Annotated in this window: 30 protein-coding genes (1 of these 30 only partly in view); 12 read left to right on the forward strand and 18 right to left on the reverse strand. The window is 68.1% G+C overall.

Annotation, left to right across the window (positions count from 1 at the left end; genetic code table 11):
- Together QMZ26_RS12220 and QMZ26_RS12225 are read right to left on the reverse strand one after the other, a co-directional pair.
- Positions 1-2,241, reverse strand: the 5' portion of a protein-coding gene (locus tag QMZ26_RS12220) for a PAS-domain containing protein (RefSeq protein WP_283221601.1). It extends 408 nt beyond the left edge of the window; the window shows 2,241 of its 2,649 coding nt (coding positions 1-2,241); the start codon lies at positions 2,239-2,241; the stop codon falls past the left edge of the window.
- Between the two features lie 68 nt (positions 2,242-2,309).
- Positions 2,310-3,476, reverse strand: coding sequence for a porin (locus QMZ26_RS12225; RefSeq protein ID WP_079223216.1), 1,167 nt, complete (start codon positions 3,474-3,476; stop codon positions 2,310-2,312).
- Between the two features lie 331 nt (positions 3,477-3,807).
- On the opposite strand from QMZ26_RS12225, the gene QMZ26_RS12230 reads away from it, so the two are divergent.
- Positions 3,808-5,151, forward strand: coding sequence for a dicarboxylate/amino acid:cation symporter (locus QMZ26_RS12230; RefSeq protein ID WP_079223214.1), 1,344 nt, complete (start codon positions 3,808-3,810; stop codon positions 5,149-5,151).
- Positions 5,152-5,379: 228 nt separating this feature from the next.
- Positions 5,380-7,671 (forward strand): NADP-dependent malic enzyme, encoded by a 2,292-nt coding sequence (locus QMZ26_RS12235; protein WP_200734072.1) that lies wholly within the window; start codon positions 5,380-5,382, stop codon positions 7,669-7,671.
- A 157-nt stretch (positions 7,672-7,828) separates the two neighbouring features.
- Here QMZ26_RS12235 and QMZ26_RS12240 read toward each other — a convergent pair whose 3' ends face one another.
- Positions 7,829-8,506, reverse strand: coding sequence for a basic secretory protein-like protein (locus tag QMZ26_RS12240; RefSeq protein WP_283221621.1), 678 nt, complete (start codon positions 8,504-8,506; stop codon positions 7,829-7,831).
- Positions 8,507-8,571: 65 nt separating this feature from the next.
- Positions 8,572-11,922, reverse strand: coding sequence for a GH92 family glycosyl hydrolase (locus QMZ26_RS12245; RefSeq protein ID WP_283221602.1), 3,351 nt, complete (start codon positions 11,920-11,922; stop codon positions 8,572-8,574).
- Positions 11,923-12,340: 418 nt separating this feature from the next.
- On the opposite strand from QMZ26_RS12245, the gene QMZ26_RS12250 reads away from it, so the two are divergent.
- From QMZ26_RS12250 to QMZ26_RS12270, 5 genes are all read left to right on the forward strand, one after another.
- The gene (locus QMZ26_RS12250; RefSeq protein ID WP_079223207.1) at positions 12,341-15,082 is read left to right on the forward strand and encodes a TonB-dependent receptor; all 2,742 of its coding nucleotides are present in this window, start codon (positions 12,341-12,343) and stop codon (positions 15,080-15,082) included.
- A 142-nt stretch (positions 15,083-15,224) separates the two neighbouring features.
- Complete coding sequence (locus QMZ26_RS12255; protein ID WP_079223205.1) at positions 15,225-15,422, forward strand: zinc-finger domain-containing protein; 198 nt, start codon at positions 15,225-15,227, stop codon at positions 15,420-15,422.
- A gap of 12 nt (positions 15,423-15,434) precedes the next feature.
- Positions 15,435-16,550, forward strand: a complete 1,116-nt coding sequence (locus QMZ26_RS12260; RefSeq protein ID WP_283221603.1) for a glycosyltransferase — start codon at positions 15,435-15,437, stop codon at positions 16,548-16,550.
- Positions 16,531-17,862, forward strand: coding sequence for an O-antigen ligase family protein (locus QMZ26_RS12265; RefSeq protein ID WP_283221604.1), 1,332 nt, complete (start codon positions 16,531-16,533; stop codon positions 17,860-17,862). Before QMZ26_RS12260 ends, QMZ26_RS12265 begins: the two co-directional genes overlap by 20 nt.
- A gap of 371 nt (positions 17,863-18,233) precedes the next feature.
- Positions 18,234-18,683, forward strand: a complete 450-nt coding sequence (locus QMZ26_RS12270; protein ID WP_283221622.1) for a transposase — start codon at positions 18,234-18,236, stop codon at positions 18,681-18,683.
- Between the two features lie 350 nt (positions 18,684-19,033).
- Here QMZ26_RS12270 and QMZ26_RS12275 read toward each other — a convergent pair whose 3' ends face one another.
- Complete coding sequence (locus QMZ26_RS12275) at positions 19,034-19,951, reverse strand: LpxL/LpxP family Kdo(2)-lipid IV(A) lauroyl/palmitoleoyl acyltransferase (protein ID WP_079223198.1); 918 nt, start codon at positions 19,949-19,951, stop codon at positions 19,034-19,036.
- A 60-nt stretch (positions 19,952-20,011) separates the two neighbouring features.
- Between QMZ26_RS12275 and waaA the strand changes: the two genes are divergently transcribed.
- Both waaA and QMZ26_RS12285 read left to right on the forward strand, forming a co-directional pair.
- Entirely contained in the window at positions 20,012-21,310 is a 1,299-nt protein-coding gene (waaA, locus tag QMZ26_RS12280; protein WP_283221605.1) for a lipid IV(A) 3-deoxy-D-manno-octulosonic acid transferase, read from the forward strand.
- A 212-nt stretch (positions 21,311-21,522) separates the two neighbouring features.
- A complete protein-coding gene (locus tag QMZ26_RS12285; RefSeq protein ID WP_283221606.1) occupies positions 21,523-22,776 on the forward strand; it encodes an amino acid transporter in 1,254 nt (417 codons plus the stop codon).
- A 360-nt stretch (positions 22,777-23,136) separates the two neighbouring features.
- Here QMZ26_RS12285 and QMZ26_RS12290 read toward each other — a convergent pair whose 3' ends face one another.
- The 3 genes from QMZ26_RS12290 to QMZ26_RS12300 form a co-directional block, all read right to left on the reverse strand.
- Entirely contained in the window at positions 23,137-24,495 is a 1,359-nt protein-coding gene (locus QMZ26_RS12290) for a TolC family outer membrane protein (RefSeq protein ID WP_283221607.1), read from the reverse strand.
- A 16-nt stretch (positions 24,496-24,511) separates the two neighbouring features.
- A complete protein-coding gene (locus QMZ26_RS12295; protein ID WP_079223190.1) occupies positions 24,512-25,159 on the reverse strand; it encodes a protein-L-isoaspartate O-methyltransferase in 648 nt (215 codons plus the stop codon).
- A gap of 139 nt (positions 25,160-25,298) precedes the next feature.
- Positions 25,299-25,976 (reverse strand): TetR/AcrR family transcriptional regulator, encoded by a 678-nt coding sequence (locus QMZ26_RS12300; RefSeq protein WP_079223188.1) that lies wholly within the window; start codon positions 25,974-25,976, stop codon positions 25,299-25,301.
- A 121-nt stretch (positions 25,977-26,097) separates the two neighbouring features.
- Between QMZ26_RS12300 and QMZ26_RS12305 the strand changes: the two genes are divergently transcribed.
- Positions 26,098-27,228: an efflux RND transporter periplasmic adaptor subunit gene (locus QMZ26_RS12305; RefSeq protein WP_283221608.1), complete on the forward strand. Its 1,131-nt coding sequence runs from the start codon at positions 26,098-26,100 to the stop codon at positions 27,226-27,228.
- A gap of 4 nt (positions 27,229-27,232) precedes the next feature.
- Entirely contained in the window at positions 27,233-30,385 is a 3,153-nt protein-coding gene (locus QMZ26_RS12310; protein WP_108760390.1) for an efflux RND transporter permease subunit, read from the forward strand.
- Between the two features lie 435 nt (positions 30,386-30,820).
- On the opposite strand, the gene gdhA is transcribed toward QMZ26_RS12310, so the two are convergent.
- The 10 genes from gdhA to ilvC form a co-directional block, all read right to left on the reverse strand.
- On the reverse strand, positions 30,821-32,164 hold the full coding sequence (gdhA, locus tag QMZ26_RS12315) for an NADP-specific glutamate dehydrogenase (RefSeq protein WP_283221609.1): 1,344 nt from the start codon (positions 32,162-32,164) through the stop codon (positions 30,821-30,823).
- 121 nt (positions 32,165-32,285) lie between these two features.
- Complete coding sequence (gene leuB / locus QMZ26_RS12320; protein ID WP_200734054.1) at positions 32,286-33,347, reverse strand: 3-isopropylmalate dehydrogenase; 1,062 nt, start codon at positions 33,345-33,347, stop codon at positions 32,286-32,288.
- Entirely contained in the window at positions 33,337-33,915 is a 579-nt protein-coding gene (gene leuD, locus QMZ26_RS12325) for a 3-isopropylmalate dehydratase small subunit (protein ID WP_283221610.1), read from the reverse strand. Before leuD ends, leuB begins: the two co-directional genes overlap by 11 nt.
- A complete protein-coding gene (leuC, locus tag QMZ26_RS12330; RefSeq protein WP_283221611.1) occupies positions 33,915-35,333 on the reverse strand; it encodes a 3-isopropylmalate dehydratase large subunit in 1,419 nt (472 codons plus the stop codon). The genes leuD and leuC overlap by 1 nt, the downstream gene beginning before the upstream one ends.
- 60 nt (positions 35,334-35,393) lie before the next feature.
- Positions 35,394-36,167 carry a class I SAM-dependent methyltransferase gene (locus QMZ26_RS12335; RefSeq protein WP_283221612.1) on the reverse strand — a complete coding sequence of 258 codons (774 nt, stop codon included), beginning with the start codon at positions 36,165-36,167 and terminating at the stop codon, positions 35,394-35,396.
- A gap of 10 nt (positions 36,168-36,177) precedes the next feature.
- On the reverse strand, positions 36,178-37,761 hold the full coding sequence (locus QMZ26_RS12340; protein ID WP_079223156.1) for a 2-isopropylmalate synthase: 1,584 nt from the start codon (positions 37,759-37,761) through the stop codon (positions 36,178-36,180).
- Entirely contained in the window at positions 37,758-38,849 is a 1,092-nt protein-coding gene (locus QMZ26_RS12345; protein WP_283221613.1) for a threonine dehydratase, read from the reverse strand. The genes QMZ26_RS12340 and QMZ26_RS12345 overlap by 4 nt, the downstream gene beginning before the upstream one ends.
- A 93-nt stretch (positions 38,850-38,942) precedes the next feature.
- On the reverse strand, positions 38,943-39,191 hold the full coding sequence (locus QMZ26_RS12350) for an ACT domain-containing protein (RefSeq protein WP_283221614.1): 249 nt from the start codon (positions 39,189-39,191) through the stop codon (positions 38,943-38,945).
- Positions 39,175-40,911, reverse strand: coding sequence for an acetolactate synthase 2 catalytic subunit (gene ilvG / locus QMZ26_RS12355; protein ID WP_283221615.1), 1,737 nt, complete (start codon positions 40,909-40,911; stop codon positions 39,175-39,177). Before ilvG ends, QMZ26_RS12350 begins: the two co-directional genes overlap by 17 nt.
- A gap of 38 nt (positions 40,912-40,949) precedes the next feature.
- The gene (gene ilvC, locus QMZ26_RS12360; RefSeq protein WP_283221616.1) at positions 40,950-41,924 is read right to left on the reverse strand and encodes a ketol-acid reductoisomerase; all 975 of its coding nucleotides are present in this window, start codon (positions 41,922-41,924) and stop codon (positions 40,950-40,952) included.
- Between the two features lie 725 nt (positions 41,925-42,649).
- On the opposite strand from ilvC, the gene ggt reads away from it, so the two are divergent.
- Positions 42,650-44,368: a gamma-glutamyltransferase gene (ggt, locus tag QMZ26_RS12365; protein ID WP_283221617.1), complete on the forward strand. Its 1,719-nt coding sequence runs from the start codon at positions 42,650-42,652 to the stop codon at positions 44,366-44,368.
- The last annotated feature ends 505 nt before the right edge of the window (positions 44,369-44,873 follow it).

The raw sequence follows: 44,873 nt of genomic DNA on the forward strand, positions 1-44,873 counted from the left end.
CATGGGGGGCGGTGCCGGCGCGGCCACATCGTCGGCATGGCCCAGCGCCACGCTCACTGCAAACACGCTGCCCTTGCCCAGGGTGGAGCGCAGGCTGATGCGATGGCCCAGCAGGCGGCCGATGCGTTCGACGATGGCCAGGCCCAGGCCGGCGCCACGTTCCTGTTCGACGCCATCGTTCAGGCGACGGAATTCCTCGAAGATCTCGCCCTGCAGGCTTTCCGGAATGCCGGGCCCCTGGTCGTGCACTTCGATGCGCAGCTGGTCGCCCACGCGGCGGCAGCCGATCAGCACGCGCCCGCGCGGGGTGTAGCGCAAGGCGTTGGACAGGAAGTTCTGCAGGATGCGGCGCAGCAGTGCTTCATCGCTGACCACCACGGCGCGCGTGTCGACCCAGTGCAGCTGCAGGCCGCGGCTCTGTGCGGCGATGCCGAACTCGCGGGCCAGGGTTTCCAGCAGCGGCGACAGCGCGAACGTGCGCACGCGGGTCTGCAGCGAGCCCGATTCCAGCCGCGAGATGTCCAGCAGGCTGTTGAGGATGGCGTCCTGCGCGGCCAGTGCGGCATCGACGTGCTCGCTCAGTTCGCGTGCTTCACCGCTCAGGCGGGCACGCAGCACGGAGACGAACATGCGGGCGGCATTGAGCGGCTGCAGCAGGTCGTGCACCGCCGAGGCGACGAAGCGGGTCTTGTAGCGGTTGGCCTGTACGGCTTCGCGGCGTGCTTCGTCCAGGTCATGGGTGCGCTCGGCCACGCGGTGTTCCAGCGCATCGGCCAGCGAGCGCAGTTCGCGCGCGGCGTTCTTGTAGCTGGTGATGTCCGCGTAGCTGGTGACGAAGCCGCCGTCGGGCAGGGGGTTGCCGCGGATTTCCAGCACCGTGCCGTCGTCCTTCTCGCTTTCGCGCATGTGCGGGCGGCCGCTGCGCAGGTGGTTCAGGCGGCGCTCGATGGCATCGTCGATGGGCCCGGGACCGAGGAGGCCGCGGCGGGCGTTGAAGCGGAACAGCTCCTCGATGGGCCGGCCCACGCGGACCAGCCCCTGCGGAAAGCGGAACAGCTCGATGTAGCGTGAATTCCATGCCACCAGGCGCAGTTCGCGATCGATGATGACCACGCCTTGCGGCAGGTGTTCCAGGCTGCGGCTGAGGCCACTGTCGGCATCGGTGGCGGCCTGCAGCAGGCCATCCTGGGCGGTGCGCAGTTCCTGCGCGTGCTGCTTGAGCAGGGTTTCCAGCTCGCTGCGGCTGCGCTGGCGGTGCCGCGACAGGCGCCGGCGCTGCTGCACGAACAGCACCAGGAAGCCCAGCGCCAGCCAGACGGCGGCACCGGCCATTGCGGCGGCGCGGCCCGCGCTGGCCGCACCGCCGGCATCATGCAGCAGGTGCAGGCTCCAGTCCTCGTCGGGCAGCGGCAGTGTCTGCCACAGCATCGCCTGCGGCAGGGCCGGGTCGAGCAGGCGGACCATGCGCCCGCCATCGGCCAGCACGTCCTCGGTGCGCACGCGCAGCGGCTGCAGCGAACGGTCGGCGTACTGGCGGGCATCGAGCATCTCGCGGCGCTCGTCCGCGCCCAGCGGGCGCAGCAGGCGGTAGCGCCACTCATCGCGGTTGGCCAGGAACACCACATCATGGTTGTCGCTGGCCAGTACCACGTCGGGGCTGCCCAGCCACTCCTGTTCCAGCGCGGACAGCTCGATCTTGATGACGATCACGCCGATGCGCTGGCCATCGCCATCGACGATCGCCTCGGACATGAAGTAGCCCGGCACGCCGGTGGTCATGCCGATGCCGTAGAAGCGGCCGCGGCCGTGCGCCAGCGCCTGCTGGTAATAGGGGCGGTAGGCGTAGTCCTCGCCGACGTTGGTCGAGGGCTGGTCGAAATTGCTGGCCGCCACGGCCACGCCATTGCGGCCGACCAGGGTGAGGGTCGAGGTGCGGGTGACCTGGTTGGCGCGCTGCAGCTTGAGGTTCAGGCGCTGCGTTGCGGCCGGTGTCAACGGCGCGCGCAGCGCCTGCAGCAGGTCCGGGTCCAGCGCCATCACCTGCGGCAGGGTGCCGAAGCGGTCGATGCGCTGCTGCAGGCCCTGGCCGTACAGCTGCAGCTGGCGCTGCACCTGGTTGCTTTCAGCGGCCAGTGCGCGCCGCCAGGCGAAGTGGCCAGCAGCGATCGCGCACAGCACGGTGCCACCGACCATCACCGCGATGGTCAGCAACAGCATCCGGTGGCGGCTGAGCCAGTACATGGCGGCAGTCTACGCAGGGCCGGCGGGCGTGGCATGCACGCCCGCCGGTTTCTGGTCCGTGGAAGGGATCAGAAGTGCATCTGCGCGCGCAGTTCGAAGATTTCCGGGGTGCTGTGCACGCCACGGCGGCTGGCATCGACCTTCACGTAGTTGGCCTGGAACTTGAAGTGGCTGGTCAGGTACCAGTTGGCGCCCACGGTCAGGTCGTGCTGGCGGCCGCCGAGGATGCTGCCATCGTCCAGGTCCAGGCGGCTGTAGCGGGCCAGCAGCTCGACCGCGCCGTAGCTGTGGGCCGGCTTGATGTTGGCCACCGCGCCGGCGTTGTACGGGCGCGATTCGCCGGTCAGCACCCAGCTGGCCATGGCGTACTCGCCATTGCCGGTGTAGTCGGGCAGGCCCTTGCGGGTCACCGTTGCCTGCAGGGCTTCGGCCTGCAGCGAGAACGGGCCACGGATCCAGATGCCTTCCAGGCCGGTGCGGCGGATCTGGTCGGCGGTGACCAGGGCGCCGGAGTCGACCAGGCGGATGTCGGTCAGGCCGGCTTCCGGGCGCGCGCGCAGGCGGGCGCTGGCTTCGTGGTGCACGTCGCGGCCGTCGCTGTAGCCGCGCGGGTTTTCCTGCGAATAGGCCAGGCCCAGGTGGACCACATCGCCCGGTGCCTTCACCGGGGTCCAGACCGCGCGCACGGCCTGGGTGGTGCCCGGGTTGTCACCCTGCAGGTCCTTGCCGCCGTAAGCGCCGGCCTGCAGCAGGTACTGCGGGCGTTCCAGCACCCACTCCACGCCGGTGCGGCGGCCTGCGTAGAAGGCCTGCACGGGCAGCGCGGTCTCCAGGAAGCTGCCGGCGCGCGAGGAGGTGTTGGCGTCCAGGCCGACCGGGGTCTTCATGTAGCCGAAGCGGAAACGGCCGACGTCACGGCCGAAAAAGGCCTTGCTCTCGAAACGCACGAACACGTCCAGCCAGGTGTCGGCCTGGAAATCGTAATAGACCATCGCGTCGTACACGCCCTTCTTCTTCAGGGTCGCGCCGAATTCCTTGCGACGCACCGCGTCATCGTCTTCGATGCCGCTGGCCGAGGAAAAGTCGTTGTAGTCGTAGGCGATGTTGGCAGTGGCCGCCAGCTCGGTACCGTCGCTGAAGGCGTACTTGGTCGGCCAGTTGTCGAAATCGGCGGCGGAAGCGAAGGCGGGCAGGGTGGCCAGCGACAGGGCCAGCAGGGTCGGAATCGGGCGCATGGTGGTGCGGCTCTCTCTCTCGGATGCGTGTGGACAGGACAACAACGGCCGCAATGGCCGGAACTTTCGCAGGGGGGCGCCCGATCGTTCAGGTCGGGCCGGCGGCCGTGCCCGGGACAGGCGGTACGGCGCCAGTGTAGGCACCCGCGCCACCTGAACCGGGGGGCTAGTACCAATAGGTTATCTGCGCTGGCGTGCCCGGCGCGTACAAAGGCGTCCATTGGTCGCACCTCCGCACACGCCGTGCCGGGCCTGCGGCCAGATCCACGGAGGCGGTCCCTGTGCCATCAGGGGCCGTTCGCGACAGAACTCTCCCCTTCCGGAGTCCGCCATGCACATCCCGACCACCCCGGCGCTGCCCAGCAAGCCGCTGCCGCTTTACCGCCAGCTGTACTTCCAGGTGATCGTGGCGATCATCCTGGGCGCCGTCCTCGGCCACTACGAGCCGTTGATCGGCGAGAAGATGAAGCCGCTGGGCGATGCCTTCATCAACCTGGTGAAGATGATCATCGCGCCGGTGATCTTCCTGACCATCGTCACCGGCATCTCCGGCATGACCCACCTGCGCACGGTGGGCCGCGTCTTCGCCAAGGCGATGGCGTACTTCCTGTTCTTCTCCACCCTGGCCCTGATCGTGGGCATGATCGTGGCGCACGTCGTGCAGCCCGGCGCGGGCATGAACATCAACCCGGCCGAGCTGGACCAGACCGCGGTCCACAGCTACGTCGAGAAGTCGCATGACCTGACCCTGGTCGGCTTCCTGATGGACGTCATCCCGAAGACGCTGATCAGCGCCTTCGTCGATGGCAACATCCTGCAGGTGCTGTTCGTGGCCGTGCTGTTCGGCATCGCGCTGGCTTCGGTGGGTGAGAAGGGCAAGCCGATCGTGAACTTCCTGGAGGCGCTGGTCGCCCCGGTGTTCAAGCTGGTGCACATCCTGATGAAGGCCGCCCCGATCGGTGCCTTCGGTGCCATCGCCTTCACCATCGGCAAGTATGGCGTGGGCTCGCTGATCAACCTGGCCTGGCTGGTGGGTTCGTTCTACCTCACCGCCTTCCTGTTCGTGGCCGTCATCCTGGGCGTGGTCTGCCGCCTGTGCGGGTTCTCGGTGTTCAAGCTGGCCCGCTACCTGAAGGCCGAACTGCTGCTGGTGCTGGGCACCTCGTCCTCCGAATCGGCGCTGCCGTCGCTGATGGAGAAGATGGAACGCGCCGGCTGCAGCAAGTCGGTGGTCGGCCTGGTGGTCCCCACCGGCTACTCGTTCAACCTGGACGGCACCAACATCTACATGACCCTGGCGGCGCTGTTCATCGCCCAGGCCACCAACACCGAACTGACCCTGGGCCACCAGATCGCCCTGCTGCTGGTCGCCATGCTCAGCTCCAAGGGCGCGGCCGGTGTCACCGGTGCCGGCTTCATCACCCTGGCCGCCACCCTGGCCGTGGTGCCGGAAGTGCCGGTGGCCGGCATGGCGCTGATCCTCGGCGTGGACCGCTTCATGAGCGAATGCCGCTCGCTGACCAACTTCATCGGCAATGCGGTGGCCACGGTGGTGGTCTCGCGTTGGGAAGGCGCGCTGGACCGTGACCGCCTGAAGCTGGCGCTGGACGGCCGCGAGAGCGAGCTGCCGCCGCCGGTCGATGCCGTGCCGGAGGCACTGCCCGCCAAGGGCTGACACAGGTGTGTGGTACTGCGGGGCCGGTCACGTGAGTGGCGCGGCCCCGCAACGTTTCAAGGCGACCCATGGCTGTCATGGGCAACGCCGAAGCTGGTCCCCGGACCCGTCGCATACGGCACGGAATTGTGCGGTCGCAGCATGATTGCGACAGGATAGCGACAGGTCCAGGCCCTCCAACGGGGGTATCATCCCCTGTCCCCCTTGCCCATTCATTAATCCAAGTCGATGTCCAACGAAGATTTCAAACAGGCCGCCCTCGATTACCACCGGATGTCCCCGCCGGGCAAGATCAAGGTCTCTGCAACCAAGCCCATGCTGACCCAGCGCGACCTGTCGCTGGCGTATTCGCCGGGCGTTGCGTACGCCTGTGAAGCGATCAAGGCGGACCCGCAGCAGGCCAGCGAGCTGACCGCGCGCGGCAACCTGGTGGCGGTCATTTCCAATGGCACCGCGGTGCTGGGCTTGGGCAACATCGGCGCGCTCGCCGGCAAGCCGGTCATGGAAGGCAAGGGCGTGCTGTTCCAGAAGTTCGCCGGCATCGATGTGTTCGACATCGAAGTGGACGAGACCGACCCGGACAAGCTGGTCGACATCATCGCCTCGCTGGAGCCGACCTTCGGCGGCATCAACCTGGAAGACATCAAGGCCCCGGAATGCTTCGTGGTCGAGCGCAAGCTGCGCGAGCGCATGAAGATCCCGGTGTTCCATGACGACCAGCACGGCACGGCGATCATCGTCGGCGCAGCGGTGCTCAACGCCATGGCCATCACCGGCAAGAAGATCGAGGAAGTGAAGCTGGCGACCACGGGCATGGGCGCCGCCGGCATTTCCTGCGTGAACATGCTGGTGCAGCTGGGCCTGAAGCCGGAGAACATCCTGGCCTTCGACCGCGAGGGTGTCATCCACACCGGCCGTACCGACCTTGACCCGGAAAAGCAGCGCTATGCGCGCGACACCGACAAGCGCACCCTGGCCGAGATCGTCGACGGCGCGGACATCTTCCTGGGCCTGTCGGCCCCGGGCATCCTGACCGCCGAGATGGTCAAGACGATGGCACCGGATCCGGTGATCTTCGCCCTGGCCAACCCGACCCCGGAAATCATGCCGGAACTGGCGCGCGCCGCCCGTCCGGACGCGATCATCGGCACCGGTCGTTCGGATTACCCGAACCAGGTCAACAACGTGCTGTGCTTCCCGTACCTGTTCCGCGGCGCGCTGGACGTCGGCGCCACCGCGATCAACGAGGAAATGAAGATCGCCTGCGTGCGCGCCATCGCCGCGCTGGCCCGCCGTGCGGCCACCGACATGGGCTCGGCCTATGGCGGTGATACCCCGAGCTTCGGCCGTGAATACCTGATCCCGCGTCCGTTCGACCGCCGCCTGCTGGTGGAGCTGTCGGCCGCCGTGGCCCAGGCCGCGATGGATTCGGGCGTGGCCGCCCGTCCGATCGCCGACATGGGCGCCTACCGCGACAAGCTGGCCCAGTTCGTCTACCGCACCAGCCTGATGATGAAGCCGGTCTACGACCGCGCGCGCAGCGACAAGCAGCGCGTGGTCTACGCCGAGGGCGAAGAAGAAGTGGTGCTGCAGGCAGTGCAGAACGTGGTCGACGAAGGCCTGGCGCACCCGATCCTGATCGGCCGCCCGGACGTCATCGAATCGCGCATCGAGCGCCTCGGCCTGCGCCTGAAGGTGGGCGAGAACATTGAAGTCACCAACATCAATGACGACCCGCGCTTCAACGAATACTGGCAGTACTACCACGGCCTGACCGGCCGCCGCGGCGTGACCGTGGCCGCGGCGAAGAACCTGATGCGTTCGCGCCCGACCCTGATCGCCGCCGTGATGGTGGCCCGTGGCGAAGCCGATGCGATGCTGACCGGCATCGTCGGCCGCTTCCACAAGAAGCTGGGCTACGTGCGCAGCGTGCTGCCGCTGGAATCGAAGGTCACTTCGACCTCGGCCATGACCGGCGTGATCAACCAGCAGGGCGTGTTCTTCTTCGTGGACACCCACGTGCAGGAAGACCCGACCGCCGAGCAGCTGTGCGAGGCGACCCTGCAGGCCGCCTACCGCATGAAGCTGTTCGGCATCGAGCCGAAGGTGGCGCTGCTGTCGCACTCCAACTTCGGCAGCCACGATTCGAAGGACGCGCTGAAGATGCGCCAGGTGCGCGAGATGTTGCTCAAGCGCAACCCGCGCCTGAACGTGGACGGCGAAATGCAGGGCGACACCGCATGGGATGAAGCCCTGCGCCAGAAGCTGCTGCCGGGCTCGACCCTGCAGGGCCGTGCCAACCTGTTCGTGCTGCCGAACCTGGAAGCGGCCAACATCGCCTACAACCTGGTGCGCGTGTTCACCGACGGCGTGGCGATTGGCCCGATCCTGATGGGCGTGAACAAGCCGGTGCATATCCTCACCACCAGCGCGACCTCGCGCCGCGTGCTGAACATGACCGCGATCGCCGCCGTCGATGCACAGATCCGCAAGCAGCTGGAAGCGGAAAAGAAGGCGTAAGCCCTCGTTCCCGCGACAGCTGCAGAAACGCGCCCTACGGGGCGCGTTTCTGTTTCCGCCTGGCGGAAAGGGATCGGGTAGCGCCGGGCCATGCCCGGCGAGCGCGCAGCGCGGCGGATCAGGCATTCCGCCGGGCATGGCCCGGCGCTACCTGCGGTCAGCGCTTGCCGTGTCCAGCCGGTGCCGCCGTCGGCGCATCCGCGCGCGGCCCGGCGTACGCGCTCCACAGCGCAGGCAGTGCCTTGCCGGTGTGCGTCTGCCACAGCGCCGGGGTGTACTGGCCGGCACGCAGCGCCTTGTCCAGCGCCAGCACCAGGCCGGGATGTCCACCCTCGGCCCACTTCAGGAACGCGCCGGTCACCCGGTAGCCGCTTTCCACGGTCTGGCCCGCGCCGACCTTCTGCGGCAACGCCCAGCCGGCGGCGGCATTGCCCATGCCGTAGCGGTCGCGCGCGTAATCGGCGATGCCTTCCACCAGCCAGCCCGGCACCTGCTGGTCGCCGTAGCTGGGATAGCCCTGCACGATGTGCATCGCTTCGTGCGTCACCAGGTCCAGGTCAGCCGGATGCTTGGCCAGCCAGCCGGGGTTGATGGTGATGGTGGCCGCTTTCTCCTTGTCCCCCACATAGGCCACGCCGTCGTAGCCGGGGTCGATGACGATGCCGACCCGGCTGGGCGCGGCCGGATGGAAATCCGCCCGCTCGCGCAGGTAGGCCGAGAAGAAGGTCTCGATGATGCGCGCGCGCATCGGTGCATCCAGCGCATCGGTGGCGTCGGTGTAGTGCAGGGTCACGCCCTGGCGCATCTCGGTGGTCTCCAGGGCATGCGCAGGCATGCTGGCGAGGGCGGCAGACAGGGCGGTGGCGGACAGCAGCAGTCGGAACGCAGTCATCGGTTTCCTCAACGGGCCAGGGTGGAGGCGGGGGCGAGCAGTTCGATCTCGGCCAGGGCCAGGCGTCCCGGCGCGCCGAGGCGCAGGCGGTACTCGGCATGCCGGGCAGGCGTGGCGATGCGGAACGGACGGGTCTGGCGGGGCGAGTCGAAGGTCTCGCCGCTGCGTTCGTCCAGCACGACCCACGCGCCGCCATTGCTGCGCGCTTCCAGGGTCCAGCTGCCGCCACGGATCGCACCGTCGCCGCTGGTCAGCGTGTACATCGTCGGTGCACCATCGCCCACTGCGCTCAGTGCAATGGTGGCACCGGCGCCCAGCGGCACGGCCGTGGTCGCATCGTCGTCCAGCAGCGCCGGCACGGCACGGCCATCGGCCAGCGCCGCACGGGCGCCATTGCCGAGCAGGTCATGCAGCATCTGCGGGCGCTTGCCGGGTGCGGTCAGCGAACGCGGCACATCGTCGGCACCGCTGCCCCAGCGCGACGGCTGCGGGCCCATCACGAAGTCCAGCGTCGCGCCCTTGGCGATCACCTCGTGCGGCACCCAGGTCTTCGTCCACGGCTTGCCGTTGATCTTCAGCGACTGCACGTAGACGTTCTGCGCCGAGTTGTTGGCCGCGTTGACGGTCAGCACCGCGCCGCCCTGCAGTTCCACCCGGGCGTGCTCGAACGCCGGCGAGCCGATCACGTACTCCGGCGCGCCCATGCGCAGCGGGTACAGGCCCAGCGAGGCCAGCACGTACCAGGCCGAGGTCTCGCCGTTGTCCTCATCGCCCGGGTAGCCCTGGCCGATCTCGCTGCCGACATACAGCCGCGACAGGATCTCGCGCACGTGCTGCTGGGTCTTCCACGGCTGCCCGGCGTACAGGTACATCCACGGGATGTGGTGCGCCGGCTGGTTGCTGTGCGCGTACATGCCCATGCGCACATCACGCGCCTCGGTCATTTCGTGGATGGTGCCGCCGTAGGAGCCGGCCAGCGCCGGGTCGGCGGTTTCCGGGGTCGAGAAGAAGGTGTCCAGCTTGGCCGCCAGCTTGTCGCGGCCGCCGTACAGCGCGGCCAGGCCTTCGCCGTCGTGCGCGGCGGTGAACGCGAACGTCCAGCCGTTGGATTCGGTGTAGTCGTAGCCCCACACGCGCGGGTCGTAGGCCTTGGCATCCAGGCGCCAGCTGCCATCGGCCTTGCGGCCCTGGAAGAAACCGGCGGCCGGGTCGAACAGGGTCGAATAGCCGGCCGCGCGATAGCGGAAGTACTCGGCCTCGGTGGTGTAGCGCTCGCGGGCGGCCTTGCTGGTCGCGCGCTTGGCCAGGGCCTCGGCCATGTTGGCGATGCCGAAGTCGTTCAACGCGCCTTCCATCGTCCACGACATGCCTTCATGCACGTCGGCGCTGGCATAGCCGCGGAACGTCGAACGGTCCATGCCCTTGCGGCCGACATGGCGGTCCGGCGGCACCACGGTGGCGTTCTTCAGCGCGGCGGCATAGGCCTCGGCCGGGTCGAAACCACCGATGCCCTTCAGCCATGCATCGGCGAAGGCCACGTCCGAGCTGGTGCCGACCATCAGGTCCGCATAGCCCGGCGAGGACCAGCGCGCGATCCAGCCGCCCGCGCGGTACTGCTCGATGAAGCCCTGCACCAGCTTGCCGGCATCGTCCGGGGTGAACAGCGCATAGGCCGGCCACGTGGTGCGGAAGGTGTCCCAGAAGCCGTTGTTGACGTACACCTGGCCATCGCGCACCGGCGCGAAGCTGCGGGTGGCGCTGCCGTCGGTGTTGTTGTCCTCGGCGCTGGCCTGGCTGGCATAGCGCCAGTCGGGCGCGGCGGCGGTGCCCGCATTCTCGTGGCCGGAATTGGGGTACAGGTACAGGCGGTAGAGGCTGGAATACAGCGTGGTCTTGGCATCGTCGCTGGCATTGCCGATGTCGAAGCGGGCCAGGCGCGCGTCCCAGGCGTCCTGCGCGCGGCCGGCCACGCTGTCGAGCGTGTCGGCGGCGGCGATTTCCAGCTCCAGGTTGTGCCGCGCCTGCTCGACCGAGATCAGCGAGGTGGCGATGCGCATGGTCACCTGGTGGTCGCTGCCGGCGTCGAACTTGATGTAGCCGGTGGGGCGGCCGGTGTCGATGCGGCCGCTGCTGCGCCACGGCTTGTCGAAGCGGGCGACCACGTACATGCGGGTCGCGCCGTTGGACAGCCCGCTGCGGGTGTCGGTGTAGCCGCTGAGGGTCTGCGTGGCCGCATCCAGGGTCAGGCCGCCACGTGCATCGACATTGTCGAACAGCAGGTTGGCATCACCGCCCTCGGGGAAGGCGAAGTGGAACAGTGCGGCATGGTCGGTCGGCGCGATGGACGCGGCGATGCCGTTGTCGAAGCGCACGTCGTAGCGGTACGGCCGCGCGCTTTCATGGCTGCGGTCGAAGGACAGCGCGCGCTTGCCACGGTCGGCCTCGGGCACGCCGCGGCTGGCCGAAGGCATCACCTGGAAGGTCTGGCGGTCGCCCATCCACGGGCTGGGCTGGTGGCTCAGTGCCAGTGCCTGCAGCTGCGGGCGGTTCTTCGCATCGTTCTGCTCGTTCCAGCGGTACAGCCAGTTCAGTGCACCGGCATCGGTCACCGGGGTCCAGAAGTTGAAGCCGTGCGGCACCGCGGTGGCCGGGAAGTTGTTGCCACGCGAGAAGGTGCCGTTGGCCTGGGTGCCGCGGGTGGTCAGCACCCAGTCCGAAACCCGCTGCGGCACGGTGCGCGGCTGCGCATCCAGGCGCACGTCGTCGATCCAGCCGGACACCGGCGCGCCGTCGGCGCTGGCCACCTCCAGTTCGATGGCGACCACGCGGCGGCCGCGCAGCGCCGGCACATCGCCCAGGCGCACCGCCTTGCGTGCCCACTGCTGCGGGTACAGCGTCTTCGATTCGCCCTGCGCGCGTGCGCCCAGCGCGATGCCGTGCTGGTCGCGCGCGCTGCTGGCGGAAACGCGGCTGCCATCGTCCAGGCGCAGGTCCAGCGAGACATGGGTGGAGGCCACGGTGTCCTTGCCGACGATCTCCGGCAGCACCAGCCAGGACAGGGTGGTATCGGCATCGATGGCCAGGTCGGTGCTGAACAGCTCGCGCCGCGCGGTGCCACCGGCGGCCTGGTAGTGCAGGGCGCGCAGGCCGCTGTAGCCGACGTTGGGCTTGGCGGCATAGGGCTCGGCCGGGCCGTTGCCGATCTGCACCTGCAGGGTGCCGCCGGCCTTGTCCGGTGCCGGCTCACCCGCTTCGAACGAGGTCTGCAGGCCCTGCGCCAGTGCGGGCAGGGCGGGGGTGGCGCAGGCCAGGGCGAGGGCAAGCGGAAGCAGGGCGCGGCGCGGATCGGACAGGGTCATGCAGGGTCTCCCGGTAGGGCAGGCGGCTGGCAGAACCCGCGTCGGCACGCACCACGGACAGCATCGCGCCCGCCGCCCAGGGGGCAGTGGAAAGGGGCGATGCCGGTCCGGTGGGGGTCGGGCCATGCGATCGGGTCAGGGTGGGAATCGTCCCGATCCTGCCTCAGCCCGTTGCCCCCTGACAAGTGCAATTAGTTCGATCCAAATCCGGCAAAACCGTTTCATTTCAAATTATTGACAGGTGACCTTGGATCGATTTAAAAGTGCGCAGCTCACCCCCTGTACCGGAATGCCCCGCATGTCCTGATCCGGGCCGGCGCTGTTGCCGCCCCGCTGTTACCCGCCACTGCCGTCCATCCACGACCTTCCCGTCCGCCCCCCACCGGCTGGACCGTCATCCGCCTCTGGAGAGAGCTTGATGAAACCCCGGTTGTTGTCGTTGTTGATGTCGTCGTTGCTGTTGTCGCCGCTTGCCGTACAGGCCCAGTCCGCTCCGCAGGGGGAGGGCGCCGATCCGCCGCGCACCCGCGATCTGGATGCGGTCAAAGTCACCGGCTCGCTCATCCCCCGCGCACAGGTGGAGGGCCCCTCGCCGGTCACCACCATCACCGCCGAGCAGATCCAGGCGCAGGGGTTCACCACCGTGTTCGACGCGCTGCGCTCGCTGCCGGTGTCGAATGGTTCCGTGCAGGATTCGCAGGGCACCGGGTTCTACACCCCGGGCGCCAAGACCATCAGCCTGTTCGGCCTGGATCCCAGCTACACCCTCACGCTCATCAACGGGCGGCCGATCAACAGCTACCCACTGGCGTACAACGGCAACACCAGCATCGCCGACATCGCCAACATCCCGCTGGGCATGGTCGAGCGCATCGACGTGCTCACCGGTGGCCAGTCGTCGGTGTACGGCTCCTCGGCCATTGCCGGCGTGGTCAACATCGTGCTGAAGGACCGCGTGGAAGGCACCCACCTGCGCTACCGCGTCGGCGGCTACAGCCAGGGCGGCGGCTCCAGCCAGCGCTTCAGCGCCAGCAGCGGCCAGACCTTCGGCAACCTCGATATCAGCTACGGGCTGGAATACACCAACCAGAAGGCGATCTACGCCTTCGACCGCAGCCGCATCGACAGCGTCAACGACAACCCGACCGGCCCGCAGGATCCCTCGCGCAGCTTCCTGCGCATGCGCATGGGGCCCAATGCCTACATCGATCCGGGCGCAGCCACCTGCGCGCCCCTGTCGGACCTGTTCGGTGGCAGCACCGTGTACGCGCACCGTGATATTTCCGGCGGCGGCTACTACTGCGGTACCCCCGACAACGTCGGCACCGCCTCGCTGTACAACTCCAGCCAGGACGTCAACGCCACCACCTTCCTGCGCTACCACGTCAGCCCGGATACCGAGCTGTACGCGGACGTCCTGTTCGGCTTCGGCCGGCCGACCTACAGCGGTGGCAGCCCGTTCTGGAACAAGACCTTCTACAACCAGACCAGTGGCCAGTACGAACAGTGGCAGCGCATCTATGCGCCGGAGGAAGTCGGCCTGGATGCCAAGGACCAGCGTGTCTACACGCGCTCTCTGAATGTCACCGCCGGCGTGCGCGGCGTGCTCGGTGGCTTCGACTACGACGTCTACGTCAACCGCTCCAGCACCGATGTCACCCGCAAATCCACGGACTTCCTCGCCCGGAACGGCGTGGACGATTACTACCTGGGGCCGATGCTGGGCATGCAGGATGGCTACGAGGTCTACGCGCCGGACCTGTCGCGCCTGTACCAGCCGATCACCCGTGACCAGTACGACAGCTTCAGCGGCCTCAACCGTGCTGCTTCCAGCGCCTCGCGCACGGCAGTGACGGCGCTGCTGACCGATCGCTCGCTGTTCACCCTGCCGGCCGGCGACGTCGGCTTCGCGCTGATCGCGCAGGGCCAGCGCGAGAAGTTCTTCAACCAGTCGGCCGATCCGAATGCGGGCGTGCTGTTCCGCGGGCAGACCGCCGGCACGTCGGCGCAGGGCCAGCGTGACCTGTACGCGCTGGGTGCAGAACTGCAGGTGCCGATCTTCGATACGTTCAGCGCCAACCTGTCCGGCCGCTACGACAAGTACGCCCTGCAGGGCGGCGGTGGCAACGGCAAGGCCACCTGGAAGCTGGGCCTGGAATACCGGCCGATCGAATCGCTGCTGCTGCGCGGCAGCTATGCCACCGCGTTCCGCTCGCCGGACATGTTCTACCTGTTCTCGCGCGAAAGCAGTGGCTACACCACCAACACCGATCTCTACCAATGCCGGCAGGCCGGCTACACCTCCGACAACTTCGACGAGTGCGACCAGTCCGGCCTCTCGGTGCTGTCTTCCAGCACCGGCAACCGCGACCTGAAGGACATCACCGCGCGCACCTTCACCTATGGCGTGGTGTGGTCGACGCTGGACAATGCCCTGACGATGTCGGTGGACTACAACTCGGTGGTCATCGAGAACGAAGTGCGCATCCTCGGTACCGACAGCATCCTCGACACCGAGGCCAACTGCCGGTTGGGGGTCTCGGAAAACGGGCAGACCCAGTTCGACATCACGTCGCCCACCTGCCAGCAGGTGCTGGGCCAGGTGCAGCGCAAGCCGGCCACCGATCCGCTCAACCCGAACGGCGTGGACAAGGTGTTCTCCTATCCGATCAACATCGCCAGCCAGCGCCAGAACGGCGTGCAGGCGGCGCTGGACTATCGCTGGAACACGCAGTCGGTGGGTGACTTCGCGGTCAATGCCGGTTACTACCGGCCGCTCAAGCACACCACCCAGGACAAGGAAGGCGACCCGGTCTACGACCAGTTGTGCTGCGCCAATTCCAACGAACTGCAGTACCGCGCCACGCTGGGGGTGAACTGGAAGCGCGGGCCGTTCACCGCCAGCGCCTTCGGCATACGCAATGCGCCCTCCTGGGACAGCCGCGGCGAGCAGCGCAACATCGGCCCGTGGACCACCTGGAACGCCACCGTCGGTTACCGCATCAACGATCTGGCCAGCCTGCTGCTGACGGTCAACAACCTGACCGACGAGATGCCGCCGATCGACCGCAGCAACGGCAACTGGCCGTACTACGACCAGGGCATCTACAACGCCTTCGGCCGTTCGGCCTTCCTGGAACTGTCGCTGGACTTCCAGTAAGCCGGTGCGCCTGGACCCCGGGGCCGGCCAGCGGCTGGCCCCGGCAGGCGCCTGCGGCGGGGGCAAAGGGCAGGGGGCGGCCGGGGTGCCGCCCCAAGGTGCTAGAATCGCAGGCCTCGCAATCCGTTCATCGACACCCGCCATGAGCCATACCGCCACCGCGCCCGCCAACGCCGAAAAGCGCTACACCGTGCACCGCAGCGACCTGCCGCTGAGCTGCCCGACCCCGGAAATGGCGCTGTGGAACTCGCATCCGCGCGTGTACCTGCCGATCGAAGACGAGCCCAATGGCGAAGCGCAGTGCCCGTACTGCGGTTCCACCTTCGTGCTGGCCGACTAAGCAGGCCCGTTGATGCGCCGACTGACCGTGGTGCAGTTGCTGCCGGCGCTGCACTCCGGTGGCGTCGAGCGCTCGACCCTGGAAATCGCTGCGGCCCTGGCCGCCGCCGGCCATCGCGCGCTGGTGGTGTCCGCCGGTGGCCGCCTGGTGCAGCCGCTGCTGGACAGCGGGGCCGAGCACCTCACCCTTGATATCGGCCGCAAATCGCTGCTGACCCTGCGCCACCTGCCCACCCTGCGGCGGTTGTTCGCCGAGGTCGGCGCGGACATCGTGCATGCACGTTCGCGCCTGCCGGCGTGGCTGGGCCTGTACGCGATCCGGGCGATGCCCGCCGCGCAGCGCCCGCACTGGGTGACCACCGTGCATGGGTTGAATTCGCCCAGCCGCTACAGCGCGGTCATGACCAGCGGCGAGCGCGTCATCTGCGTGTCCAGCACGGTGCGCGACTACGTGCGCCAGCATTATCCGACGGTGCCGGAACAGGCCCTGCAGGTCATTCCGCGCGGCGTCGATGCCAGCCAGTTCCCGCGCGTGGCCCGTGCCGACCGCCGGCCGCGGCTGGCGCTGGCCGCCGAGTACCCCTGGCTGGCCCAGGTCGACGGCCCGCTGCTGCTGCTGCCGGGCCGCGGCACCCGCCTGAAAGGCCATGCGCATGCCCTGCAGCTGCTGGCCGGCGTGCGCGCTGCCGGCGTACCGGCGCAGCTGTGGATGCTGGGTACCGATGAGCCCGGGCGCGAAGCCTACGTGGCCGAGCTGCGCCGCCAGGCGGCCGCGCTGGGCGTGGCCGAGGCGGTGCAGATCACACCCCCGACCGCGCGGATCGCCCAGGCCTACGCCGCCAGCGATCTGGTGCTGCAGCTGTCGGACAAGCCCGAAGCCTTCGGCCGTACCGTGGTCGAGGCGCTGTCGGTCGGACGCCCGGTGCTGGGCTGGGACCATGGCGGCGTGGGCGAACTGCTGCAGCAGCTGCAGCCGGCCGGCGCGGTGCCGCTGGGCGATGCCCAGGCGCTGGGTGAACGTGCGCTGGCCCTGCTGGCACAGCCGCCGTCCTTGCCGAGCCGTATCCCGTTTACCCTGCAGGCCATGCAGCGCGACACCCTCCGTCTCTATGCCGACCTTGCAGGCTGACGCCGCCCCCATCGCGGGTGACGCGCGCGCCGGGCGCTGGGCGCCGTGGTGGGTGCTGGCCTATGTGGCCCTGTGGCCGTTGCCGGGCATCGCTGAAACCGTGCTCGGTCTCGGCGCGGTGTACGCCGCGGTGCGCATGGTCATGCGCCGCCTGCAGCGGCGGCCGCACCTGCTGACGCCGGCCGCGTGGGCACTGACCTCGATCCTGTTCCTCGGTTACTGGCTGCCGCAGGCATTCTCGGCGTTCGATGCGATCGACCCCGCCGCCTCGTGGACCAAGGCTGCCGCCGGCCTGCGCTACCTGCCCTTCATGTGGCTGGTGGCGATCGCCGTGGCCACGCCGCAGCGGCGGCGCCTGATCTTCGGTGGCCTGGCGCTGATCACCGCGCTGTGGACGCTGGATGCGCTGGTACAGGCGGTGGCGGGCACCAGCCCATGGTTCTGGTCGCTGCAGCAGCTCAAGCTGGCTGTCAGCGGCCATGCCCTGTGCCCGGCCGAGGAGATGGTGCTGGCCGACCGCCTCAGCGGTCCGCTGGGGCCGTGCAACCTCAAGTTCGGCCAGGTTCTGGCCAGCCTCTCGCCGTTCCTGCTGCTGCCGGCCGCGCGCCGCTTCGGTACGCCGGGCTGGCTGCTGGCCGGCGCGGCGCTGGCCATCGTGCTGCTGCTGGCGGGTTCGCGCGCGTCCTGGATCACCTTCGCCGTCATCGTCGCCTACAGCGGCGTGCGCCAGCTCGGCTGGAAGCGGCTGGGCCTGCTGGCGCTGTCCGGCGTGCTGGCGTCGGCAGCGCTGACCGCCAGCGTGCCGCAGCTGCGCGAGCGCGTGACGCGTACCGCGATGGCCTGGGATGGCGGCACCGATGGCGTTGACCAGGCGTTGTCCGGGCGCGCCCGCATCTGGAGCGCGGCCGGCTGCATGATTGCCGGGCACCCCATCAACGGCGTCGGCGCACGCGGCTTCCGCGATGCCTACCCGCAGTGCGTGGACGAGCAGGGGCCGGCGGTATGGGGTGCCGAACCGGCGCTGCACGCGCACCAGATCGTGCTGGAAATCCTCGCCGAAACCGGCGTGCTCGGCCTGCTGCTGTGGCTGGCTGCCGTTGCCCAGGCCTGGCGTGCCTGGCGCTTCGCACCGCCGGCGGCACGCGAGCGCGCACGCCCGGCGATGCTGGCGCTGGCCGCCACGGTATTCCCGCTCAACACGCACCTGGCGTTCTATTCCGCGTTCTGGGGCGGGGTGACCGTGCTGCTGGCCGCGCTGTTCGTCGGCACCCTGCTGGCCCGCGAACCGGACGACGTACCAAAGGCCGCGTGATCGCGCATCCACGCATGGCGTGGATCTACTGCGATTGCCGGATGGGCATCCACGCATGGCGTGGATCTACTGTGATTGCCGGATGGGCATCCACGCATGGCGTGGATCTACTGCGATTGTCGGATGGGCATCCACGCACGGCGTGGATCTACTGCGATTGTCGGATGGGCATCCACGCATGGCGTGGATCTACTGCGATTGTCGGATGGGCATCCACGCATGGCGTGGATCTACTGGATATATCCGCGCGTGGCGTGGATCTGCCGCGGGCGTTGCAGTAGATCCACGCCATGCGTGGATGGAGCTTTCCCGACACCAATACGGGCACGCCTCCAATACCGGTGCTCGCGCGTCTGCTGCACGCTGGGGTCATGGCCAGCCCCCGACTCCGCTACGGCCGTTACTCCAGCACGGGTAACGTGTATCTGTTGACCACGACCACCCTCGGCCGTGAACCGTTCTTCGCCGATGCCGCCAACGTCGCGGTGCTGGTCGACGCCCTGCGCTTCGTCGAGCGCGCCGGTATCAGCCACAGCCTCGCCTGGGTGGTGATGCCCGACCACCTGCACTGGTTGATGGAGCTGCAGACGGGCACCCTGGCCGAATGCATGTCGCTGCTCAAATCCCGCAGCAGCCGTCTGCTGAACCAGCAGCTGGGCCGGCGCGGCGCACTCTGGCAGCACGGGTACCACGACCACGCGGTGCGCAGTGACGAGTCATTGCACGAGAAGGCGATGTACATCATGGCCAATCCGGTACGGGCCGGGTTGGCCTGCATGGTGGGCGAATACCCCTACGCGTGGTGCCGGTGGCCGCTGTAAAACGGTGGTGTCGGCTGGACATCATCCACGCATGGCGTGGATCTACTGGGCGACGTACATCCTGGCCAACCCGGCCCGCGCAGGATTGTTGTAGATCCACGCCATGCGTGGATGGCGCGGTGACGGGCGCGGCCGGACATCATCCACGCATGGCGTGGATCTACTGGGCGACGTACATCCTGGCCAACCCGGCCCGCGCAGGAGTGTTGTAGATCCACGCCATGCGTGGATGGCGCAGTGACGGGTGCGGCTGGACATCCCCGGTCCGCGCGGGATTGTTGTAGATCCACGCCATGCGTGGATGGCGCGGTGACGGGCGCGGCTGGACATCATCCACGCATGGCGTGGATCTACTTGTAGAAATCGCTGCGGCCGCCCGGCTGGCGCTTGAAGCGCCGGTGGATCCACAGGTACTGGTCCGGGGCCTCGCGCACCATCTGCTCGATGGCCTGGTTGACCCGCGTGGTATCGGCTTCCACGTCCTCGCTGGGGAAGTTCTCCAGCGGCGCGCCGATCTTCAGGAAGTACTTCCCGCCCTCGCGGCGGTGGAAGTAGGGGATCACCGCGCAGCCGGTCATCCGCGCCAGCTGGTGGGTGGCGGTGATGGTAGCGGCGGTATGGCCGAAGAACGGCACGAACACGGTGTCCTTGCCGCGCATGTCCTGGTCCGGTGCGTACCACAGGAAACCGCCCTTCTTCAGGTGGCGCACGGTGGCGCGGATATCCTCGTTGGCGTACATCGCCTTGGCATAGCGCAGCCGGCCGAACTTCACCGCCCACTCGTACACCGGGTTCTTGTGCTTGCGGTACATGCCCGACAGGTCGACGTGGTCGCACAGCAGGCGGCCGCACATCTCCAGGGTCATGAAGTGGCCCGACACCAGCAGCACGCCGCGGCCTTCGGCCTGCATCTGCTTGAGGTGTTCCAGGCCCTCGATCTGTACCTGCGGGCGGATGCTGTCGATGCTGCCCCACCACGAACGCGCGCATTCGAAGATGCCCACGCCGAGGGCGTCGAAGCTGTCGCGCACCAGCCGGTTGCGCCAGGCCTCGTCCTTCTCGGGGAAGCACAGCTTGAGGTTGACCTCGGCGGCACGGCGGCGGCTGCCAAGCGTGCGCCAGGTGATCCAGCCGACGCCGCGGCCGAGCGCGCGCTGCAGCATCCAGGGCAGCCGGGCGATGCCGAACGCGGCGAACATGGCCGCGAACATCGGCCAGTTGCGGGGATCGGCCAGGGACGGGCGGACGGCGGTAGAGGCATCGGACATGCCGCCATTCTACCAACCCCGCCGCGTGTCTTTCCCGGGGGGCTCCCGTATCCTTGCTGCATGCGTAAAGACCCTGTCGAATGGATCCTGCGCGGCCTGTATTCGGCCGTGCTCTACATCCTGCTGCCGATCACCGTGTACCACCTGGTGTGGCGCGGCTTCCGGGTCCGTGAATACTTCCGGCGCTGGGATGAACGCTATGCGTCCTACCCGCAGCCGACCGGCCAGCCGCGGGTCTGGCTGCACGCGGTCTCGGTGGGCGAGGTCAACGCCGCCGCGCCGCTGGTCAACGCCCTGCGCGAGCAGCGCCCGGACATCCGCTGGGTCATCACCACCATCACCCCGACCGGTTCGGAACGGGTGCGCGCGCTGTGGGGCGACGCGCTGGACCACGTCTACCTGCCGTACGACGTGCCGGGCAGCGTCAACCGCTTCCTCGGCCACTTCCAGCCCAGCCTGGCCCTGATCCTGGAAACCGAACTGTGGCCGAACATGCTGTTCGGCTGCCGTGACCGCCGCATCCCGGTCTACATCCTCAACGCCCGCCTGTCGGCCCGTTCGCTGCGTGGCTACCGGGTGCTGGCCGCCCTCATCCGCCGCGCGCTGCGCACGGTCACCTGCGTGGCCGCACAGTCGGATGACGATGCCGCGCGCTTCGTGCAGCTGGGCGCGGCGCCGGAGCAGGTGCAGGCGCTGGGCAACCTGAAGTTCGACATCACCACGCCGGACGTGCGGCCGTTCGTGGCCCAGTTCCACGCGAAGGTGCCGGCCACGCGGCCGGTGTGGATCGCGGCCAGCACCCACGATGGCGAAGAGCAGGCGGTGATCGACCTGCACCGGCGCCTGCGCGAGCGCCATCCGGACCTGCTGCTGCTGTGGGCGCCGCGCCATCCCGAGCGCTTCCCCAAGGTCGAAGCGCTGGCCCGCGAGCAGGGCTGGAGCGTGGCCACGCGCCGTGCACAGCAATGGCCGGGGGCCAGCACCGAGGTGTTCATCATCGACACGCTGGGCGAACTGATGCCGTTCTACGGCTGCGCGCAGGTCGCCTTCGTCGGCGGCAGCCTGCAGGCCATCGGCGGGCACAACCTGCTGGAACCGGCGGCGATGGGCACGGCCGCGGTCACCGGCCCGCACCTGCACAACTTCGCCGAGATTTCCCGGCGCATGCGCGAGGCCGGGGCGCTGCTGATCGGCGAGGACGTGCAGGCGGTGGGCGACCTGCTGCAACACCTGCTTGATGATGCGCAGGCCCGCGAGGACATGGCGCGGGCCGGCTGCACCCTGGTGAGCAACGGGCGTGGCGCCCTGCAGCGCACGCTCGCGCTGGTCGCCCCGCACCTGCCGCCACCGCGCGACTGAGGCGAGGGCGGGGTGCCGCACAGGCACTGTCGCGTTCAACAATTTCAAGCCTGCTTGATGACGTCCGCACTGTCGTAGCCGGGCCGCCAGGTGCTGCCTCGCGTGCGTGCCATCACAACGCAGCACACGTTCGGCCGATTCTGATTCCGTCTCGTTGTCCGGGCTGCCAGCCTGATGTCGACCACGCTTGGGCGGCATCAAGGGAGCTTGTGATGAAGGACGACAGCGGTGCCGATCCGGGCAGCGGACGCGCGGCATTCGACCGGTTGGGCAGCGACCACCTGCTGGTGCTGGCGCTGACCCTGCTGATCGGTGGCAGCGTGATCGCGCTGGTCGGGCAGAACACCGCGGCACGGGCTGGGCCGGCCATCGTCCTGAGCCTGCTGCTGGCCGCCGCAGGTACGGCGCCGCTGCTGTTCTGCCTGCGCGAAGTGATGCGCCGCATGCCCGGTGGGGCCGGGCTGCCGGCAGCGCTGCTGGACGTGTGCGGGCCGCGGCCTGCAGCCGTCCTGCTGGGCCTGCTGCTGCTGGATCTGCTGGCCACCCTGGCCGGCGCCGCGCAGTCGGGTGCCCACCACCTGTACGCGACCGTCAGTGCGCTGGGCCAGCCGCCGCAGCGCTGGCTGCCGATGCCGCTGGCAGCGGCGCTGGGGCTGTTGCCGGTGGGCGTGGCGGCCATGCTGCGCCCGCGCCGGGCGGTACGGCTGGCCTGCGTGCTGCTGGGTGTGAAGTTGGGCGTGGGCCTGCTGCTGGTCCTGCTGGCCGCACGCTACGTGCACTACGGCAACTGGGTGCCGTGGATGCCGTCATCGACCGGGCCACAGCGGTTCGGGCTGGGCGGCGTGGTGGCCGCGGCCGTGCCCCTGCTGGGGGTGTTTGCCAGCGCCGGGCTGCTGCTGGGCATGGCCCCAAGGGTGCAACAGCCCCATCGGCAGCTGACCCGGGTGGGCGGCGGCGCGGTCCTGGTCGCGATGCTGATGCTGATGGGCCTGGCGGCACTGCAGTCGGGCCTGGTGGAGTTCGCCGCGCTGGACAGCACGCGGCCGCTGTCGGTGGCCGTGCAAGGCGTGCCGCACCTGCAGTGGATGTTGCCGCTGCTGCCGCTGGCGGGCTGGGCCGGGCTGGTGGCGCTGCAGGTGGTGGTGCTGCTGATGATGATGGACCTGCTGCCGGCGCTGTGGCGGCGATCGGGTGGCGGTCCTGATGATCGCGATCCGGGCCGGGTGACGCTGGCCTTCGGGGTGGCGGCGCTGGCCATGCTGCTGGTGCCGTGGCTGCCTGAGCGCGAGGTGCTGCCACCGGGCTTCGGCGCGCTGCCGGTGCTGGCGGTGCTGTGCCTGGGCCTGCTGCGCCCGTACCCACAGGTGCCACCGCGTCACGTGGCGATGATCCGCGTGCTGGCGCCGTTGGCGGCGTTGTTGTGCCTGGCACCGCTGGCCCGGCAGATCCTGGCCTGGCTGGGGTAGGGGCGGGATCGCGCACGGCAGCCACGCATGGCGTGGCTCTACTGCATTCAGCGCCTCCCTCCAGTGGATGCACGCGCAGCCGGTAGATCCACGCCATGCGTGGATGCACACGCACCCGGTAGATCCACGCCATGCGTGGATGCACGCGCAGCCGGTGGATCCACGCCATGCGTGGATGCACGCGCACCCGGTAGATCCACGCCATGCGTGGATGCACACGCACCCGGTAGATCCACGCCATGCGTGGATGCACGCGCAGCCGGTAGATCCACGCCGTGCGTGGATGCACATCTCGTGACCCGCACCCACAAGAAAGCCACCCTCGCGGGTGGCTTCTCCGTTCTACCGGAAGGCGACGGCTCAGTTCGTGGTCGTCGCCGGGTTGCCGGCATCCTGGGTCAGCAGGCGGTTGATGTCCTGCAGTTCCGCCACATCCAGCGCACCCAGCGACTGGCTCAGCAGCAGGCGATTCTGCAGGAAGGTGTAGCGGGCGTTGGCGTAGTCCAGCTGCGCCGAGAACAGGATGCGCTGGTTCTGGATCACGTCCAGCACGGTACGGGTACCCACTTCCAGGCCGACCTGCGATGCGTCATACGCGCTCTGTGCCGAGACCACCGCCAGGCGGCGGGCTTCCACTTCGCTGATGCCCTGCACCAGGGTCTGGTAGGCATTGCGGGTGTTGCGGTCCAGCGCACGCTTCTGCTGCTCGTAACCGTCCTGGGCGATGTCACGCTGGGCCAGCGCCTGGCGCACGCCGGACTGGGTGGCACCACCGGAGAAGATCGGCACGCTCAGGGTCAGGCCGATGCTGTTGGTGCGTGCATCCGGGGACAGCGAGCCGGCACCGGTGCTGTCGCCCCAGGTTGCGCTCTTGCCCCAGCTGCCGCCCAGCGACAGGGTCGGATAGTGGCCGCCACGGGCCGCCTGCACGCCGGCTTCAGCCGCGCTGACCTTCAGTTCCTGCGCCTTCAGTGCCGGGTTCTGGCTGGTCGCCTGCTGCACCAGTTCACTGATGTTGCCGCGGTTGGCCGGCACTTCCGGACGGAAGTCGGCCGGCAGGCCCTTCAGGTTCATCACCGGCTGGCCGGTCAGTTCGGTCAGGGCCTGGTAGTTGTCGGCCAGGGTGTTCTGCGCAACGATGGTGTTGGCGCGCGCCTGGTCGTACTGGGCACGCGCTTCGTGCACGTCGGTGATCGGCGCCAGGCCCACTTCCAGGCGCTTGTCGGCGAAGTCGAACTGCTTCTTCGCGGCCGCTTCATTGGTCTGTGCGGCGTTGAGCGATTCGATCGCCACCAGCACATTGAAGTAGGCCGCCGAGGTGCGCACGATCAGGCTGTCGTTGGCCGAATCGAGGGTGAAATCCGCCGCCTTGCTCAGCTCGCGCTGCGAGCGCAGGTTGCTGATCTGCGTCCAGTTGAACAGCGTCTGGCTGCCATCGATCGTGTAGTTGCGGCGCTTGCTGGTGACCGAACCGGAGTTGGCATCGGCATTGGCTTCGCTACGCGAACGGTTCAGCGAGGCCGTGCCGTTGATCTGCGGCAGCAGCGCGGCACGCGCCTGCACGGCGCCTTCCTTGTCGTACAGCCGGGTCGATTCGGCGGCCGACAGTTGCGGATCGCCATTGCGTGCCATTTCGTAGACCTGCAGCAGGTCGGCGGCATGGGCGGACAACGGCAGCAGGGCAGTGGCCAGCGCAACAGCGAGGGATCGGCGGATCATTGCGGCTTCCTTGGACTCAGAGGTGGAACTGGGGGGCCGGGGCGGCACCACGCAGGTAATCGATATCGGTTTCAAACAGCGATTCGGTGCTGCCATCGGCCTTGACCAGCAGGGCTTCCATCGCCGGCGAGCGGCCATGGATCACGAACAGGCGACCGCCCGGACGCAGCCACGAGGCGAACTGTGACGGCACGACGTCAACCGCGCCAGTGACACAGATCACGTCAAAACGGCGTTCGGTCTGCCAGGCCAGCGCATCGGCCACTTCGACGCGGACGTTGGTGCCCAGGCCGGAAGCGTCCAGGCGGGCGCGCGCGGCGGCGGCCAGTTCCGGGTCGATTTCCAGGCTCAGCACGTCGCGCGCCAGCGCGCCGATGCAGGCAGCCAGGAAGCCGCTGCCGGTGCCGATTTCCAGCACTTCGTCACCCGGCTGCAGATCCAGTGCCTGCAGGGTACGGCCCTCGATGACCGGCTTCATCATCTTCTGGCCATTGCCGATCGGCAGTTCAACGTCGGCATAGGCCAGCGCCCGGTGCGCGTCGGCGACAAAGGCCTCGCGCGGCAGGCGGGCGAGGACGTCGAGCACCTTGATGTCCAGCACGTCCCAGGGACGGATCTGCTGTTCCACCATCAGTTCGCGGGCGTGGGCGTAATCAATCGTCATGAGGTTCAAATCCAGCGCAGTGGGCCGGCCATTTTACCGGTGCCGGAGGCCGGCGGCGCGCCCAGAGCATCAGCTTTCGGGCGGCCGGGGTCGCAGTGCCGGAAGTCATCGCGACCTCCGGTTCGTTCAGTTTGGTGCTTCAGGCGCTTCCAGGCCCTCGCGGCGCATAGGCGCGCAGGAAGAAATCGACGCTGTCGGGCACGTGGCTGGAAGCATCGCACTGCCCCGGTGACAGCGGCATGCCGCACATCCGGTTCATATGCACTTCGCCCTTGATGAGGGTCAGGAACTGCTGGCCCGCCAGCCGGCAATCGGGGATTTCCAGCTCGCCGCGCGCGGTGCGCGAACGCAGGAAATCGGCCAGCGCCTCGCAGGTACGCTCCGGGCCGGCCTGCCAGAACAGTTCGCGCAGCCGTTCGTCGGTTTCCGGGGCCATCATCACCCGCTGCACCGAGATCGCCGCGTCGGAGGTGATCATCTCGAAGAAGGCCTGGCCGATGCCCAGCAACTGGTCGCGCAGCGGGCCTTCGGCATCGGCCACGAACAGCGCGTCCGGCAGCATCTCCATGCACTTGGACTGCACAGCTTCGGTGAAAAGCGTCTCTTTATCGCCAAAATGGCTATAAACGGTCAGCTTCGACACGCCCGCCTGGGCGGCGATGCTGTCCATGCTCACGCCGGTATAGCCCTGCTCGACGAACAGGGTCTTGGCTGCTTCGAGGATCGCCGCGCGCTTGCCGAGGTCCTTCGGACGCCCGGGTCCGGCGGCCTTGGCAGCAGGCTTGGCCGACGCTTTGCGGGAAGTGGGAGAACTCATTGGCGTAATACTAGACCAACCGGTTCGATATTTATACTATACCGGCCAGTTTACTAAATTGGGGCCTGCGCTCGTGCCGGCTCCCCCGCGTTTGAACCCTGCGTTTTCAGGACGTTGACCGATGAAGAGCGTGCGCTGGCTGGGCGGTATGGTGTGGGTGGTGGCGCTGGCCGCCTGTTCGGGGCCGGAGCAGGCGCCGCAGGCGGCGGTGCCGGTGCTGGTGGTGCATCCGGGCGAGCAGGCCGGGCAGGGCGCGGCGTCATTCCCGGGCACGATCCGTGCACGCCAGGAAAGCCCGCTGTCCTTCCGCGTGGGCGGCAACCTGGTCAAGCGCCACGTCGATGCCGGCCAGCGGGTGAAGCAGGGCGACGTGCTGGCCGAGCTGGACGTGGCCGACTTCGCGCTGCAGGCGCGCGCCTCGCAGGCGCAGCTGGCCGCGGCCGAAGCCGACCTTGCACGTACCCGCGATGACCTCAAGCGCTACCAGGTGCTGGCCGACCAGCAACTGGTGAGCCGCTCGCAGCTGGACCAGCAGAGTGCTGCGTTCAAGGCGGCGCAGGGCCAGGCCAACGCGGCCCGTGCCAACCTCGATGTGCTGCGCAACCAGGCGGGCTATGCCCAGCTGCGCGCGCCGGCCGACGGCGTGATCGCCAGCCGCGAGGCCGAGGCCGGGCAGGTGGTGTCGGCCGGCCAGACCATCTTCAACCTGGCTGCCGATGGCGCCCGCGAAGTGCTGATCGACCTGCCCGAAGCGACCTTCCGCGACTACGCCGTGGGCCAGCCGGTACAGGTGGAACTGTGGAACCGGCCGGGTCAGCGCCTGCCGGGCACGATCCGCGAGATTGCCGCCGCCGCCGATCCGCAGGCCCGCACCTATGCCACCCGGGTCAGCCTGGCCGCTGACGCGCTGGCCGATGTCGAACTGGGGCAGAGCGCGCGGGTGTTCAGCAGCGCCGGCCGCCCGGGCACGCTGCAGTTGCCACTGGCCGCCCTGCAGCGCGGTGCCAACGGCGCTTCCAGCGTATGGGTGGTGGACCCGTCCAACAGCACCCTGAAGCAGGTGGCCGTGACCACCGGTGCCTATGGCAGCGACAGCGTGCCGGTGCTGTCCGGCGTCGGTGCCGGTGACTGGGTGGTGGCCGCCGGTGGCCACCTGCTGCGCGCCGGCCAGCCGGTCACCGCGGTGGACCGGCAGAACCGCCCGGTGCTGAAGCCGGCCACGCCGGCCGCTGCGCCGAAGGCCAAGGAGTAAGCCGGTGCGCCGCTTCAATCTTTCCGAGTGGGCGCTGGCCAATCGCCCGCTGGTGCTGTTTGCCATGCTCGCCTTCGCGGTGATCGGCGCATGGTCGTACAAGCACCTGGGCCAGTCCGAAGATCCGCCGTTCACCTTCAAGGCGATGGTGATCCGCACGCAGTGGCCCGGTGCCACCGCCGAGCAGGTGTCGCGCCAGGTGACCGAGCCGATCGAGAAGGCGCTGATGAACACCGGCGAATACGAGTTCATCCGCTCGTACTCGCGTCCGGGCGAATCGCAGGTGATCTTCATGGCGCGCGACAGCCTGCGCTCCAAGCAGATCCCGGACCTGTGGTACCAGGTGCGCAAGCGCGTGGGCGACATCCGCGCGACGCTGCCCCGCGAGATCGTCGGCCCGTTCTACAACGATGAGTTCGGTGATACCTACGGCAACATCTATGCCCTGACCGGCAAGGGCTTTGACTATGCGGTGATGCGTGATTACGCCGACCGCATCCAGCTGGAACTGCAGCGCGTGCCCGATGTCGGCAAGATCGACCTGGTCGGCCTGCAGGACGAGAAGGTGTGGATCGAGCTGTCCAACACCCGCCTGGCCACGCTGGGCCTGTCGATGCAGCAGGTGCAGCAGGCGCTGGCCGACCAGAACGCGATTGCCGGCACCAGCTTCTTTGAAACGCCGACCGACCGCGTGCAGCTGCGCGTGACCGGCCAGTTCGACAGCATCGAGGCGATCCGCCAGTTCCCGGTGCGTGCCGGCGAGCGCACCGTGCACCTGGGCGACATTGCCGAGGTCAAGCGTGGCTTCGCCGATCCAGCCTCGCCGAAGATGCGCTTCATGGGTGAGGAAGCCATCGGCCTGGCCGTGGCGATGAAGGACGGCGGCGACATCCTCAAGCTGGGTGCGAACCTGGATGCGGAGTTCGAGCGCCTGCAGAAGACCCTGCCCACCGGCATGCAGCTGCGCAAGGTGTCCGACCAGCCGCAGGCGGTGGAAGAATCCGTCGGCGAGTTCGTGCAGGTGCTGACCGAAGCGGTGGTCATCGTGCTGCTGGTCAGCTTCTTCTCGCTGGGCCTGCGTACCGGCCTGGTGGTGGGCGTGACCATTCCGCTGGTGCTGGCGATGACCTTCTTCGTCATGCACTACTTCGGCATCGGCCTGCACAAGATTTCGCTGGGCGCGCTGGTGCTGGCCCTGGGCCTGCTGGTGGACGATGCGATCATCGCGGTGGAGATGATGGCCACCAAGATGGAGCAGGGCTTTGACCGCCTGCGCGCAGCCAGCTTCGCCTGGGAATCGACCGCGTTCCCGATGCTGACCGGTACCCTGATCACTGCGGCCGGCTTCCTGCCGATCGCCACGGCGGCGTCGAGCACGGGCGAGTACACCCGTTCGCTGTTCCAGGTGGTGACCATCGCGCTGGTGGTGTCGTGGATCGCCGCGGTGCTGTTCATCCCGTACCTGGGCGACAAGATGCTGCCGGACCTGTTCAACCCGCAGCCGCCGAAGCCGGGCAGCCTGTCCGCGCGCTGGCTGGCCCGGCGCCGGCAGTGGGCCGACCGCTACCCGGCGCTGGCCAACCTGCTGCGCCCGGCCGAGCACGGCCATGACCATGATCCGTACCAGCGGCCGTTCTACCAGCGCTTCCGCCGCTTCCTCGATGCGTGCCTGCGCCATCGCTGGTGGGTGATTGCCGCGACCATCGGCCTGTTCGTGTTCTCGCTGATGATGTTCCGCTTCGTGCCGCAGCAGTTCTTCCCCGATTCGACCCGGCCGGAACTGATGGTCGACATCGAACTGGCCGAAGGTGCCTCGCTGCGCTCGACCCAGGCCCAGGCCGAGAAGCTGGAAAAGCTGCTGCACGGCCGCGAGGACATCGCCAACTACGTGTCCTACGTGGGCACCGGCTCGCCGCGCTTCTACCTGCCGCTGGACCAGCAGCTGCCGGCGACCAACTTCGCCCAGTTCGTGGTGCTGGCCAAGGACACCCATGCCCGCGAAACCGCGCGCGACTGGCTGATGAAGGAGGTCATCCCGCAGTTCCCGGACGTGCAGATGCGCGTGACCCGCCTGGAAAACGGCCCGCCTGTGGGCTACCCGGTGCAGATGCGCGTGTCCGGCGAGCACATCGAGCAGGTGCAGGCCATCGCGCGCCAGGTCGAGGCCAAGGTGCGCGAGAACCCGCACGTCATCAACGTCAACCTGGACTGGAGCGAGCCGAGCAAGGTGGTGCGCCTGGTGATCGACCAGGAGCGTGCACGCGCGCTGGGCGTGAGCAGTGCGCAGGTCAGCCAGTTCCTGGCCAGTTCGCTGGCCGGGCAGTCGGTGAGCGTGTACCGCGAAGGCAACCGCCAGATCGAGATGCTGCTGCGCGGCCCGGCCGACGAGCGTGACCAGCTGGAGCTGCTGTCCAGCCTGGCCATGCCCACCGCCAACGGTGGCAGCATCACGCTGTCCCAGGTGGCCACGATGGAGTATGGCTTCGAGGACGGCATCATCTGGCACCGCAACCGCCTGCCGACGGTGACCGTGCGCGCCGACATCGGCGATGGCATGCAGCCGCTGGACGTGGTGCAGCAGATCCTGCCGACGCTGGATGGCATCCGTGCGCAGCTGCCCAGCGGCTACCTGCTGGAAACCGGCGGCACGGTGGAGGATTCGGCACGTGGCCAGGATTCGATCAAGGCCGGCATGCCGCTGTTCCTGATCGTGGTGGCGACCTTGCTGATGCTGCAGCTGCGCAGCTTCTCGCGGGCGGCGATGGTGCTGGTGACCGCGCCGCTGGGCATCATCGGCGCGACCCTGTTCCTGCTGCTGTTCCGCGCGCCGTTCGGCTTCGTGGCGCTGCTGGGCACGATCGCGCTGGCCGGCATGATCATGCGCAACTCGGTGATCCTGATCGACCAGATCCAGCAGGACATCGATGCCGGGCATGACCGCTGGCATTCGATCATCGACGCCACGGTGCGGCGTTTCCGCCCGATCGTGCTGACCGCGCTGGCAGCAGTGCTGGCGATGATCCCGCTGTCACGCAGCGCGTTCTACGGCTCGATGGCGATCTCGATCATGGGCGGCCTGATTGTCGGCACCGTGCTGACGCTGGTGTTCCTGCCGGCGCTGTATGCCGCGTGGTTCCGGGTCAAGCCGGGTGAGTAGAGTCGAGCTTGCTCGACTGCCGTTATCGGGGTCGGATCCCTTTCCCGCAGGGGAAGGGCTCTGACCCCATCCACGACCCCATCCACGCATGGCGTGGATCTACTGGGGCATCCACGCATGGCGTGGATCTACTGCATCCACGCGTGGCGTGGATCTACTGCATCCACGCGTGGCGTGGATCTACTGGGGCATCCACGCATGGCGTGGATCTACTGCATCCACGCGTGGCGTGGATCTACTGCATCCACGCATGGCGTGGATCTACTGCATCCACGCGTGGCGTGGATCTACTGCATCCACGCATGGCGTGGATCTACTGCATCCACGCATGGCGTGGATCTACTGCATCCACGCATGGCGTGGATCTACTGGGGCATCCACGCATGGCGTGGACCTACAGTAGAGCCACCCCATGGGTGGCTGCACCGGCAGGGGTCAATACAACCCCTGCGCCAGCATCGCGTCGGCGACCTTCACGAAGCCGGCGATGTTGGCGCCGTCCACATAGTTGACGCTGCCGTCCGCGCGCTTGCCGTGGCGCACGCAGCTGGCGTGGATGTCCTTCATGATCGCGTGCAGGCGCTCGTCCACGTCGGCGTGGTGCCAGGACAGCCGCTGCGCGTTCTGGCTCATCTCCAGACCCGACGTCGCCACACCACCGGCATTGCTGGCCTTGCCCGGTGCGTACAGCGTGCCGGCCTGAAGGAACACATCCACCGCTTCCAGCGTGGAGGGCATGTTGGCGCCCTCGGCCACGCACTGCACGCCGTTGTGCACGAGCGTGCGGGCGTCATCCTCATCCAGCTCGTTCTGGGTGGCGCAGGGCAGGGCGATGTCGGCCGGCACATGCCAGGGGCGCTTGCCGGCGAGAAACTCGAAGCGGGTATCAGCGGCCAGTTCCTGCAGGCGGCCGCGACGCTCGTTCTTCAGTGCCATCAGCTCCTGCAGGGCCTGTTCGTCGAAGCCGTCGCGTGCGTACAGCGTGCCGCCCGAATCGGAGAAGGTCAGCACCTTCGCGCCCAGCTCGATCGCCTTCTGCGCGGCGTACTGGGCGACGTTGCCCGTGCCCGACACCAGCACGCGTGCGCCGTGGGTTTCGCGGCGGGCGTGGTGCAGCATCTGTTCGACGAAGTAGACCGTGCCGTAGCCGGTCGCCTCCGGGCGCATCAGGCTGCCGCCATAGGACAGGCCCTTGCCGGTGAACACGCAGGCGGCATCGTTGCTCAGCTTCTTCATCATGCCGGCCATGTAGCCGACCTCACGCGCACCCACGCCGATGTCACCGGCGGGCACGTCGGTGTCCGGGCCCAGGTGTCGATGCAGTTCCAGCATCAGCGCCTGGCAGAAGCGCATCACTTCGGCGTCGCTGCGGCCCTTGGGGTCGAAGTCCGAACCGCCCTTGCCGCCGCCCATCGGCAGCGTGGTGAGGGCGTTCTTGAAGGTCTGTTCGAACGCCAGGAACTTCAGGATCGACAGGTTCACCGACGGGTGGAAGCGCATGCCGCCCTTGAACGGGCCGATGGCCGAGCTGTGCTGCACGCGCCAGGCGCGGTTCACATGGGCCTGGCCGGCGTCATCGCTCCAGGCCACGCGGAACTGGATCAGCCGCTCCGGTTCCACCAGGCGTTCCAGCAGGCCCTGCTGCAGGTAGCGCGGATTGTCCTGCAGGAACGGCCACAGGCTGTGGACCACTTCCTTCACCGCCTGCAGGAACTCGGGCTGGTGCGGGTCACGGCGGGCAACGTCGGCGAGGAACTCGTCGGGGGAACGGTGCTTCAAAGACATTCCTTGGATTGAGGCCTGTGCGGGGCGGCGGCTGCGCGGTCGGCATGGAGGTTGCATCAGCCGAGCATGGCTCGGCTCTACAGTAGAGCCACCCCATGGGTGGCTACTCCAGACATCACTTCAGCTTGGCGAGCACTGCGTCGGTGGCGGCAGCGGTGCTGACCGCCTGGCCCTTGGCCGCGAGGTCGGCGGTGAACACGCCGTCATCCAGCACCGCATGCACGGCGGCTTCCACCGCAGCGGCTTCGGCTTCCAGGCCCAGCGAGTGGCGCAGCAGCATCGCCGCGCTGAAGATCGTCGCGTAGGGATTGGCGATGCCCTTGCCGGCGATGTCCGGCGCCGAACCATGGATCGGTTCGTAGATGCCCACCGCGCCCGGTTCGCCCAGCGAAGCCGACGGCAGCAGGCCCAGCGAACCGGCCAGCATCGAGGCTTCGTCGGTGAGGATGTCGCCGAACATGTTCTCGGTGACGATCACATCGTACTCGCGCGGCTTGGCCAGCAGGTGCATGGCCATCGAGTCGACCAGCTGGTGTTCCAGCGCCACGTCCGGGAATTCCTCGCGGCCGATGCGCGCGGCCACGTCACGCCACAGGCGCGAGGTCTCCAGCACGTTGGCCTTGTCCACCGAGGTGACCTTGCCGCGGCGCTGCTGGGCCAGGCGGAAGGCGCTGCGCAGCACGCGCTCGATCTCGGCCACGGTATAGCGGCACAGGTCGCTGGCACTGTCGGCGTCGCGGGTCTTGTCGCCGAAGTAGATGCCGCCGGTCAGCTCGCGCACGACTACGAAGTCCACGCCCTGCAGCAGCTCGGCCTTGATCGGCGAGGCGTGCAGTGCGGCTTCATGGGTGCGCACCGGGCGCAGGTTGGCGTACAGGCCCAGCGCCTTGCGGATCGCCAGCAGGCCCTGTTCCGGGCGCACCTTGGCATTCGGGTCGGACCACTTCGGGCCACCCACCGCACCCAGCAGCACCGCGTTGGCGGCCTGGCAGGCGGCCAGGGTGGCGGCCGGCAGCGGTTCGCCGTGGCGGTCGATGGCGATGCCACCGATGTCGTGCTCACTGAAGGAGAAGCTGTGGTTGAAGCGTTCGGCGACGGCCTTCAGGACGGCAACCGCAGCGGCGGCCACTTCCGGGCCGATGCCATCACCGGGCAGGACAACAATTTCAGCGTGCATGCTCACTCTCGTAACGTTCGATTTCAGGGACACGGCCCAACAGATACCCCAACTGGTCGACACCTTCCAGCAGGCAGGTCTGCGAGAAGCCATCCAGCGGGAAGGAATAGACGCGGCCGTCGGGCGTGCGCAGCTCGCGCGCGGCGACGTCGATGGTCAGTTCATCGTCCGGGCGCTGCATCAGCGCCTGCACGTCAGCCTCGTCCAGCACGATCGGCAGCAGGCCGTTCTTCAGCGAGTTGCCGCGGAAGATGTCGGCGATCTCGCTGCTGACGATGGCAAGCAGGCCCAGGTCGGTCAGCGCCCACGGCGCATGTTCGCGCGAGGAGCCACAGCCGAAGTTGCGGCCGGCCAGCAGGATGCTGCGGCCGGCGTTGTGCGGCTGGTTGAAGGCGAAGTCGGCCACCGGCGAGCCGTCGGCCTGCCAGCGCCAGTCGTTGAAGGCGTTGCGGCCCAGGCCGGCGCGTTCGGTGGTGGACAGGAACCGCGCCGGAATGATCTGGTCGGTGTCGATGTTGGTCTGCGCCAGCACCACGCTGGACGAGGTCAGGGTACGGAAACCGGCCATCACGCCACCTCCTGTGCGAACAGTTCGCGGGTGTCGGCCACCTGGCCCTTCACCGCCGCCCACGCTGCGCTCATCGGCGAGGCCAGCAGGGTGCGCGACCCGGGGCCCTGGCGGCCCTCGAAGTTGCGGTTGCTGGTGCTCACGGCCAGCTGGCCGGGGGCGACCAGGTCACCGTTCATGGCGATGCACATCGAGCAGCCCGGCTCGCGCCATTCGGCACCGGCCGCGCGCACGATCTCATGGATGCCTTCGGCCTCGGCCTGGCGCTTGACGATCTCCGAGCCCGGCACCACCAGCATGCGCACGCCCTCGGCAACATGGCGGCCAAGCAGCACCTGCGCCACTTCTCGCATGTCGCTCAGGCGGCCGTTGGTGCACGAGCCGACGAACACCACGTCCACCGGGGTCCCGGCCAGGGCCTTGCCGGCCTGGAAGTGCATGTAGTCCAGGCCCTTCTGTGCGGCGGCATCGTTGGCGGCCGGAATGGGCGTGTCCACGGCGATGGCGGTGCCCGGGTGGGTGCCCCAGGTCAGGGTCGGGCGGATGTCGGCGGCATCGATGCGCACTTCGCTGTCGAAGCGTGCGCCTTCATCACTGCGCAGCTGCTGCCAGCGCGCCACCGCGGCGTCGAAGTCGGCGCCCTTGGGGCCGCGCGGGGTAGCGGCCACGAAGTCGAAGGTGACCTGGTCCGGGGCGACCATGCCGGCACGCGCACCGGCTTCGATCGACATGTTGCACAGGGTCATGCGCTGTTCCATGTCCATCGCTTCGATGGTGCTGCCGCGGAACTCGATGACGTGGCCGGTGCCACCGTTGACGCCGATCACGCCGATGATGTGCAGGACCACGTCCTTGGCGCCGACGCCGGGCGCCAGCGGGCCATCAACGGTGATCGCGAAGGTCTTGGCCTTGCGCTGCAGCAGGCACTGGGTGGCCAGCACGTGACCGACTTCGCTGGTGCCGATGCCGAAGGCCAGCGAACCGAATGCACCGTGGGTGGAGGTGTGGCTGTCACCGCAGACGATGGTCATGCCGGGCTGGGTGAAACCCTGCTCGGGGGCGATGACGTGGACGATGCCGCGGTTGTCCGAAGCCATGTCGAACAGTTCGATGCCGTACTCGGCGCAGTTGCGCGCCAGGGTGGCGACCTGCGCTTCGGAGGCGGCGCTGGCGTAGGGCAGCTTGCCGTCGGCACCGGCCGGCAGGGTCGGGGTGGAGTGGTCCATCGTTGCCTTGGTGCGATCCGGGCGGCGCGGCGCCAGGCCGCGCGCACGCAGCTCGGTGAAGGCCTGCGGCGAGGTGACCTCGTGGATCAGGTGCAGGTCGATGTACAGCCCGGCGGGGGCGCTGTCGGATTCGGGAACCACCACGTGGGCGTCCCACAGTTTGTCGTACAGGGTGCGGGGTGCGGAAGTCATGCGTATGCCTGGCAGAAGTACGAAAGAACGAACATCAATAAAGAAAGCGGAACGGTCAAGTCAGCGGCGGCGGGCGAGTACGCGCAGGCGCACATAGTCGGCCAGCGGCTGCCCGGCTGCGTTGCGCGGCAGGTCGTCGAGCAGGGCCGCAGCCGCTTCGCGCACCGTGCTGCGGGCAGCGGGCGGCAGGTCGTCCAGCAGCGGCGCGGCGAACACCCGCAACCAGCCGGCGACGCCGGTGGGCAGCGCGGTCGGGCGCGGCGTGGTTTCGATCAGCTGCACCTGGAAGCCATGCTGGCGCAGGCGGTCGGCGTAGGCATCGGCGGTGGGGAAATACCACTGAAACGCACTGGCGCCGTGGCCGTGGGCCACGCGTGCCGCCTGCACCGCAGCGATGATCGTGGCCACGTTGCCATGGCCGCCGAACTCGGCGACGAAGCGGCCACCGGGACGCAGGGCACGGCGCACGCCTTCCAGCACGCGGTCCGGGTTGCCCATCCAATGCAGCGCGGCATTGCTGAACACCGCATCGAACTCGGCGTTGAAGGTCAGCGCGTGGCCATCCATCACCTGCGCATCGACGCCACGCGCGCGGGCGGCATTGACCAGTTCCGGCGAGGCATCCACGCCGTGGATGCGTGCACCGCTCAGGGCCAGCTCGGTGCTGAGCACGCCATCGCCACAGCCCAGGTCGAGGATGCGTTCACCGGTGCGCGGGTCGAGCAGGCGCGACACCGCACCGCCGAGCAGCGGCACGAAACCGGCATCGATCGCATAGTCCTGGGCGTTCCACTGCTGGCCGGCGGCCGTGGTGGCGGTGTCGAAGGCGCTCATGTCAGGTTCCTCAGGCAGTGGCGGCGGTCGGGGTTTCGGTGCTGCTGGTAGCCGCCTGGCGCTGGCGCAGCAGGCGGTTGGCCACGTCCAGCCAGGCCAGCGCGGAGGCTTCGATGATGTCCTTGCTGGTGCCGGTGCCGTCGTACTCCACGCCTTCGTGGCGCACGCTCAGGTTGGCTTCGCCGCGTGCATCGGCGCCGATGCCGACGCTGTGCACCTGGTAGCTGTCCAGCTGCAGCTGCACGCCGGTGGCCGAGGACAGCGCGCCGAACAGGGCGTCGACCGGGCCGTCGCCCTGCGCGGTTTCGGCCACGCGGTTGCCTTCCGGGTCGGACAGTTCAACCAGGGCGTTGGCGCGGCTGCCGACGTCGCTGATGGTCATCGAGGCCAGGCGGTAGCCCTGGTTGTTGGCGCCGCCCTGCATCAAGGTCTGCAGGTCGGCATCGGTGACCACGCGCTGCTGCTCGCACATCGCCTTGAACTGCTCGAAGACCAGCTTCAGTTCGTCTTCTTCCAGCCAGAAGCCCAGCGCACGCAGGCGCGATTCGACGGCGGCGCGGCCACTGTGGCGGCCCAGCACCATCTGCGAATCCTCCCAGCCCACGTCTTCCGGGCGCATGATTTCGTAGGTGCCGCGGTGGCGCAGCATGCCGTGCTGGTGGATGCCCGATTCATGGGCGAAGGCATTGGCACCCACAATCGCCTTGTTGCGCTGGACCGGCATGCCGACCAGGCGCTGCAGCAGCTGCGAGGTGCCGACGATGCGCGGGGTGTTGATCGCGGTGTCCTGCTCGTAGAAGGCCTGGCGCACCTTCAGCACCATGGCGATTTCTTCCAGCGAGCAGTTGCCGGCGCGTTCGCCGATGCCGTTGATGGTGCACTCGACCTGGCGCGCGCCACCCTCGACGGCCGCCAGCGAGTTGGCCACGGCCAGGCCCAGGTCGTTGTGGCAGTGCGCGCTGAAGATCACGTTGGCCGCGTTCGGCACGTCGGCCACGCCGGCGATGACCTGCTGGAACATCGCGCGGATTTCTTCCGGCGTGGTGAAGCCGACGGTGTCGGGCAGGTTGATGGTGGTGGCACCGGCCGCGATTGCCGCGCGCGAAACCTCGATCAGGTAGTCCAGCTCGGTACGGGTGGCATCCTCGGCCGAGAACTCGACATCGTCCACATAGGTGCGGGCCAGGGTGACGTGCTTGCGTACCGATTCCAGTACCTGTTCGCGGGTCATGCGCAGCTTGTGCTCGCGGTGCAGCGGGCTGGTCGACAGGAACAGGTGCAGGCGCGGGTTGGCTGCGGCTTCCAGTGCGCGTGCGGAGGTTTCGATGTCGGCCTGCAGGCAGCGCGACAGCACCGCCAGGGTCAGGCCGGGGCGGCGCAGCTCACGGCCGATCAGGGCCATCGCTTCGCGGTCGGACTGCGAGCTGGCCGGGAAGCCGGTCTCGATGATGTCCACGCCCAGTTCGTCCAGCGCACGCGCCATCACCAGCTTCTGCGGCGGGCTCATGCTGCAGCCGGGGGACTGCTCGCCGTCACGCAGGGTGGTGTCGAAGATGCGGATGCGCGGGGTGGTAATTCGTTCGATGGTGGTCACAGGGAAATCTCCTCGACAGCGGGCGCGACGGCTTGCAGGTTGGAAGGGGAAGAGGTGGGGGAGGCGGGGGTGCTGGCCTTGCTGGGCGAGCGAGGGGTTTCACTGCGGCGCCGGCGCGGTTTGCGCGGCGGCCGGGGGCGGATGTCGGTGAGCAGGCCGGCCAGTACGCCGGCATCGATGTTGCCGCCGGAGACCACCGCGCACTTGCGGCGGCCGGCCACGCGGCGGCCCGCGGCCAGGGCCAGCGCGCCTGCGCCCTCGGCGATGATGTGTTCTTCCAGCGCCAGGCGGACCAGGGTCTCGCGCAGCTCGGCTTCGCGCACGATCACCACGTCGTCCAGCAGCGAGGCACACAGGCGGCGGGTCAGGTAGCCCGGCACCTTCACCCGCACGCCGTCGGCCAGCGACGGCACCGGTGCGATCTCGTTGACATCACCGTGGATCGCGCGGGCCATCGAATCGACGCCCTCGACCTGCGCACCGATGATGCGCACGCCCTGCGATTTCAGCGCCAGCGCCACGCCGGAGGCCAGGCCGCCGCCGCCGATCGGCACGATCACCACATCCGGCGCGTGCGGCGCCAGCTCGATGCCGACCGTGCCCTGGCCGGCGATCACGTCGGCATCGTCAAAGGCGGACAGGAAGCGGTAGCCGTGGCGCTGCGCCAGCTCGACGGCAAAGGCGAAGGCCTCGTCATAGCTGTTGCCGTGCTGGCGCACGGTGGCGCCCCAGTGGGCAACGCCGGCGATCTTGGTCGCCGGTGCGCCGTGCGGCATCACGGTGATGGCCGGCACGTCCAGGCGGTAGGCGGCCCAGGCCACGCCCTGGGCGTGGTTGCCGGCCGAGGCGCAGATCACCGGGCGGGTGTCGCCGCGTTCACGGCCTGCCAGCAGGGCGTTCAATGCGCCGCGCACCTTGTAGGAACCGGTGCGCTGCAGGTTCTCCAGCTTCAGCCAGGTGCCGAAGCGCTCGGCATGGTGCAGCGGGGTGGGCGGCAGGAAGCGGCGCAGGCGGGCCTGCGCAGCCAGGACGTCGGCGACGCTTACGTCGCCGACATCGCTTTCCTTGCTGGCATCAGCGGCCGGCATGGGCCACCAGCGGGGAGACCGCCGCGTGCGGGCACGGGCGACGAAGAAGACGCCTCCGTGCCGGCACCGTGGTCGATACGGTACGGGTGTTCATCATGCAGCTCCTTCCATGGGTGTCAGCTGTACCGACACGCAGTCGTAGATTTTTTCCATCTGCCGGCACAGCGTTTCCGGCGGCCGCTGGCCATCGACCACCAGCTGCAGGTGCCAGCGTCCGTCATCGGCGGCCACCGGCGCGCCGCTGATCGCGCGCGGGGCGAAACCGCGGCGTTCGGCCATGCCGATCACGCGCAGCAGCGCGCCTTCGGCCGGGTGCAGCACCAGGTCAAGCCGGTATTGCATTGGGGGTCTCCTGGCGGACGTGGGCAGGGTTGCTTTCCAGCATGGTGCTGTTGGCAGTGTTGGGCGGCACCAGTGGCCATACGTTGGCACGCGCGTCGATGGCCACGTGCAGCAGGGCCGGGCCGGGCTCGGCCAGCAGTGCAGCCAGGCCGCCTTCCACGTCGTCGCGGTTGTCGATGCGGGTGGCCGCAATGCCGAACACCTTGGCCAGGGCCACGAAGTCCGGGTTGTCGGACAGGTCGATCTCGCTGTAACGCTCGGCGAAGAACAGTTCCTGCCACTGCCGCACCATGCCCAGCGAACTGTTGTCCAGCAGCACGATCTTCACCGGCAGGCGGCAGCGGGCGATGGTGGCCAGCTCCTGCACATTCATCATGAAGCTGCCATCGCCGGACACCAGCACCACGGTGCGGTCGGGGCAGGCGAGCTGCGCGCCCATCGCCGCCGGCAGGCCGAAGCCCATGGTGCCCAGCGCGCCACTGGTCAGGTGGTTGCGCGGGTGGTTGAAGCGGCAATGCTGGGCCACCCACATCTGGTGCTGGCCGACATCGCAGGCGATGACCGCATCGGCCGGCGCCACTTCGCTCAGCCGCTTCAGCAGCGCCGGGGCATAGATGTGCTGGCCGGGTGCGTCGTAGCGGGCGGCGAAGCGGTCGCGGTGCTGGGCACAGCGCTTGCGCCATGCGTCCTGGTGGGCCTTAGGGGAGGGGAAGGCCGCACGCAGGGCGCGGATGGCATGGCTGACATTGCCCGGCACCGCGACATCGGCGCTGCGCAGCTTGGAGATCTCGTAAGCGTCGGCGTCGATGTGGACCACGCGGGCAAACGGGGCGAACTCGGCCAGCTTGCCGGTGGCACGGTCATCGAAGCGCGCACCCAGCACCAGCAGCAGGTCGCTTTCCTGCACGGCCATGTTGGCCGCGCGGGTGCCGTGCATGCCCAGCATGCCCAGCGACTGCGGATGCTGCGGGGGCAGCGCGCCCAGACCACGCAGGGTCATCACGGTGGGGATGGCGCTGGCCTCGACGAAGTCGCGCAGATCCTGCACGGCTTCGCCCAGGGCAATGCCACCGCCGGCGTAGACGACAGGCTTTTCGGCCGCCGCCAGTGCTGCGATGGCTTCAGCGATCGCTGCATCGGCCGCCGCAGCGGGCGGTTCGACACTGGCCGGCACGTGCGCCGGCAGGTGGCTGGCATCGGCCAGCTGCACGTCCTTGGGCAGGTCGATCAGGACCGGGCCGGGGCGGCCCTCGCGGGCGATGCGGAAGGCATCGGCAACCACGCGCGGCAGGTCGTCGACGCTGCGCACCAGCCAGCTGTGCTTGACGATGGGCAGGGTCAGGCCGAACACATCCAGTTCCTGGAAGGCATCGGTACCCAGCAGCGGGGTGCCGACCTGGCCGGTGATGCAGACCATCGGCACCGAGTCCAGCATCGCATCAGCGATGCCGGTGACCAGGTTCGACGCGCCGGGGCCGGAAGTGGCCACGCAGACGCCGACCTGGCCGCTGGCGCGGGCGAAGCCATTGGCCGCCAGCGCCGCACCCTGTTCGTGGCGCACCAGGATGTGCTTCAGCGACGAATCCACCAGCGCGTCGTAGAACGGCATGATGGTGCCGCCGGGGTAGCCGAACAGCGTACGGACGCCCTCGGCCTCCAGCGCCTGGGTCAGCCAGCGCGCGCCGTTGGGCGGCGCGCTGCGGTGTGTGGGAGAGTTCATGGGGGAACCTTGCAAAGCGGGTGGGGGAGGCCGCGTGGTTACGCGGCCTGTCCTTGCAACCAGACCATCTTGGCGCGCAGTTCCTTGCCTACCTTCTCGATCGGATGCTCCAGGTCGGCCTGCTTGTACTTGTTGTAGTTCGGCAGGCCCGCTTCGTACTCGGCCACCCAGTTCTTGGTGAAGGTGCCGTCCTGGATGTCCTTCAGGACTTCCTTCATGCGCTCCTTGGTGCCGGCGTCGATCACGCGCGGGCCGCTGACGTAGTCGCCGTACTGGGCGGTCTCGGAGACGAATTCCAGCATGCGCGAGATGCCGCCTTCGTAGAACAGGTCCACGATCAGCTTCAGTTCGTGCAGCACTTCGTAGTAGGCGATTTCCGGCTGGTAGCCGGCTTCCACCAGGGTCTCGAAGCCGGCCTGCACCAGTGCCGAGGCACCGCCGCACAGCACCGCCTGTTCGCCGAACAGATCGGTTTCGGTTTCTTCCTTGAAGGTGGTCTGGATCAGGTTGGCGCGGGCGCCGCCCAGGCCGGCCGCATAGGCCTTTGCATGCTGTTCGGCATTGCCGCTGACGTCCTGGTGGATCGCCCAGATGCACGGCACGCCGCGGCCGATTTCATACTCGCGGCGGACCAGCGCGCCCGGGCCCTTCGGCGCCACCAGCACCACGTCCAGGTCGGCACGCGGTTCGATCATGCCGTAATGCACGTTCAGGCCGTGGGCGAACAGCAGGCAGGCACCCTGCTTCATGTTCGGCGCCAGCACCTCGTTGTACAGCTTCTTCTGCACCATGTCCGGGGTCAGCACGGCGACCAGGTCAGCGTCTTTCACCGCATCAGCCGGTGCCACCACGTTGAAGCCATCGGCCTGGGCCTTGGCTTCGGTCGGGCCGCCCGGACGCAGGCCTACCACCACGTCGAAGCCGGATTCGCGCAGGTTCAGTGCGTGGGCGCGGCCCTGGCTGCCGTAGCCGATGACGGCGATCTTGGTCTGGGGCAGTTCGTTGGTGCTCATGGGGGAGGTTCCTTGCGTGGGAAGAAAAAAGACGGCCGGCAGTCGAAGCGACGTACCGGCCGGTCAGGGGAAAACGGTGGGGGAGGCGCCGTGCGTCGCACGGGCACAGCCACCACGAGGCGTCGTGGCGTGGCAGGTCCGGGTTTTGCAGTGGGCGGTGTTCATGGTGGTTGCGTCTGAAACCAGGTCTTGAAATGAAAAAACCCGCACCGGGGCGGGTGCGGGTTTTTGTCGAGTTCCGGTGTGTCTGTTGCTTACACGCTGGCTCGTCCCGCACCTGTTGGTTGGGTAATAAGTACGAGCACGAGAATCGAACGCAGCGAGGCGGCGCCGGTGTCGGCGGCTTCAACGTGGGTTCGCGGTGGCGTGGTGTGGTGCAACATGTGATCGAGAGAAACATGGGCGATTCGGCAGTGTCAACCCTGGCAACGGATATTTTTTTGGTTTCCGCTGCATCCGGCGCAATCGCTTGTGGCACAAGGATGGTTTCCAGCGAAAGTGTTTCGGTGAACCGGAATTCACTCTTTTCATGGGGTTTTTTGCGCGGGAATAAGGGTCTTTCACCGCTGCGCTCGCCGGGCACGGCCCGGCGCTACCGCATCCCGTGCAGGTAGCGCCGGGCCATGCCCGGTGGATTGCCGCTGCCTTCCATGACCTCTGCCCGATACCGCGTGAAGGCCGCAACGGCGAAGATCGGGGGACCACCCTTCCATCGGAACCCGACCGTGTCCCGACGCCTTGCCCGTTCCCTGCTTGCCGCCGCCCTGCTGGCGACCCTGCCGCCCCTGGCTTCCGCCGCCGATCGCATCACCGGCCACACCTTCGCCACCCGCTCGGAGGTGATCGCCCCGCATGCCATGGCCGCGACCTCGCAGCCGCTGGCCACCCAGGTCGCGCTGGACGTGATGAAGGCCGGTGGCTCGGCCGTCGATGCCGCCATCGCCGCCAACGCCACCCTGGGCCTGATGGAGCCGACCGGCAACGGCGTCGGCGGTGACCTGTTCGCCATCGTCTGGGATCCGAAGACCCAGAAGCTGTACGGCTACAACGGCTCGGGCCGCTCGCCGAAGTCGCTGACCCTGGCCGAGTTCCAGCGTCGCGGCCTGAAGGACATCCCCGCCACCGGCCCGCTGCCGGTGTCGGTACCCGGCGCGGTCGATGGCTGGTTTGCCCTGCACGAGCGCTTCGGCCGCAAGCCGATGGCCGACAACCTGGCCCCGGCCATCCGCTATGCCCGCGAGGGGCACCCGGTGGCCGAGGTCATCGCCTACTACTGGGACCGTTCGGTACCGAAGCTCTCGCAGTACCCCGGCTTCAAGGAGCAGTTCACGATCAATGGCCACGCCCCGCGCAAGGGCGAGATGTGGAAGAACCCGAACCTGGCCAACACCCTGCAGCAGATTGCCGACGGCGGCCGCGATGCCTTCTACAAGGGCGCCATCGCCCACACCATCGGCGACTACTTCAAGGCCAACGGCGGCTACCTGAGCTACCAGGACATGGCCGACCACCATGGCGAGTGGGTTGAACCGGTCAGCAGCAACTACCGTGGCTATGACGTGTGGGAGCTGCCGCCGAACAGCCAGGGCATCGCCGCGCTGCAGATCCTCAACGTACTGGAAGGCTACGATTTCTCGAAGATTCCGTTCGGCTCGCCCGAGCACGTGCACCTGTTCGTCGAAGCCAAGAAGCTGGCCTTCGCCGACCGCGCGCGCTTCTACGCCGACATGGCCTTCCAGCCGGCACCGGTGCAGAAACTGATTTCCAAGGACTACGCCGCCCAGCGCCGCGCGTTGATCTCGATGGACAAGGCGCTGAAGGAAGTGCAGCCGGGCACGCCCAAGCAGCTGGAAGAGGGCGACACGATCTACATGACCGTGGCCGACGCCGACGGCATGATGGTGTCGCTGATCCAGTCCAACTACCGCGGCATGGGCAGCGGCATGGCACCGCCGGGGCTGGGTTTCATCCTGCAGGACCGCGGCGAGATGTTCGTGCTGCAGAAGAACCACCCCAATGGCTACGCACCGGGCAAGCGCCCGTTCCAGACCATCATCCCGGGCTTCATCACCAAGGACGGCAAGCCCTACGCCAGCTTCGGCGTGATGGGTGGCGCGATGCAGCCGCAGGGCCACGCGCAGATCGTGATGAACCTGGTGGACTTCGGCATGAACCTGCAGGAAGCCGGCGATGCGCCGCGCATCCAGCACGAGGGATCGACCGAACCGACCGGGCAGGCGACGGCGATGAGTGACGGTGGCGAAGTGAACCTGGAAACCGGCTTCCCGTACGAGACGGTGCGCGCGCTGATGCGCAAGGGGCATCGCATCGTGTTTGCCGACGGCCCGTATGGCGGCTACCAGGCGATCATGCGTGATCCGGAGAGCGGGGTGTACTACGGCGCTTCGGAGAGCCGCAAGGATGGGCAGGCGGCGGGGTACTGAGGTTTCCGGCCAACGGGCTGAGCCCCCTCTGCGGTGGTGGTGGTTTCAGGGATGCTTGGCTTGGCCGGGCGGGTGGATTGTCTGGGGGACGCCGTAAATACGTCCATGTAGGCTCGGTCGCCGCATCCATGCGGCTCACGCCCCCAGCCAACCCACCCGCCCGGCCACGGACAGTTTCCGTGGCCGCCGCAGAAAAAGAAAAAAGAAGAGCAAAGGCAAAAGCAACGGCCACAGCCGCGCGCTTTGGGTTGGGGTCGGATCCGTTTTCCGCAGGAAAACGCATCCGACCCCTTCTTGTTTTCCGATACACCTCATCCACGCATGGCGTGGAGAACCAACCGTCACCGGGAAACTGTCGGGGGGGGGGCGGGGGGGGTGGGCAGGACCGTTGGCGCCATGGATGGCGCCATCGAGCCCCCATGGACGGGTTGTGGTGGTCTAATCAACTTGGACACTCGATAGGATCAATTTCGAGGATCGAGATAACCCATGGCAAAACAGATCA

Origin of the sequence: Stenotrophomonas sp. PFBMAA-4 (assembly GCF_030053215.1) — a bacterium.
In the GTDB taxonomy this organism is placed as follows: Bacteria; Pseudomonadota; Gammaproteobacteria; order Xanthomonadales; family Xanthomonadaceae; genus Stenotrophomonas.

Excerpts from the sequence above, each read along its gene's own strand:
- QMZ26_RS12225 (WP_079223216.1), bottom strand. The coding sequence starts at position 3,476 with ATGCGCCCGATTCCGACCCTGCTGGCCCTGTCGCTGGCCACCCTGCCC.
- QMZ26_RS12230 (WP_079223214.1), top strand. The coding sequence starts at position 3,808 with ATGCACATCCCGACCACCCCGGCGCTGCCCAGCAAGCCGCTGCCGCTT.
- QMZ26_RS12235 (WP_200734072.1), top strand. The coding sequence starts at position 5,380 with ATGTCCAACGAAGATTTCAAACAGGCCGCCCTCGATTACCACCGGATG.
- QMZ26_RS12240 (WP_283221621.1), bottom strand. The coding sequence starts at position 8,506 with ATGCCTGCGCATGCCCTGGAGACCACCGAGATGCGCCAGGGCGTGACC.
- QMZ26_RS12245 (WP_283221602.1), bottom strand. The coding sequence starts at position 11,922 with ATGACCCTGTCCGATCCGCGCCGCGCCCTGCTTCCGCTTGCCCTCGCC.
- QMZ26_RS12250 (WP_079223207.1), top strand. The coding sequence starts at position 12,341 with ATGAAACCCCGGTTGTTGTCGTTGTTGATGTCGTCGTTGCTGTTGTCG.
- QMZ26_RS12255 (WP_079223205.1), top strand. The coding sequence starts at position 15,225 with ATGAGCCATACCGCCACCGCGCCCGCCAACGCCGAAAAGCGCTACACC.
- QMZ26_RS12260 (WP_283221603.1), top strand. The coding sequence starts at position 15,435 with ATGCGCCGACTGACCGTGGTGCAGTTGCTGCCGGCGCTGCACTCCGGT.
- QMZ26_RS12265 (WP_283221604.1), top strand. The coding sequence starts at position 16,531 with ATGCCGACCTTGCAGGCTGACGCCGCCCCCATCGCGGGTGACGCGCGC.
- QMZ26_RS12270 (WP_283221622.1), top strand. The coding sequence starts at position 18,234 with ATGGCCAGCCCCCGACTCCGCTACGGCCGTTACTCCAGCACGGGTAAC.
- QMZ26_RS12275 (WP_079223198.1), bottom strand. The coding sequence starts at position 19,951 with ATGTCCGATGCCTCTACCGCCGTCCGCCCGTCCCTGGCCGATCCCCGC.
- waaA (WP_283221605.1), top strand. The coding sequence starts at position 20,012 with ATGCGTAAAGACCCTGTCGAATGGATCCTGCGCGGCCTGTATTCGGCC.
- QMZ26_RS12285 (WP_283221606.1), top strand. The coding sequence starts at position 21,523 with ATGAAGGACGACAGCGGTGCCGATCCGGGCAGCGGACGCGCGGCATTC.
- QMZ26_RS12290 (WP_283221607.1), bottom strand. The coding sequence starts at position 24,495 with ATGATCCGCCGATCCCTCGCTGTTGCGCTGGCCACTGCCCTGCTGCCG.
- QMZ26_RS12295 (WP_079223190.1), bottom strand. The coding sequence starts at position 25,159 with ATGACGATTGATTACGCCCACGCCCGCGAACTGATGGTGGAACAGCAG.
- QMZ26_RS12300 (WP_079223188.1), bottom strand. The coding sequence starts at position 25,976 with ATGAGTTCTCCCACTTCCCGCAAAGCGTCGGCCAAGCCTGCTGCCAAG.
- QMZ26_RS12305 (WP_283221608.1), top strand. The coding sequence starts at position 26,098 with ATGAAGAGCGTGCGCTGGCTGGGCGGTATGGTGTGGGTGGTGGCGCTG.
- leuB (WP_200734054.1), bottom strand. The coding sequence starts at position 33,347 with ATGCACGCTGAAATTGTTGTCCTGCCCGGTGATGGCATCGGCCCGGAA.
- leuD (WP_283221610.1), bottom strand. The coding sequence starts at position 33,915 with ATGGCCGGTTTCCGTACCCTGACCTCGTCCAGCGTGGTGCTGGCGCAG.
- leuC (WP_283221611.1), bottom strand. The coding sequence starts at position 35,333 with ATGACTTCCGCACCCCGCACCCTGTACGACAAACTGTGGGACGCCCAC.
- QMZ26_RS12335 (WP_283221612.1), bottom strand. The coding sequence starts at position 36,167 with ATGAGCGCCTTCGACACCGCCACCACGGCCGCCGGCCAGCAGTGGAAC.
- QMZ26_RS12345 (WP_283221613.1), bottom strand. The coding sequence starts at position 38,849 with ATGCCGGCCGCTGATGCCAGCAAGGAAAGCGATGTCGGCGACGTAAGC.
- QMZ26_RS12350 (WP_283221614.1), bottom strand. The coding sequence starts at position 39,191 with ATGCAATACCGGCTTGACCTGGTGCTGCACCCGGCCGAAGGCGCGCTG.
- ilvG (WP_283221615.1), bottom strand. The coding sequence starts at position 40,911 with ATGAACTCTCCCACACACCGCAGCGCGCCGCCCAACGGCGCGCGCTGG.
- ilvC (WP_283221616.1), bottom strand. The coding sequence starts at position 41,924 with ATGAGCACCAACGAACTGCCCCAGACCAAGATCGCCGTCATCGGCTAC.